Here is a 57,318-nt window from a genome sequence, read left to right on the forward strand (position 1 = left end):
GGGGCGACGGTGGCGGCCAGGTTGCACGCGGGGAATAACGAGACGTGTCAGCTACCGAAATCGACTATTACGAACTGCTCGAGTGCGAGCGCACCGCCGACGACAAGGTGCTGAAGTCGGCCTATCGCCGCCTTGCCATGCGTTATCACCCGGACAAGAACCCCGGCGATAACGAAGCCGAAGCGCGCTTCAAGCAGATCAACGAGGCTTATGACTGCCTCAAGGACCCGCAGAAGCGGGCGGCCTACGATCGCTATGGCCATGCCGCGTTCCAGCAAGGGATGGGCGGTGGCGGCGGCCCCGGCATGGGGGCCGAGTTCGGCGACATCGGCGATATCTTCGAATCCATCTTCGGCAGTGCCTTCGGCGGCGGTGGCGGCGGTCGCCAGCAGGCGCGTCGCGGCGCCGACTTGCGCTACGACATGGAGGTCAGCCTCGACGAGGCGTTCCACGGCAAGTCGACCGAGATCACCATCGAGGTTTCGCAGGGATGCGAGCCCTGCAAGGGCACCGGCGCCGAACCCGGTACCGGCAAGCGCACCTGCAACATGTGCGCGGGCCACGGCAAGGTGCGCGCGCAGCAGGGCTTCTTTGTGGTGGAACGCACCTGCCCGACCTGCCACGGCCGGGGTGAGGTTATCGAGAAGCCGTGCCGCGCCTGCGGCGGCGAGGGCCGGGTGGACCGTCCGCAGACGCTGGAAGTGGAAATCCCGCCGGGCGTGGATTCGGGCACCCGCATCCGCCTTGCCGGCAAGGGCGAGGCTGGGCCGTTCGGCGCGCCTCCGGGCGACCTCTATATCTTCCTCCACGTCAAGCGCCACAAGGTATTCGAACGGGATGGCACTTCGCTGCTGACCCAGGTTCCGATCACCTTCACGACCGCCGCGCTGGGCGGCTCGATCGAAATCCCGGGCATCGATGGCGAGACGATCTCACTGGACATTCCCGCTGGGATCCAGTCGGGCAAGCAGTTGCGCAAGCGCGGTGCGGGCATGCCGGTGCTGCAAGGGCGCGGCCGGGGTGATCTGGTTATCGAGATCACCGTGGAGACGCCGACCAAGCTCTCCGCGCGCCAGAAGGAAATCCTGCGGGAACTCCAGTCGACCGAGACTGGCGAGGAATGCCCCGGCTCCAAGGGTTTCTTCGATCGCATCAAGGAAGCATGGAACGACCTGACCGAGTAATCGGGCCTGGTTTTTCATGCTGGAATCCAGGACACGCCGTCCCCGCGCTAGCGAGGGCGGCGTGTTTGCTTCGAGGGCCTCAAACCAGCTGACACATCAGCAGCTTGGAAAGCTCAGACGCCGCGCGGGCTGAACGAGTCAAGCTCGCCGCAGGTTGATATCAGACCCGGCGCAGCACTTCGGCGCGAAGGTTGCCGACAAGGCCGGGATCGGCGTTGAGCCGCCCCTGCTCCTCATCCAGCACCGCGAGAAATGCCGCCTTGCGAAACTGGTCCAGTTCCCGCTCGTCCAGCGCATGCTCGCCTTCAAGGGCGGAGGCGATCAGTTCGATCATACGCTCGGCCCCGTGGAGGCGGCCCCAGAGATAGTCGTTCTCGCGGTAGGCGCGGCTGAAGAAGGCGCCGAAGTTGTAGAACTCGCTGCCGCGCAGCATCGGTCCCTGCCGGATCGCATGGCAATCCTCGGGCGAGATCCGGTCGACCCGAATGGGGTCGAACTCGTCCAGACCTTCACCGCGGAGCAGGGGAAGCGTCACCGTGTCGTAGAAGGGGTAGCCGAGATAGGCGAGCAGCAGTCGTTTGCGCAGTCCGCTCGGCATCGACGAGAGCATCTCGGCAAGGATCTGGTCGACCTGCGCGTCGATCTGCAGCAGGCCGCGCCGGTCGGCAATGTGATCGAGCAGGGCGCCGGGATCCTCGAAAACGCCTTGCGCCAGTTCGGTGAAGTCCGGTCCGAGGAACGAGACCGCCTCCGCCTCGATGCACAGTGCCAGCGCCCCGTAGATCGCTTCGCGTGCAGCATCGCGCTGGCTTTCGTCGACATCGCCGTCGAGCCGCCACTCCTGCGTCACGCGCCGCGCCAGCAGGCGCAGGCGGCGGATGCGGAAAGTGATGTCATGGAGGCGGAAAAACGCCGCCATTCCCGGCGAGGTTCCGCCGCGCAGGGGCTGCATGCGGTCGATGCCGTGATCGGAAAGGTAGCTGTAGAGGCGCTCCATGATCGGTGCCGCGGAGCTGACGCCGAGGCTCGGCGCGGCTTCGTGAACCAGCCTCGCCAGCATCGTGACAACGCCGGTGAACTTCACCTGCACATAGCCGTGATAGGCAAAGCCGGCCTGTTCGAACGCCGCTTGCTGCGCGCGGGCGCGCCATGCGGCGAGGCGCTTTGGGTTGGGGCGGTCGAGGAAAAGGGTATGGCCGAACAGGCTGCTGACCGCCTCCTCGATCTCCGGGCGCAGGGCCAGCACGATGGCGCGCAAGGTCGCCATCTCGCGCGACTCTTCTTCCAGCGCTTCGAGGTTGTCGCGGATCGGCTGCTCGCGCGGGATCGAGGAGAGCGAGCCGAAGATCGTCGTGAAGAAGCCCGGAGGGCGCTTGTCGCGCCTGAGATCGGCGCCGACGCGATCGGGAGCCGGATCGATATAGACAAAACGCCGGTCGATCTCCCGCGTCGCCGGACGACTGCGAAGCACCCGCATGGCATCGGCAAACGGGGCGTTCACGAGCACCGAGCCATCGATCAGCGAGACCGAATCGAGATCGCCGCGGGCCACGTGCTCGGGCATGATCCGCTTCAGGAAGGCTTCGCGCCCCGGCCATTCGATGGCGTTTTCCGAAACGAGGCGGTCTATCTCCTCGAGTTGGAGCGGCGGGAATGCGCCGGGAAAGCTGGCGGTGGATCGCGCCGCCATGACGAGTTCGGGAAGCGCGGCCAGTTCGGCTGCTCCGCTGCGGGCACGGAACCCGAAGGTTAGCCGGTGCTCGCTTTCGAGGACCAGTTCGGGTGAATGGAGGCGCAGGGTTTCCAGGTGTCCCTTGAAGTCGGTCGCGGTCACGAAAAGATCGATGGGGTGGCGCTGCGGCAGCAGGCCGGGGCCGCTCGTTTCCGCCATCGATGACAGCGCGCGGTACAACAACCGGGAGAAGCCGATACCGCTGAAGGGCGGCTCGAACCAGCGCGAGCGGATCAGGCGTGACAGCTTCTCGCGTACTTCCTGGCGTGTTTCCGGGGCCACGCTGGCGCTGACGGCATTGCCTGGGCGCGTGAGCAGGTAGGACACCAGCGGCTGCGCCCAGAACTTGGTGCGTGCAGACCAGGGCCGGGCCTCGGGATCGAGCAGTTCGTCGACGTCGGCCACCTCCAGCCAAAGCTGGGTCAGCGACTCCAGCGACTGGCCGGAATGGATCGCCTGTGCCAGGAAGATCGAATTGATTCCGCCGGCGCTGGCTCCGGCGACAATGTCGCACAGTACCCGCAGGCGCAGGTTCCCGGCCTGCTCCAGGCGGCGCAGCAGCTTGAGGTAGACCGCCGTGGTGCCCCCGGGCTCGCTGTCGCCAGCCCAGAACGCACGGCTGGCCTGAAGCGTCTTCCACAGTTCCTTGGTGACGCCGTGCATGTAGACGGCAAGGCTGACACCGCCGTAGCAGACGAGCGCAATCCGCAGTTCCTTCTGGTGCATGGGCTTAGCTTGGTACGAGACGCGGCGAAAGGCAATTGCGTTCTCATTCCGTTCCAGATAATCGATGGGCCATGGCAAAGCCCAAACGTCGATATGTCTGTTCGTCCTGCGGCGGTGTTACCACCCGCTGGCAGGGTCAGTGCGCTGATTGCGGGGAGTGGAACACGCTGAGCGAGGAAGCACCCCAGACGGTGTTTTCGACCAAGCACGATCTGTCCTCCGGCGGCCGTCCGATCCGCTTCACGCCGCTCGATGCGCCGGGCGAGATTCCCAAGCGACGCGCCAGCGGCCTGGCCGAGTTCGACCGGGCCTTGGGCGGCGGTCTCGTCCCGGGCTCGGCGATCCTGTTGGGCGGCGATCCCGGCATCGGCAAGTCGACGCTGCTGCTGCAGGCTGCCGCCCATATCGCCAATTCGGGCAGCTCTGCCGTCTATGTCAGCGGCGAGGAAGCGGCAGGGCAGGTGCGCCTGCGGGCCGAGCGCCTCGGCCTGTCGAAAGCGCCGATCCAGCTCGCCTCGGCAACCTCGGTCCGCGATATCCTGACGACGCTCGGCATGATGGATGCACCGACGCTGCTGGTGATCGATTCGATCCAGACCATGCATTCGGACACCATCGAAGGCGCACCGGGCACGGTCAGCCAGGTGCGCGGCTGTGCCTTCGAACTGATCCGATATGCCAAGGAAAACGACGTCACCCTGATCCTCGTCGGCCACGTCACCAAGGACGGCAATATCGCGGGGCCCCGTGTGCTCGAACACATGGTCGACGTGGTAATGAGCTTCGAGGGCGAGCGTAGCCACCAGTACCGTATTCTGCGCAGCCTCAAGAACCGTTTCGGCCCGGTCGACGAGATCGGCGTCTTTGCGATGGAGGGGGCGGGCCTTGCTGAAGTCGGCAATCCCTCGATGCTGTTCCTGTCGGGGCGCGAGGAGGCGATGGCGGGCAGCGCAGTCTTTGCGGCGATGGAAGGCACCCGCCCGGTGCTGATCGAGATCCAGGCGCTGATCGTGCGGTTGCAGAGCGGCGCAACCCCCCGCCGCGCGGTCGTCGGTTGGGATTCGGGCCGCATGGCCATGTTGCTGGCCGTGCTGGAAGCGCGCTGCGGGCTCAATTTCTCCAGCGCGGAAGTCTATCTGAACGTGGCGGGCGGCTATCGCCTCGCCGACCCGGCCGCCGATCTTGCGGTCGCGGCGGCGCTGGTGTCGGCATTGGGGGATCGTCCCTTGCCCAAGAACACCGTCTGGTTCGGCGAAGTCTCGCTCGCCGGCGAGATTCGTCCCGTCGCCCATTCTTCGATCCGGCAGCGCGAATCGGCGAAACTGGGCTTCGGCCGCGCTTATGGCCCCGTTGCGACAACCAAGCCCGAGAAGGGGCTGGAGTTCACCGGAATGTCGATGTTGCCCAACCTCGTTGACCGTATTCTGGGAGATGCCTAGAGCCTGCCGCATGACCGGTTTCGATATTGCAGTTCTCGTCATCGTCGGCCTTGGTGCGGCCATGGGGTTCATGCGCGGTTTTGTGCAGGAAATCCTGGCGCTCGGTGCCTGGGTCTTTGCGGTTATCGCCATCCGTACGATGCACACGCCGCTGGCGCACTGGCTGGAGCCGCATACCGGCACCGGTTCGGCAACGCCCGTGCTGGCCTTTGCTATCCTGCTGATCGTGCCCTTCGCGGCCGTGAAGCTGGTGGCCGGCTGGGCCGGGCGGGCCAGTCGCGCTTCGCTGCTTGGGCCGATCGACCGGGTGCTGGGTTTCGGCTTCGGCGCGGTAAAGGGCGTACTGATCGCGGTGCTGGGTTTCTCGGTGCTTGTGCTCGGCTACGACACGATCTGGGGCGCGGAAGGCCGGCCCGACTGGATCCGGCAGGCGCGGACGTATTCGTTCATCAATGCCAGCAGCGAAGCGCTGGTGAAGATGCTGGGCGAACGCCGCCGGGAGGCGCGTGCGGCTGAAACCCGCGAAGACGCCGACGGCCAGTCCTGAGCAGCGGGGCGGCATAGTCCGGTGTCTGCAACCGTTCTCTACACCCCCGAAGTGCTGGGGCTGGCCGTCAGGCTCGCTGAACATGGCTGGGATGATAGCCTGCCCTTCCAGGCCGAGGCGCGCTCGCCAAGCTGCGGCAGCACCATCGCGCTCGGCCTTGCCCTTGATGCATGCGGGCAGGTGGAGCGTATCGGTATTCGCAGCCATGCCTGCGCCATCGGGCAGGCCGCAGCCGCTATCTTTGCCGATGCCGTGCAAGGCCGCAGCCGGGCCGACATTGCCGAGGCGAACGAAGCGATCGCAAGCTGGCTCGGCGGGCAGGCCTCGCTCCCGGATTGGCCGGGACTTTCGCAGATCGCCGCCGCGCGCGACTATCCGGCCCGTCATGGGGCGGTGACGTTGCCATGGAAGGCTGCGCTCGCAGCGCTTCCAGAGCCAGCCCGGAACGGCTAATATGACCAGCGATCGGGCCGGTGGGGGCCAGGTCGCAGAGGGGGGTGAATGGCCGAAACGCCGCGCAATTCGCATGGGACCGAGCCCAGCGCGTCCGACATGAGGCTGGTGATCGCGGCCTCATCGATGGGGACCGTGTTCGAATGGTACGACTTCTTCATCTACGGCACCTTGGCGGCCGTGATCGGCAATACCTTTTTCCCCTCGGGCAACGAGACGCTTGAAACCCTGCTGGTCTGGGCTGGCTTTGCGGTTGGCTTCTGCTTCCGGCCGCTGGGCGCGATCCTTTTCGGCTTTCTGGGGGACCGACTGGGGCGCAAGTACACGTTCCTGGTCACCGTCACGCTCATGGGCGTTGCAACGGCCGGGGTAGGCTTCACGCCCTCATCCGCGAGCATCGGCCTCGCCGCGCCCGTCATCGTGCTGCTGCTGCGGGTGGTGCAGGGGCTGGCGCTCGGCGGTGAATACGGCGGTGCGGCGATCTATGTTTCCGAACACTCGCCGAGGCACCGGCGAGGATTTCACACCGGGTTTATCCAGGCCAGCGTGGTCGGGGGCTTTGTACTCAGCCTGATCGTCGTCCTTTCCTGCAAGGCGATGATGAGCCCGGCAACATGGGAAGCCTGGGGCTGGCGCCTGCCGTTTGTCCTGTCGCTCGTGCTGCTGGCGCTGTCACTCTACATGCGCCTCAAGCTTTCGGAGAGCCCGGTGTTCCGCGCGATGCGCGAGGAGGGCAAGCTTTCCGGCAATCCGTTCAAGGAAAGCTTCACGTATCCCGGCAATCGCCGTCGTATCTTCATCGCCCTGTTCGGCATTTCCGCTGGCCTGACGGTGATCTGGTACACCGCGATGTTCTCGGCGCTGAGCTTCCTCAAAGGCGCCATGCGCATGGCCGATACCAGTGCGGAAATCATCGTCGGCGTGTCTGCTGCGGTGGGGATGGCCTTTTTTGTGATCTTTGGCAGCCTGTCCGACAAGGTCGGGCGCCGACAACCGATCATCCTCGGCTACATGCTGACACTGCTGCTGCTGTTTCCGGCTTTCTGGCTGATCGGCAACAATGCCAATCCGGCTCTTTCCCGCGCGGCCGAGCAGGCGCCGGTGCTGGTGGCAGGGCCCGACTGCAAGTTCAATCCGTTCCGCAACGAACAGGACACCGACTGCGGAAAGCTCCTGGGCGACCTTACCGGGGCGGGCATTGCCTACCGCGTTGTCGACGCCAAACACCTCTTGCTGAAAGTCGGCAGCAGGCCGCTGCCGATGGCGGAGTACCCCTGGGCCGACAAGGCTGCCCGCGGGCAGATGCTGCAAGGCTGGCTGGCGCAGGCGGGCTACAACTTCACCAAGGACCGGCCGACCTTGAGCGGGGCGATCACCATCGTCGGGGTGCTGGTTGCGCTCATGGCGCTGGCCGGGGCGACGTACGGGCCGGCGGCAGCCTTGCTGTCCGAGATGTTTCCGCCGCGAATCCGCTACAGTTCGATGTCGATCCCCTATCATCTCGGCACCGGCTACTTTGGCGGTTTCCTTCCTTTGATTTCCAGCTACATGGTCGCCAGCAGCGGCAATCCGTACCAGGGGCTCTGGTACACCTGGATCGTTGTTGCCATCGCGCTTGCCGTCTCGCTGTGGGGACTGCGAGGTGGCCCCCCGCGTGAATATGGTGATCCTTCTGTCTGATCGATCCGGGCTTTCCGAAGTCCCCGTTTCTGCCCTGCGTCTCGATGTCGATGGTGATGCACTGGCCTCCAACTGGCGCGCGCTCGACACGCTTTCCGGAACGGCGCGGGCAGGGGCGGCGGTAAAGGCCAACGCTTATGGCCTTGGCGCAAGGCGCGTCGTACCTTTGCTGCACGAGGCGGGGTGCCGGGACTTCTTTGTCGCCCATTGGCGCGAGGCGGCAGAATTGCTCGACCTTGTCGATCCGCGCGGCGTGGCCGTCCTGCATGGCCCGATGAACGATGCAGAAGCTGCTTTCGCGCAGGCCAGCGGCGTGGTGCCCGTCATCAACTCTGTGGAGCAGGCACGGCGCTGGGTCGCGGCGGGAGGCGGGGCTTGCCACCTGATGGTGGATACCGGGATGAACCGCCTTGGCGTTGCGCTGGCGGAACTGGGCGATGATGCCGTGCAGGCGCTCGAGATCGACGCCCTGCTTTCGCATCTTGTCGCTGCCGAAGAGGACAGCCCGCTCAACGAATTGCAACGCGAGCGCTGGACGGCGGCGCGCGGCCTCGTGCACCACGCGCGCGGCAGCCTTTCCAACAGCGGCGGCATAGCTCTGGGTGCGGAATACCACGGTGATCTGACCCGTCCCGGAATCGCGCTTTATGGCGGGATCCCGCGCGCCGAAATGGGGCCCTTGCTGCGCCAGGTTGCGCGCCCGCAGGCGGCTGTGCTGCAGGTGCGCGAAATCGCTGCCGGAGACAGTCTCGGCTACAACGCGACCTTTGTCGCGCCGCGCGCCATGCGGGTGGGAACGGTCGCAATGGGTTACGCCGATGGCTACTTGCGCTGCTGGTCGGGCAAGGGGGCTTTCCGTCCGGCCGGCGGTGATGCCGGCGTACGGCTCCCGGTTGTCGGCCGGGTAAGCATGGATCTGACCATTCTCGATCTTTCCGCTTTGCCAACGCTGGGTGAAGGGGACTGGGTGACGGCCGATTACGATCTGCCGGAGGCTGCTGCCGTTTCCGGTCTGTCGCAGTATGAATTGCTGACGTTGCTCGGTCGGCGCTTCACGCGCTGACAGGCGGGACGGTGTGTTTTGCTGCGCAGCAAATTGTGTTGCGTTGCACCAAGCGCAAGTGGTATCGTTGTCCCCTAAACCATGGGGGTGGACCTCTAGCTAGGGGATAGGCAATGCCAGAAACGGGATCGCACGACGACGACACCGTCATAATCAAAAAATACGCGAACCGGCGTCTCTACAATACCCGCTCATCGAGCTACATCACGCTCGAACATCTTGCGCAGATGACCCGCGAGGGCGTGAACTACAAGGTTCTCGATGCCAAGACCGGGACCGACATCACGCACACGATTCTCACCCAGATCATCATGGAGGAGGAGTCGAACGGCGAGCAGATGCTGCCGGTCAATTTCCTGCGGGAACTGATCAGCATGTACGGCAACTCGATGCAGTCGCTGGTTCCGCACTACCTCGAGGCGTCGATGGACAATTTCCGCGCCAACCAGACCAAACTGCACAAGGCGTTCGAGGACAGCCTTGGCAACAATCCGCTGGCGCGTCTGGCCGAACAGAACATGGCGATGTTCAAGGCAGCCGCCTCCGCCTTCATGCCCGGTGCCGAGAAGCCGGAGCCCAAGGCGCCGCCGGCCGAGGACGCTGGCGACCTCTCCGCGCTGCGCGAGCAGATGGCCGAAATCCAGAAGAGGCTTGACGCGCTGGGCAAATAAGGGTCTGCGCAAGGGCCCCTCGCAACGGACACGTTCCGGATCGAAGGGCCCGAATGCGGCGGATGGTCCGCCCGCATCGATGCAAGCAGGAAGAAGCCCCAGTGTCCGCCATTCGCCACGCCCTCTCCGTCAAGCGCGAGGACGATTTCGCCCAGTGGTACCAGGAAGTGATCTCCGAGGCCGAAATGGCCGAGGAATCCGGTGTTCGCGGGTGCATGGTCATCAAGCCGTGGGGCTATGGCATCTGGGAGCGCATCCAGCGCCTGATGGACGACCGCATCAAGGCTGCGGGCGTCACCAACTGCTACTTCCCGCTGTTCATTCCGCTTTCGTACTTCTCCAAGGAAGCCGAGCACGTTGAAGGCTTCGCCAAGGAAATGGCGGTGGTCACCCATCACCGCCTGATCGGCGACGGCAAGGGCGGGCTGGTACCCGATCCCGAGGCCAAGCTGGAAGAGCCGCTGATCGTGCGCCCGACGTCGGAAACGGTGATCGGCGCGGCCATGGCGCGCTGGGTCCAGTCGTGGCGCGACCTGCCGCTCATGGTCAACCAGTGGGCCAACGTGGTGCGCTGGGAAATGCGCACCCGCATGTTCCTGCGCACCAGCGAGTTCCTCTGGCAGGAAGGCCACACCGCGCACGCCAACCGCGACGACGCGATGGAAGAGACGCTGCGCGCGCTCGAAATGTATCGCGATTTTGCCGAGAACGAGCTGGCCATGCCGGTGATCGCCGGTGAGAAGCCGGAGAACGAACGCTTCCCTGGCGCGGTCGGCACTTACTCGATCGAGGCGATGATGCAGGACGGCAAGGCGCTGCAGGCCGGCACCTCGCACTACCTCGGCACCGGCTTCGCCAAGGCTTCCGGCATCCAGTACCAGGACAAGGAAGGCACGCAGCAATACGCCCACACCACCAGTTGGGGCGTCTCGACGCGCCTGGTCGGCGGCATGATCATGGTCCACGGCGACGATGACGGGTTGCGCGTGCCGCCGATGGTGGCGCCGCATCAGATCGTGATCCTGCCGATGCTGCGGGACAACGACGAGGACGAGGCGCTGCTGGCCTACTGCGAGGAGCTGCGCAAGGCGCTGGTCAAGCAGACCGCGCTCGGCGAGACCGTTCGTGTCCTGCTCGACAAGCGTCCGGGCAAGGCCACGCAGAAGCGCTGGGCCTGGGTCAAGAAGGGCGTGCCGCTGATCCTCGAAATCGGCGGCCGCGACGCGGCAGGCGGGCAAGTATCGATGCTGCGCCGTGACAAGCTGTGGACCGAGGCGGGCAAGGCCAATTTCGTCGGCATGGCCAAGGAGGACTTCGTCGCCCGCGCTTCTGCCGAGATCGAGGATTTCCAGGCCTCGCTCCATGCCGAGGCCCTGGCTCGCCGTGATTCCAACATCACGCGGCTTTCCAGCTTCGACGAGCTTTCCGCCTTCTTCTCGGACGACAAGCGTTATCCGGGCTGGGTCGAGGTCGAATGGTCGCGCCCGACCGGGGCTGAACTCGAAGCCGTCGTGCAGAAGCTGAAGGCGCTGAAGCTGACCATGCGCAACACGCCGATGGATGCGCCGGCCGCTACCGGCACTTGCGTCTTCACCGGCAAGCCGGCAGCCGAACGCATCTACGTGGCGCGTTCGTACTGATGAACTGAAAGGAAGAGGGCGTGCTGGGATCGATCAGGTATAACCTTGCGAACCTGCTGAACTTCAAAGGGCGCGATGCGCGGCAGACCTTCTGGTTCTACGTCCTCTTCCTTGTCATCCTCCAATATGCCGCCGGCATGCTCATTTCGCTGCCGATGATGGGCGGAATGATGAAAGGCGCGTTCAGTGCCGCTCAGCAGGGAGCCAGCGAAGCCGAGTTGCAGGCACGCATGATGGCTCAGATGGCCGGCTACATGCGCACTTCGATGACATTGACGGCTGTCGTGTCGGTGATCGCGGCAATGTTCCTGTTGGCCGCCTTCGTGCGCCGCCTGCACGACTCCGGCAAGCCGGGGTGGATCGCCTTTGCGGTCCTTGCGCTGTCGCTTGTGGCCCGCGTCATGATCTGGTCGAAGATGAACGAGGTCATTGCCGCCATGACCAGCGCACCGGCGGAGGACATGGCATCCGCCCTGGCGATCCAGTCCAAGGTAATCGGTGCCTCGGCAATGAGCTGGGCAGCCATTCTGATCGTGATCATCTGCGGCGTCCTGCCTTCGACCAATGGCCCCAATCGCTACGGTGACGCGCCCGTCCGGTTCTGATCCTGCCGCCCTCTTGCAATCTCGGGAGCCAGGCCCGACAAGCGCGGTCATGCAATACAAGATCCTGGTCGCCGCCACGCTTTCCTCCAGTGTCCTGAGCCCGGTCGCCGCCAGCGCCGCCGAGGCGCCGGCCGCCGACGTTTCGGAAGCGCGCATGCGTGCGGATGTCGAGAAGCTGGTCTCCTTCGGCACCCGGCATACGCTGTCTTCGGATTCCGATCCCCGGCGCGGCATCGGTGCCGCGCGGCGCTGGGCGGCCGATGAATTTCGCAAGACCTCGAAGGCCTGCGGTGGCTGTCTTGAAGTCGTGATGCCGGAAAGCATGGTGAGTGGGACCCGCATCCCGGTGCCCGTGAAGATGGTCGATGTTGTCGCCATCCAGCGCGGCACCGAACGCCCCGATGAAGTCGTCATCGTTGAAGCGCATATCGACAGCCGCGTGACCGACGTGATGGACGTCAGGAGCGATGCGCCGGGAGCCAACGACGACGGCTCGGGCACCGCGCTCGTTCTGGAGGCTGCGCGTGTACTGTCCAAGCGCAAGTTCCCCACCACCATCGTCTATGCTGCGCTCTCGGGCGAGGAGCAGGGGCTTTATGGCGGCAAGCTGCTGGCGGATTACGCAAAGAAGCAGGGCTGGACAGTCAAGGCCGTACTCAACAACGACATCGTCGGCGGAACCCACGGCTCCGACGGGCTGGTCGACGACACCCATGTCCGCCTGTTTTCAGAAGGTCCGCGTGCGGACGCGACCGACAAGACCCGCGCCGACGCACGCCGGTTCGGCGGCGAGAACGACAGCCCTTCGCGCAACATCTCACGCTTCATCGCGGCGCTTTCGGGCGGTGTGCAGGACAAGCTGGAAGTCCGGCAGGTCTGGCGCGCCGACCGCATGGGCCGCGGCGGCGACCAGTTGCCGTTCCTTGAGCAAGGCAATCCGGCGGTACGCTTCTCGGTTGCCATCGAGGACTACGAGCACCAGCATCAGGACCTGCGCACCGAGAACGGCGTCAAGTTCGGCGACACGATCGACGAGATGGACTTTCCCTATCTCGCCCGCGTCACCCGCCTGAACATTGCCGCGCTCGCCGCGTTGGCCAAGGCGCCGATGCCGCCGGTTCCCACCGCCGATGCTGCAGTGAAGACCTGGACCGACGTGACGTGGAAACCGGTCAACGGTGCGGTCGCCTATTCGCTGTGGCGCCGCCGTACCGACCAGGGTGAGTGGGAGGCGCAGCCGATGATTGCGAATACCACGCAGACCCGCGTGAAACTCGACGGCTTCCGCGGTGATGACTGGATCCTCGGTGTCAGTTCGATCGCTGCCGACGGCAGCCAGAGCCCGGTCGCGGCTGCGGTTCCGGGTGGCGGCTTCCTGCCGCTCGGCACGCCGTGACAGGCATCGAATGATCCGACAGGGGTGCTTGCCAAGCGCCGCGGTATGACTAGAGAGGCAACGCAACAGGGATCTGCGCGGGAAGCGGGGCCGGTCACGGCTCACGAACACTCCCGTGCCTGCCGTCCGATGCCGCAAGGATCGGACTCCCGGCACGCGTTGTGGAGAGTGAATTCGCTATGACCCATGCCTTCGACACGATGCACGCGGTTGCCGGCCTGATGGTCGGCATACTCGTGGGCCTCACCGGTGTCGGCGGCGGCTCGTTGATGACGCCGCTGCTGGTACTGATGTTCGGGGTCAATCCGCAGACCGCGGTCGGCACCGACCTGCTGTTTGCCGCGCTGACCAAGATTGGCGGCTCGGTTGTCCACGGCAAGCGCGAGACGGTCGACTGGACCATCGTGCGCCGCCTGGCCTCCGGCAGCGTGCCGGCGGCTCTCGTAACGCTGGGAACGCTTGCCTATATTGGCAAGATCGGCAAATCGACCGAGAACATGATCCTGTTTTCCCTCGCGATCCTGCTGTTCCTGACGGCGATCGCGGTGGCATCGCGCAAGTGGCTGACCCGCTTCGCGCACGACCATGAAGCCGTTGCGCCTCCGGCGCGGGTTGCCGGACTTACCGTCCTGCTCGGCGCGGTCATCGGTCTTGCCGTATCGATCTCGTCGGTCGGCGCGGGAGCGATCGGCGTCACGGTATTGCTGGTGCTCTACCCCCGGCTGCAGGTCTCGCGCCTGGTGGGTTCGGATATTGCCCACGCCGTGCCACTGGCGCTGATTGCCGGAACCGGCCACTGGATCATCGGCGACGTCAACTTCACGCTGCTCGGAAACCTGCTGATCGGCTCCATTCCAGGCGTGGTGATCGGAAGCTATCTGTCATCCCACGCGCCGGACAGGGTCTTGCAGCCGCTGCTTGCCTGCGTGCTGTTGGTGTCTTCGTGGCAGCTCATGGTCAAGTCGCGCATGCCGGACAAGGCGATGAAGCCTGTCCACGCGGTGGTACAGGAAACGGCCTCCTCGCATTGATCGCATGCCCCGGATGACAAGCGGCGGATTGTAATTCCCGCCGTTTACCGGCAAGTGCGATGCCATGCCTCGCTCAAAGAACAGCACGCCCAGGTCCTCCCTCAAGTCCTCCAGGCCCCGGCACGAGCCCGGGCTTCCCACGCGCCAGCAGGTGTTGGACTTCATTCAGAATGCTACCGAGCCCGCGGGCAAGCGCGAGATCGCGCGGGCGTTCGGCCTGAAGGGGCAGGAGAAGATCCAGCTCAAGGCGCTGCTCAAGGACATGGCCGAAGAGGGCCTGATCGACGGCAAGCGCACCGCGTTCCACCGCATGGGCGGGCTGCCCAAGGTCACCGTCCTGCGCATCGTCGACGTGGATGAGGGCGAGCCCATCGCCATCCCCGATACCTGGACGCCCGACGATGCCACCCCGCCGCCGCGCATTCGCCTGATCGAGAAGGGGCGCTCGGCGCTCAAGAAGGGTGACCGCGTGTTGTCGCGCACGGAAGAGACGCCCACCGGATGGCGCGCCTATCCGATGAAGAAGCTGATGTTGCGTTCCGAGCAGATGCTTGGTGTTGTCGAGATCGATGGTGCGGGCAAGCCCTGGCTGGCCCCGGTAGACAAGCGCATCCGCAATTCCTCGCCGATTTCCGATCTTGGCGGCGCCGAGAAGGGCGAACTGGTGCTGGCCGAGCCGATCGGACGCTCCGCGCGCCCCTCGGTCAAGGTCACCGAAGTGCTGGGTGAACCGCTTGCGCCCAAGGCCTTCAGCCTGATCGCGATCCACAAGCACGGCATCCCCAACCACTTCGACGGCGACACCATCGCCGAAGCAGAGCGCTCCGCCAGGATGCCGCTCAGCCGCGAGCAGCGCGAGGACCTGCGACACCTGCCGATCGTCGCCATCGATCCCTCCGATGCGCGCGACCACGATGACGCGATCTGGGCCGCACCGAACGAGGAGGGTGGTTTCGACGCGCTGGTCGCGATTGCCGACGTCTCGTTCTATGTCCGCCCCGGCGGTCACATCGACCGCGAGGCTCGGCGCCGCGGCAACTCGGTCTATTTCCCGGACCGGGTCGTGCCGATGCTCCCCGAGGTGCTGAGCGCCGACGTCTGCTCGCTGCGTTCGGGCGAAGACCGCGCGGCGATGGCCTGTCACATGAAGATCGACGGGCAGGGCAAGGTCACCGAATGGCGCTTTACCCGTGCCATTGTCCGTATCGACGAAGTCATCGCTTACGAAGAGGCGCAGGCCCGCATCGACGAGGATCGCGCCCCGGAGCATCTGAAGAACCTCTGGGCTTGCTGGAAACTGCTGGCGAAGGCCCGAGAGGCCCGCGATCCGCTTGAACTGGAATTGCCAGAACGCCGCGTAAAGCTCGACGATCAGGGGCGCATTGCCGAAATCGCCATTCGTGAACGGCTCGACGCGCACCGCGTGGTCGAGGACTTCATGATCGCCGCCAACGTCGCGGCGGCCAAGGCACTGGAGGCCAAGGTCGCGCCGGTGGTTTACCGCATCCACGAGACGCCGAGCCGGGAGAAACTGACCGCGCTCAAGGACTATCTGGCGACGTTCGGCCGCAAGCTGGCCATGGGGCAGGTCATCACGCCGGGCCTGTTCAACCGCATGCTCAAGGACATTGCGGACGAAAGCGAGAAGGCGCTGATCATGGAGGCCGTCCTGCGCAGCCAGACCCAGGCCTATTACGGCCCGCGCAACGAGGGGCACTTCGGTCTCGCGCTCGGTTCCTACGCGCACTTCACTTCGCCGATTCGCCGCTATGCCGACCTTCTGGTCCACCGTGCGCTAGTCGATGCCTATGGGCTGGAGCAGCCCAAGCCCGAGGGCGACATTCCTGCACTGTCGGGGCTTTCCGAGCGTGATCGCAGCGATCTCGGCCGCGTCAGCGAGGCAATCAGCACGGCCGAACGCCGCGCGATGGAGGCCGAGCGCGAAACCATCGACCGTTATGTCGCCGCGTGGCTTTCGGGCCGCGTCGGGCAGGTTTTCGACACGCGCATCACCGGGGTTCAGAAGTTCGGGTTCTTCGCAACGATCCTCAGTCTGGGCGGTGATGGTCTGGTGCCGGTCTCGACGCTGGGTGACGAGCGTTTTGCCTATGACGAGAAGGCCCAGGTGCTCGAAGGCGAAAGCACTGGCACCAGCTATGCCGTGGGGCAGATCCTGCGCCTGCGTCTGGCCGAAGCGAATCCGCTGACCGGCGCGCTCAAGTTCGAACTGGAGGAGGGCGGCGGCCGCATCGAGCAGCGCGGCAAGCCGCAGCCGCTCAAGAAAAAGGGCAAGCACTTCGTCGGCCAGCGTGGCCGGCCGAACAACATCCGCCATCAGGGGCGCAAGAAGAAGTGAGGCAGTCGGCTCCGGGCAGGAGCCGACAACGCCCCCGGTTCAGCTCAGGCGCTCGATCGCATCGGCATCGAGCGTCCCGGGGATCACGAAAACCGGGCACGGCATGTGGCCAAGACCCGCCCCGGTGAAGTGTGCCACCAGCGGACCGGGGCCGCCCTCCTTGGCCGCGCCCAGAACCAGCGCGGAAACTTCCGGGTGTTCCTTCAGGTACTGGCGCACGATCTTGATGTCCTCGCCCATACGCACCGCGATGACCGGCATCTTCGCGCCTTGCGACAAGAGGTTGCCGGCCGCTGCCGTCACCAGTGTTTCGGCGCGGGCGCGGGCTTCTTCCTCGATCGTGGCCTGAACACCGCCGAAGGCGTTGAAAGGCTGGGGCGGAACGAGCGCCAGCAGGTGCAGTGCACCGTCGGTCTTTGCCGCGCGGCGAGCCGCGAATTGCAGGGCGACCAGCGCCTCTTCGGTTTCGTCTATGATAACCAGATAGACGCGCATGATTTTTAGCCTTGATCCCCTTGGACAGCGCTTATCGGGCCATTCAGGTCGCTGTGCAAGAGATCACGAATGGCAAAAGGATTGCGAAGGCGCTTGTATGCTGCGCGCAACTTGTCCAAGGAAAGGCCAACCCCGCACACCTCCCCAGGATAACAAGGGACACACAAGCTTCCATGCCCATCGAGATCAAGATGCCCGCCCTGTCCCCCACGATGGAAGAGGGGAAACTGGCGAAATGGCTGGTTAAGGAAGGCGACACCGTCAATTCCGGCGACATCATGGCCGAAATCGAAACCGACAAGGCCACCATGGAATTCGAAGCCGTGGACGAAGGCGTCGTCGGCAAGATTCTGGTGCCCGAAGGCACCGAAGGCGTGAAGGTCGGCACCGTGATCGCCGTGATCGCCGGTGAAGGCGAAGACGTCAGCGCCGTTGCCGCCGCCCCCAAGGCCGCTGCCGCTCCGGCTGCTGCGCCTGCCGCCGCCCCCGCTACTGCCCCGGCGCCCGTCACTTCGGCACCGGTTGCTGCTGTCGCCGGCAAGGATGGCCGCGTGGTCGCCTCGCCGCTCGCCAAGCGCGTGGCCGCCGCCAAGGGCGTTGACCTTGCCGCCGTCACCGGCACCGGCCCCAAGGGCCGTATCGTCAAGGCCGACGTCGAAGCCGCCCAGCCCGGTACTGCCGCGCCGAAGGCCGCCGCTCCGGCTGCTGCACCCGTTGCGGCTCCTGCTGGCGAAGCCAAGCCCGCTTCGGTCGAAATGGCTGCCGAAACCCGCGCTCTGCTTGACGACCGCATCCCGCACACCGTCGAAAAGCTCTCGGGCATGCGCAAGACCATCGCGCGCCGCCTGACCCAGTCGATGCAGGAAGCGCCGCACATCTACCTCACCGTGGACGTGCGCCTCGACAAGCTGATGGCCCTGCGTGCCGAGATCAACTCCATGCTCGAAAAGCAGGGCGTGAAGGTTTCGGTCAACGACATGCTGATCAAGGCCCTTGGCCGCGCGCTGATCGATGTGCCGGAGTGCAACGTGACCTTCGCCGGTAACGAGCTGATCAAGTATGCGCGTGCCGACGTTTCGGTTGCCGTCTCGATCCCGAACGGCCTGATCACCCCGATCGTCCAGAACGCCAACGGCAAGTCGTTCTCCGAAATCGCCAAGGCGACCAAGGATCTCGGCAAGCGTGCCAAGGAAGGCAAGCTGCAGCCGCTCGAATATCAGGGCGGCACCGCCTCGATCTCGAACATGGGCATGATGGGCATCAAGCAGTTCACCGCCGTGATCAACCCGCCGCAGGCGACGATCATCGCGGTCGGCGCGGGCGACAAGCGCCCGTGGGTGATGCCCGACGATTCGCTGGGCGTCGCCACCGTCATGAGCGCGACCGGCAGCTTCGACCACCGCGCGGTGGACGGTGCCGACGGCGCCCGCCTCATGGCCGCCTTCCGCGAATATATCGAAACGCCGCTGGGCATGGTCGCCTGAGATGATCGACGAGACCAAGGGCTGCCCTCGTGACCCGGTGATCCGGGTCACGGCGATGCCCGCCGATGCCAACGCCTACGGCGACATCTTCGGCGGCTGGCTGATGAGCCAGATGGACATGGGCGCCGGTTTGATCGCCGCCCGCCGTTCGCGCGGCCGCGCAGTCACTGTCGCCATGGACGGCACCCAGTTCCACCTGCCCGTAAAGGTGGGTGACGAGGTCTCCGTCTATGGCGAGATCAAGCGGGTCGGCCGCACCTCGATGACGATCGCCATCGAGGCGTGGCGCCGCCATCGGCATGAAGAAGAAGAAGTGAAGGTGACGCAGGCCGTGTTCACCTTCGTCGCGGTGAACGAATTCGGCAAACCGCGCGTCATCGATCAGGAGAAGTAAGACAGTGGCTGATACCTATGACGTCATCGTCCTCGGCTCGGGCCCGGGCGGCTATGTCGCGGCGATCCGTTCCGCGCAGCTGGGCCTGAAGACCGCCATCGTCGAGCGTGAACTGCTCGGCGGCATCTGCCTCAACTGGGGCTGCATCCCGACCAAGGCGCTGCTGCGCTCGGCCGAGGTGTTCCACCAGATGAAGCACGCCAAGAACTACGGCCTCGCCGCCGAGAACATCACGGCGGACCTGAACGCGGTTGTCCAGCGTTCGCGCGGCGTTGCCAAGCAGCTCAATCAGGGCGTCACGCACCTGATGAAGAAGAACAAGATCGCCGTGCACATGGGCACCGGCAAGCTTGTTGCGAGCAACGGCACTGGGGGCAAGCTGGAAGTGACCGGCGAGAAGGGCACCGAGACCCTCACCGCCAAGCACATCATCATCGCCACCGGCGCCCGCGCCCGCGATCTGCCGAACGCCAAGGCCGACGGTGAGCGCGTGTGGACCTATCGCCATGCGATGACGCCCAAGGAAATGCCCAGCAAGCTGCTGGTCATCGGTTCGGGCGCGATCGGTATCGAATTCGCCAGCTTCTACAACGACATGGGCGTTGACGTCACGGTCGTCGAGATGATGGACCGGATCGTGCCGGTGGAAGATGCCGACGTGTCGTCCTTCCTCGAGAAGGCGCTGACCAAGCAGGGCATGAAGATCATGACCGGCGCCAAGACCAGCGATCTGGCCGTTGGCAAGGACAGCGTGAAGGTGACCATCACCGACAAGACCGGCAAGGCCGCCACGCATGAATTCAGCCACATGATCGTTGCCATCGGCATCGTGCCGAACGTCGAGAACATCGGTCTGGAAGACCTCGGCATCGAACCGGACAAGCGCTTCCACATCAAGACGGACGACTACGGCCGGACCAACGTCAAGGGCATCTGGGCCATTGGCGACTGCGTGGACGGCCCCTGGCTGGCGCACAAGGCGAGCCATGAAGGCGTTACCGCTGCCGAATCGATCGCCAAGGAACTGGGCAACAAGGACGTGCATCCGCACGCTCTCGACCGCCGCAACATTCCGGGCTGCACCTACTGCCACCCGCAGATCGCCTCGGTCGGCATGACCGAAGCGAAGGCGAAGGAAGCGGGCTACGAGGTGAAGGCCGGCACCTTCCCGTTCATCGGCAACGGCAAGGCCATCGCGCTGGGCGAACCGGAAGGTTTCGTGAAGACGGTGTTCGATGCGAAGACCGGCGAGCTGCTGGGTGCCCACATGATCGGCGCGGAAGTGACCGAGATGATCCAGGGCTACGTCGTCGGCAAGACGCTGGAGACCACCGAGGCCGAACTGATGCAGACCGTGTTCCCGCATCCGACGATCTCGGAAGCGATGCACGAATCGGTGCTGGCTGCTTACGGGCGCGCGCTGCACATCTGATCGGACATTCAGGTTTCGAAATGCGAAAGGCGGGCCTGCGAAGGCCCGCCTTTTTCATTTGCGTGTCAGACAGAGGATCCGTTGCCGGTCGTGCGGGCGATGTGCTCGAAAACAGCCGGGTGGAGCGGTTCGGCAAATTCGCAGCCTACCATGTTGTCACGGCTCCAGCAGACCCGCGCAGTGAGCAAGTGCAGGCCGGGAATGCGGATGCGCAGCGGCAGATCGTCCCGCACCTCGGGAAGCCACGCGATTCGGAACCCGCCGGGGGCAAGATCGTCGAGGCGCGCGGCTTTCCAGGGGCGGGATCCCTGGCGCACTTCGCACAGCAGAGTGACGCTTACCCGTTCGGCCCGCTCGGACTGGTCCTGGGTGGGTGGGCCGGTAACGAGGCGCGGATAAAACGACAAGGCGGGTCTCCATCGATGGAAACCCGCCTTGGACCCGACGATTTTACCGGCAGCTTACTGCGGCGCGGCAAAAGGATCCGGATTGGAGAATTTTAACGGAAGGCTTTCGACAGCACGACCAGCGTCGGGTCTCCGTCGAACGGCTCGGGGGTAAAGCCCTTGTCACGCTCGACTTCGATCGCAGCACTGTTTTCCCGGCTTTCGATCGACATCACGCGGCGGCAGCCCTGCGCCTCGGCCTGCTTGCCGAGGAAGTCGAGCATGGCCCAGCCGATACCCTTGCCCTTGTAGGCACCTGCCACCGAAATGGCGACTTCGGCGGTGTCGCGGTCAGCATCGCTGGCAAGCACGCCCGAGGAGACGATCTCTCCGCTGGCCTTGTCGAAACCGATCCACGATTCGGTACGGAACTGGTCGGCATGGACCAGCGGGGCGATCTGCTGGGCACTGACCTTGTCCGCCGCGGCGAAGAAGCGGAAGCGGCGATCCTCGTCCTCGACGCGTTCGAAAAAGGCGGTCAGCGCGGCCTCGTCGTCTTCCCGTGCGGGACGCACTTCGAGTTCGATGCCGGAACGGGTGGGGAGGGTGATGACGTCATTCAGAGACATGGACGAGACTCCACTCGAGAAGTGTGGGTTCCTTAGACCGCCGCAAGGGCCCGCACCTTGATCGAGATCAGGATACGGGCCTTTTGACGGCGGATCAGGCGTCTATGTTCCGCCGGAAGGTTTCCGGAAGGAACAGCAGGCCGATCACCACCGTGGCCGCGGCGATGACGACCGGATACCACAGGCCGTAGTAGATGTCGCCGGTGGCGGCGACCATGGCAAAGGCGGTGGTGGGCAGAAAACCGCCGAACCAGCCATTTCCGAGGTGATAGGGCAGGGACATCGATGTGTAGCGGATCCGGCTCGGGAACAGTTCCACCAGCATCGCCGCGATCGGACCGTAGACCATGGTCACCAGCACCACGAGGTAGAACAGCACGGCGACGACCGTGATCTTGTCCATCGCGTTCGGATCGGCCTTGGCCGGATAGCCCGCCTCGGCAAGGGCAGCCTTCACGTCGTCCTGGTAGGCCGTGATGGCGGCGGCACGATCCTTTTCCGACACCAGCGCAGGGTTGGGGGCCGCCAGCGTCCTGCCGCCGACCGAGACCGAGGCGATCGTGCCTGCCGGCACTTCGACATTGCTGTAGTTGATGCCGCTCTTGGCGAGGAAGGCCTTGGCGATGTCACAGCTCGACGCGTCGAACTTGTTCTTGCCCACGGGGTCGAACTGGAACGAGCATTCGCCGGGATTGGCGTGGACGATGACCGAGGCGGTTGCGGTAGCCCGGGCAAGTGCGGGGTTGGCGGCGTCCGAAAGCGCGTGGAAGGCGGGGAAATAGGTCACTGCCGCCAGCGCGCAGCCGCCGAGGATGATGTACTTGCGGCCGATGCGGTCGGACAGCCAGCCGAAGAACACGAAGAACGGCGTGCCCAGCGCCAAGGCAATGGCGATCAGCGTGTTGGTCGTGGCGCCGTCCACCTTGAGGATCTTCTCGAGATAGAACATCGCGTAGAACTGGCCCGCGTACCAGACCACCGCCTGCCCCGCGACAGCGCCGAACAGGGCGATCAGCACGAACTTGAGATTGCTCCACTGGCCAAAGGCTTCGGTCAGCGGGGCCTTCGAGGTCGTGCCTTCGTCCTTCATCTTCTGGTAGACGGGGCTCTCGTTGAGCTGGAGGCGGATCCACATCGAGACGCCCAGCAGGATCGACGAGACGAGGAACGGCAGGCGCCAGCCCCAGCCGGAGAAGGTGTCCTCACCCATTGCCGTGCGGAAGCCGAGTACGACCAGCAGCGCGGCGAAGAGCCCGAAAGTCGCGGTGATCTGGATAAAGCTGGTGTATAGCCCGCGCTTGTTGTTGGGTGCATGTTCGGCAACGTAAGTCGCCGCACCGCCATATTCACCGCCGAGGGCAAGTCCCTGGACGATGCGCAGGCCCACCAGGATGATGGGCGAGGCGACGCCGATCGTCTCGTAGCCCGGCAGCAGGCCGACCGCGAAAGTGGAAGCGCCCATCAGGCCCATGGTGACAAGAAAGGTGTTCTTGCGCCCGACCAGGTCGCCGATGCGTCCGAACACCAGTGCGCCGAACGGCCGCACCGCGAAGCCCGCGGCAAAGGCGCCGAGCGCGAGGATGAAGCCGGTCGTCTCGTTCACGCCCGCAAAGAAGACCTTCGAAATGAACGTCGCCAGCAGGCCGTAAAGGTAGAAATCGTACCACTCGAAAACGGTGCCGAGCGATGAGGCGGTGATGACGAGCTTTTCGCTCTGCGTCGCCTGATGATGCTTCGGCAAGGCGTCATATGTCGATGCCATTGCACTCTCCCTTATTGTGCCCCCAGAGTGTTGTACTTCCGCGGGATTTTTCTTCAGAAACTATACTTAGCGGCAAATTCGAGACGGTCGAGATTGCCATTGTCGCCGTCGACCAGATCGCGCTCGCCGTGACGGTACTCGATGCCGAGATCGATGTTGCGGTAGGGCGAGTAGAACAGGTTGGCCGCCCCGCTCCATGCCTGGCGATTGAAGGTGGCGATATCGGCGAAGGCAAGGTCGCGGGAGTAGTAGACCCGCTGCCAGCTGCCCATCACGTTGGCGCGCCAGTTGGTGCCAAGCGCGATATGCAGCGCGGCGAAGGCGGCCATGGCATCCACGCTTTCAAGCGAGTTGGTCGCGGGCGAATAGACCGCGTCCGGCGCGAAGTTGAGGCCGAGGTAACGGCTGATGTTGTGCCCGTATGTGACCATGGCGCGAAGGTCGCTGGTCTTGCTGCCGTTGAGCCAGAGCTTGCCGGCCGCACTGACGCCAAGTCCGGTGGTGCTGGCGTCCTTTCCGCCGTTCTGCACGCGAACCTGCCGGGCGAGGCCCGCCAGCGAAAGCTCGCCGATCCCGCCCTTCCAGGCTAGACGGGCGACAAAGTCGGGAATGCGCTCATCACCGTTCTCGATGATCGTTGGCGAGCCGGTGTCCACCGTGCCCGTTTCCGGTTGCTCCATCGCCAGGTGCAGCGTGGCCTGCTTGCCGATCGGCAGGCTGTAGCGGATCAGCGGCTGGCGCGCGAAGACGGTGCCTTCGGTGACGCCCACGAAGTCGGTCGATTCGGGCAGGGCCGGCACGTACTGGAAGGTTGTCCACTCCTGTCCGATCAGCCAGCGATCGAACTGCATGTAGGCGCGGCGCAGGGTGAAGTTATAGCCGTTGGTCGTGCGCTTGGAGGCCTGGATGCCGGGCGAGGTCTGGAAGTCCGCCTCCACATAGGCCTTGAGCGCGTGGTCGCCCAGCCGGGTGTTGACGTCGACCCAGAGGCGCGACTGCTTGGCGTTGAAGTCGGTCGCGTCGGTGCTCTGGCCGCTGCCGGTCGGGATCGCCTGGGGCAGGTAGAAGTCGCGCCCGAAGGTGTTGGTGGCGACCTTGCCGTCGCTGAAGTGGCTCGAAGTGGCGACCAGTTTGATGTAGCCGCCGATGTTGATCGCGGAATTGCCCGAGCGGAAGCCGTCGGCGGGTGGCGCGGCCGGAGCGGTCGCTGCTGCCGTTGCCGGGCCGGACGCCTTAGCCTCGACTGCCGCGATCCGGGTGGCGGCAGCTTCGCTGCGCGCATTGGCGGCGGCGATCGCGCCTTGCGCGGCAGAAGCATCGCGGACCTGCTGCTGGCGGGCCTGGGCGAGGTCTGAACGAAGCTGTGCCATTTCCGTCTCCAGCTTTTCCAGGCGCGCCTCGAGTTGCTCCTCGCGCGCCGTGGCTGCGTGGGCCGCCTGCGGTGCGATCAGGCAGCTTGCCGCCATCAGCGCACGCGCCAGCGATCGGGTTCGCTCGTGCATCGTTGTCCCTCTCCATTCCGGACCGGCGGCGCCTCGCATGGGATCCGTCTCGGTACCGGGACACCATCCGCCAGCAGGCATACACGGGCCATCCAGACCAAGGTGGAAGAGCTTCGACCATTGTCTAATGTCGATGCGGACAGGCCCACGTGCTAAGGGCTGGTGCAAAGCCGGGATTGCCGGATACAGTCCCGTGGAGAGGAGAAGGAATCATGGCCGAGGCCATCTATCCCGTGCCTGCAGAATGGGCCCAGAACGCCCTGATCGATGAGGCCCGGTACCAGCAGATGTACGAGCGCTCGATCGCCGATCCCGATGGGTTCTGGCGTGAGGAAGGCCAGCGGATCGACTGGATCAAGCCGTTCAGCGTGGTCAAGCAGACCAGCTTCCACGAGGCGGATTTCGGCATCTCGTGGTTCACCGACGGCACACTGAATCTCTCCGCCAATTGCCTCGATCGCCATCTGGCCGAGCGCGGCGATGCCATCGCCATCCTGTGGGAACCGGACGATCCGAAGAACCCGGAACGCCGGATTACCTACCGCGAGCTGCACGAGGCGGTCTGCCGCTTTGCCAATCTTCTGAAGGCCCGCGGCGTCAAGCGGGGCGAGCGTGTCACCATCTATCTGCCGATGGTACCCGAAGCCGCGGTCGCCATGCTGGCCTGCGCGCGCATCGGTGCGATCCACTCGATCGTCTTTGCCGGCTTCTCGCCCGATGCCCTGGCCGGCCGCATCCAGGACTGCGACAGCCGGATTGTCCTCACCAGCGACGAAGGTCTGCGCGGCGGCAAGAAGGTGCCGCTCAAGGCCAATGTCGACGAGGCGCTCAAGGCTTGCCCGGGTGTCGACAGCGTGATCGTGCTCAGCCACACCGGTGCCGACGTGCCGATGGTGGACGGCCGCGACATCGACTGGGCTTCCGCGGTCGCCGCCCAGCCTGCGGATTGCCTGCCCGAGGAAATGAGCGCGGAAGATCCGCTGTTCATCCTTTACACTTCAGGCTCCACCGGCAAGCCCAAGGGCGTGCTCCATACCACCGGTGGCTATGCGGTCTGGGCCTCGATGACGCACGAATACGTCTTCGATTATCGCCCTGGCCAGATCTACTGGTGCGCCGCCGACATCGGCTGGGTGACCGGACATTCCTACGTTGTCTACGGCCCGCTGATGAACGGGGCGACCACGGTGATGTTCGAGGGGGTGCCCAACTTCCCCGACGCCAGCCGCTTCTGGCAGGTGGTCGACAAGTTCCAGGTCGAAATCTTCTACGGCGCGCCCACGGCCCTGCGCGCGCTGATGCGCGAAGGCGACGATTTCGTGAAGAAGACCAGCCGCAAGAGCCTGCGCCTCCTGGGGTCGGTCGGTGAGCCGATCAATCCCGAAGCCTGGTCCTGGTATCACGAGGTCGTCGGTGAAGGGCGCTGCCCGATCGTCGACACCTGGTGGCAGACCGAGACCGGCGGCGCCATGATCACCCCGCTGCCCGGTGCCACCGCGCTCAAGCCCGGTTCGGCCAGCAAGCCGATGTTTGGCGTGAAGCCGATGCTGCTCGATAACGAGGGCGGCGTGCTTGAAGGGGCAACCGACGGCTGCCTGGTGATAGCGGACAGCTGGCCGGGACAGATGCGGACCGTCTGGGGCGATCACGAACGCTTCTTCCAGACCTATTTCTCGACGTTCGCGGGTTACTACTTCACTGGCGACGGCTGCCGCCGCGACGAGGACGGGTACTACTGGATCACCGGCCGTATCGACGACGTCATCAACGTCTCGGGGCACCGCATGGGTACGGCCGAGATCGAATCGGCGCTGGTCGCGCATCATGCCGTGGCCGAGGCAGCCGTCGTCGGCATGCCGCACGAGATCAAGGGGCAGGGCATCTACGCCTTTGTCACCTGCAACGCCGAAATCGAACCGGATGAGGCGCTGCGCAAGGAACTGGTCCAATGGGTCCGCCACGAGATCGGCCCGATCGCGACGCCCGACGTCATCCAGTTCGCGCCGGGCCTGCCCAAGACCCGTTCGGGCAAGATCATGCGGCGTATCCTGCGCAAGATCGGCGAGAACGACTTCTCCAACCTTGGCGATACGTCGACCCTGGCCGATCCTTCGGTGGTCGACAACCTGATCGCCAATCGTCCCCAGCCTGCAACGGCGTGAGCCGTGCGGGCTGGCGCCCTTCGAAAGCCGTGATATTGCGGTGACATGACCCGCACCGTACTCATCGCCGATGATCATCCGCTCTATCGCCAGGCCCTTGCCCTGGCGGTGGGGCAGGTGGCGCCCGATGCCATGGTGGTGGAGGCCGGGACCCTTGCCGAAGCGGCCCGCCTGGCGTCGGAGCGAGAGGGGCTGGCGCTGGTGTTGCTCGATCTCAAGATGCCGGGGGCCGTGGGCTTTTCCGGCATTGCCCTTATCCATGCAGAGCGTCCCGAAGTGCCGATCCTGGTCGTGTCCAGCGCCGAGGGGGCGTCCGCCGCCGATGAGGCACGGGCGTTCGGTGCCATCGGTTTCCTGCGCAAGGACAACGATCTTTCGACCATCGAAGCCGCCGTCGCCACGGCGTTGGGCGGACGAACGCCCGCTGCTGTCACGACCACCGATGCCGAACTCGATCCGATCCGACGCGAGGTGGCCAATCTTACGCCGATGCAACTCAAGGTCCTGCTGGCCGTGCTCGACGGCCAGCTCAACAAGCAGATCGCCTATACCCTCGGCATCAGCGAGGCGACCGTGAAGGCACACATGACGGCGGTGATGAAAAAGCTGGATGTGCGAAATCGCACTCAGGCGGCGCTTGTTGCCCGCTCACTGGGCCTTCATCTCCAGCACTGAACCTGGGGTAATGCCCGCCAGGAAGGCTTCGATTCGCGCCGGGTCGACGGGCTTGGCATAGACCGGCACGCCCAGTGCATCGGCCTTGATCCGCAGTTCCGGGAATGTCTCCGCCGTCAGGATGGCCGCTGGGAGGTCCGGCCGATGGCTGCGCAGACGGACGATCAGCGTGAGGCCGTCTTCCCCGCGATCGAGCCGATAGTCTGCCAGCACGACATCGATCCGCTCCGCCATGGCTTGTGCGTCGGCGATGTTCGATGCGCCGAAAGCCGCGTGCCCAAGATGCGCTACCAGTGCCGAGGTCGCCTCGACGATCAGTGGTTCGTTGTCGACGATGAGCACCGAAAGCCGATGTGCGGGAATGATACTCGCGGCATGTTGCACGTCGAATGTGGGGTTTGGCGCCGGCGCGCTGGCCATGGCAGGCAGAAGAAGGCTGAAGCGGCTGCCACGCCCTTCATGAGAAGCGACCTCGATCTGTCCTCCCAGCAGGCGCACGATCCTGTCCACCAGAGCAAGCCCGAGCCCGTGCCCTTCAGTATCCACCGTGCCCAGGCGGGTGAATTCGCTGAACACGGCATCGCGCTGGGCCTCGGGTATGCCCACGCCGGTGTCGATCACGTCGATACGCAGCCGGTCCCCCCGTCGCCGCACACCGATCAGGACGCCGCCATGCCGGGTGTAGCGAAGCGCGTTGGAAAGGAAGTTTTGCATAACCGAGCGCAGCAGCCCGGGGTCGGTCTCGACATGGCCGGTCAGCGGGCCGATCTTCAGATTCAGCCCCTTGGCGTCCGCCATTGGACGAAAACTTTCGGCCATGTCGGCAAGAAATGCGCTCAGGTCGACCGGTTCGGGGCTAGGCGTGACACCGCCTGCATCGAGGCGGGAGATGTCCAGTAGTGCACGCAGCAGTTCCTCCGCGGCGATGATGGCATTGTCCACCCGCATCACCAGAGGCTTCTCTCCCTCCTGCGCCGAGCGGCCGAGCGCAGCGGTGAACAGCCGGGCGGCGTGGAGGGGCTGCAGAAGGTCGTGGCTGGCGGCGGCAAGAAATCGCGTCTTGTCCTGCGTCGCGCGGGCGAGCAGGCGGTTGGCCTCGGTCAGTTCGCGGGTGCGATCCTCGACCCGATGTTCCAGTTCCTCCAGCGTGCGTTCGAGTTCGTCTCGCACCCGCGCTTCCTCGGTCATGTCGGTGAACGACATGACATAGCCGCCGCCCGGCATCGGCCCGCCCACGGTCTTGATGACGCGGCCGTCGTTGCGGCGGCGTTCGAAGCTGTGGATGCTGCCCGCGCGCAGGTGATCCAGACGGCGCGCGATCTTCATCTCGATATCCTCGGTGCCGAAATCACCGCGCTGGGCATTGTGGCGGATCAAGGCCTCGATCGGGGCGCCGACGCGCAGCAGGTCGGCGGGATAATCGAAGAATTCCTCGTAGCGGGCGTTCCAGGCGATCAGGTTGAGTTCGGCATCGACGACGCTGATCCCTGCGTCGATGTTCTCGAAAGTCGATGCCAGGAGCTGGCGGGAAAACCGCAGAGATCGGCCGCCCTGATCGAGCAAGCGGGTAACATCGTCGAGCGCCATATGCCCGCTCGCCAGGGCCGACGCCATGAGCGCGCGGGCGGACGAGGCCCCGACAACCCCGGCAATCAGGTCCTGGGCTTGCCGCGCAGCATTCTGGGTCACCGGCGCTGCGTGCAGTGTCTGCGGGAACTCCCTCAGCGCGCGATCCTCGCCCACGAATCCGGCGACCAGCTGGCTGAGTTCGCCAAGGTTGGAAACACGGCGCTGCACGGCAAAGAGGCGTGGCAGCGCCGGCCCCGGCATCTTGCGGGCGGCAACGGCTGCGTGAACCAGCAAATTGGCGCCAAGGCTCCATGTCACGCCGTGGACCAATGGGCTGGCCTGCCCGAGCCCAAACAGGCGCATGGGGTCAAGCACGGTCCCTTGCAGCATTGCCAGCCACTCTGGTGGGAGGATGGGGGGAAGGGCGAGGGTGTAGCACCAGAACGTCAGGCCGGTGACAAGACTGGCGCGGGCGGCCAGCGGGTCGCGGCCCCGTCCGGTCGTGGCCAGCAGCAAATGCGGAGTGAACTGGGCCATGGCGGCAAAGGCGACGAGCCCCATCGACGCCAGCGACTGCTCTCGGCCGATCAGCAGGGCAAAGGCGAGCGCAAGCAGCATGATCCCGGCGATCGAGAGGCGGCGCAGCACCAGCATGCGCTCACCAATCGCGCCCGCGGCTGCCGAAGGATGGCGCAGCACGGCTCCAGCGAACAGGTCGTTGGAGACCATTGTTGCCAGTGCCGTGCTGTCGACTACCGCCATCGATGCCGCGGCGCCGATGCCGCCGAGCAGGGCGGCTGCGAGCACCAGCTGCGAACCGGCCACGGCAGGCAGTTGCAGCACGAACAGGTCCGGTCGCGTCGCTGGCGGCAGGAGCGAAAGGCCTGCCAGCGCTATGGGCAAGGCCATTAGTGCCATGACCAGGATATAGGCGGCCAGTCCGAACCTGGCGCGCACGAGATCGTCGGATTTTTGCGCTTCGACCAGCCCCATGTAGAACTGGCGCGGGAGCGCGACGACGGCAAAGATCGAGATAAGCAGAATGACCGCGAATTCGAGATCGATCCCGCGCGGCGAGAATGCTGCGCCAAACCGCGCGAGGCCCCGCGTCATCCATTCCGACGGCGCTGAAAAGACCAACCATGCCGCCATTCCCGCGACAAGCAGGAGGGCGCCTAGCTTGATCACGGAATCGACGCCGATCGCGTAGAGCAGCCCCTCGCTTCGTCCCGCAAGTTCGAAGCGCCTTGCCCCGAACAAGACGGCAAAAAGCACAAGAAGCGCCGCACCTGCCACCATGGCCGGCGTCATGACGTCATGACCGGAAACGATCGAAAGGGCGCTGCCGATGGAGCGAAGTTGCAAGGCTAGGTAGGGAATCGACCCGAGCAAAGCGATCAACGTGACCAGTCGCGCCACCGTGCTGTCGTGACCGAAGCGCGCCGCTATGAAGTCGGATACCGTGGTTGCGCGCTCCTCGGCTACCGCTTCGGCAAGACGTTTGAGGAACCGAGGCGCAAAAAGCAGCAGGAGCAAGGGACCGAGATAGATGGGCAAATAGCCCCATCCGCCCCGCACCGCGCTACCGACGGCGCCATAGAACGTCCAACTGGTGCAATAGACACCTAGTGCCAGCGTATAGGCACCGTGGCGCAAAGCGGGCCATCGCCGGAGGGCATGGCCGCGCCGTTCGACAAAGGCGGCAACCGTAAAGAGCAGCACGATCAGTGCCAGGGCAATCGATATGCACGCAATGAGGCTCATGACAGGAAGGCCCGCAAGTTCACGCCGCATACGCCTTCCGGCAACTGCCAGAGGTTCCCAGTCACTCGGGCAGCCTCCCCGTCACGTATCCCAAACTGGACGGTAGCAACCTTGGTGGCGGAGCGGTACCTGTATCGTCAGGAATTCAAGCTGGAACAGGCTATGGCGGAGAGGTGGGATTCGAAAGACCCCGATTTCCTTCGGAATTCCGCCATTTCCGCCTTTTGTAGGACAAGCCGATACCCCGACTTGTACCCTACTTTTCGAAACGCTGGAAAGTGGAAATCGAACCCACAGAAAAACGGCTTTGCGATGACGCTCTGGCGAAAGAGCGGCTCCGGCGGTTCAATTCTCTGATTCGCTGACGCCTTTGTTACCGGTTACCTGACATACAGCCGGCATCGGTTTCTCTCCTCCGGCACCGTTTCGAACGATGAGGGCGGGCGTCCTTGCTCTCAGCTGACTTATCAGAGGGAAGCAGCGCGAGCTAGCGCATTTCCTCATGCTCGCTAAAGCGTCATACCTCTTCATTAATTGGTCGAGAACACGCCGGAATTCGCGCTGTTGGTTGTTGGCCACCTTTTGGGAAGTGCTATCGCGATAGTCGGTAGCGCTCGACGTGTGCCGCGGGCGAGAAGACGAAGCGGCGGGGATGCGCCCGTCTGAACGACGCGAGTTGGGACATCGCGACAGTCGGCTTACCGGCGGCGACCCGAGGAAAGCCGACCTTCGCTCGGCGGCTGCACAACGCCAGCTAAACGGCTCGCCTTGGGACCTAGCCGACAGTCGCCTTCGGGGCGACCGCCCTAGATAAGCCGACGTTCACTCAGCAGCTGCGCTACGTCGGCCCAATGGCTCGCCCTGGGACTTTGCCGCCGTTCGCACCCGACATGCCGAACGGCTCTCGTCAAAAGCCGACTTTCAGCGGTCGCCCGGCTGCCATCTTGGAACAACTGAAACTGGGCCGTCAGCAGTCAGCTCGCTTACAGCTTCGAATATGGCCACAGAGGACATACAACGACCGACCCATTTCAGTGCAAGGCAAGGCAAGTCTCCCAAATAATTAGCAGACGCGGAAAGCATTCGCGTCTACGCTGTGTGATGAGGAACTATTCAAACCTAGGCCGGGGCGTGACGGATAAGCCGGGCCGGGTTCAGAGGAGGTGGCTTGTGGCGATTGATATCGCAGACCTGACCTTGGACGAAGTCGTTGGGCATCTGATTGTCGGTGATGTCTTGCACGTCTCTGGCGGTGTCGAGTTCTCACTGCCACTGCCGGACAGCCGAACTGTACTCGCCTTCTATGATCAAAATCGCCAAGCCTATTGGAACCCGGAGAAAGACACAAACATCCTGGACGGGGAGATTGATCGGCTTCTCGATTCGCTCGACAAACCGGTCCCAGCAACCTCGCCGTCAGTGCGGCCGTCCGCTTCGCACAAACGCTGGCAATTGGTCGGTGTCACCGCCCATCGATTTCGCGGACTTCATCGCCATTGCGACGAAGCCGGCGGCGATCCGGTCGCCTTCACACTGGATTTTTCGTGCGACGCGACACTGTTTCGGGGTTTCAATGGCGCAGGGAAAACATCGCTAATCAGCGCGATCTGCTGGTGCCTAACCGGATATGGACATCGATCCCAAGGGCTTCCCTCTCCCTTGCATATTCCGATCAATATTCAAGTCGCTGGCGACGACGATACCGGCACCAATGCCGGTTTTGAATTGCCGCCTATAGTGCCGATCCCGACCGAAACGGAACTAGTCGCGGTCGATGGGCAACCGAAGGTCGACACATGGGTTCGCCTCAAGTTTCGATCGCTTGTTGATGGCAGCGAGGTAGACGTCGAACGTCGTCTCGAACGGGACGGCAAGAAGAGCTACAAGACAAGCGCTAGCGGCTTGGACAGGCTTGGCCTATCGGACCTTGCGCTGCAGGTCGGCACATTGATGCCTGGGATCGCAGCGGCGACCCGCTTTGATGACAAAACAACGCTCTCCCAGGCGGTCTCGACACTGACAGGTTTACGCCCACTCGCTCATTTTGGCGCGCGAAGCGCGCGTCTGCACGAGCGTTTGACGAAAAAATATCCAAAGCTCGCCAGCGAAGAAAAAGAGGCCAGCGAAACCAGCGCATTCCGACAGCTGCAGACGCTCCAGGATCTTTTGAAGGATGGTGAGGGTCTTCCGGATCTTGGTTGCGTGGTGTTGCCGAAGGAAACGACGCCGGACGCGTGGAGGGACGGTCTGACCAACGCAGAGACACTTCTCAAAGCGGCCGAGGAGCAAGCCGCGGCCGATGCGCGGTCGATCTTGGGAACGCTCCCGCCGCTGACCAGCGAATCCGACATCAAGCGTTTTGAAGAAGCGATCAAAGCCGCCGAAAATTGCTTCAGCTTCGCGGCGCTCAAGGGCCTGCCGTCGATGCAGCTCGCTCAAACGCTCGGAGAGCTGGGCGAGGCGGACCTGACCGATGCGGAAGCGATATTGGATGATATTGAACGTGAGGCATCCACGTTGGTTACGCAATTGGCAAATGCCGGCCGCGCCGGCCGCCTGCGCCTCTACGGCTTGGTAGCGCAATGGCACGAAGCATCGCGCCCCGGTCACGCCTTCACGGCCTGCCCCGTTTGCGAACGCGATCTAACCCAGCCCGGCGCAGTCCCTACGGACGCCTTGTTGGACAAATCGGTGGCACAAGCCCTGGAGGATGCGCGCCACTCGGATAAGGCCATGCTGAAGACTGCGGCAGAATGGGAGCGAGACACCAAGCATAGCTTGCGCGACCGAATTCCGGAGAAGCTGCGCAGGTTCATAGACAAAGCCGTGCCCGACGATCTCGCGTCGATCTATGAATCGGCGCTGGCTCGCGAAGTGTTCCAATTGCCCGATTTTCCACGTTTGCTGAAACCGATGGCGACTGCCGTCGATGGGCTCTGCAAGGCAGCCTGGAGCAAGGCCCCCATCCGCGAGCCGCTGCCGGGCGTGACGCTGCCGGTAGAGATTCCCGACAACGAAGGCCTCCGTGCCGCCATCCGCGGGGTGCGAAGGGCGATAGCGCTGTCCCGTTATCGTGCCGCGCATGCTGAATTTGCACGTTCCGCGATCCTCACGGTGATTCGTACCGATGACGATGAGGCAGCGATCGTCGCAAATGAGCGTACCATCCAAGGCCAGCTAGTGGTGTTGCGAAGCCACCTGGAGGTCGCGACCATGTTCGCCGGCATCCGGCGACAGCTGGCGCAAATCAAGGATAGCTGCGAACGTTGGGCCAAGGCCCGTACAAGGATTGAGAAACTCACTCGCGCGGCGAAAGCCGTCGAGCCGTTCAAAGAATTTCCCGACCTCGTCCACAATCAGGTCGCTGGCTTGATCACGGATTTGCAGGAAAAAGCAACCACATGGTCGCGGCGCATGTATCGGGCTCACTTCCTGCAAGCGCCGGAATATGCAGGTCTCGATTCCGCCCAAAGCGACGGATTCACGTTCCTAGCGGCGCAGGGAAAACATCTGGTCGAAGCGCATCATGTAATGAATGCGTCAGCACTGCGTGCCTTCCTGTCGGCGTTTGTGCTGGCCCTTTGGCAACAGGTATGGGCGCGTTCGGGCGGCATTTCCGCCTTTCTCATGGATGACCCCCAGGATCTGCTCGATCCGGGAAATGTCGCGAACCTCGCGGCGACCGTGCCGCTGTTGATTGCCGAAGGCTTGAATCCGATCATCGTCAGCAACGATTTCGGCTTTATCCCAACTATCGAGTCATTCGTCGCTGCCAAGTCGCCATCAAGTGCCGCGCGGACCGAAACCTGGGAATTCTCTGCTGTCTCGACTTCGAAATGCACCGTGAGCCTCGCGCCGGTGGCGGATGAGGTCCGCGTACGGTGCGAACACTGGCAAAAGACCGATCCCAACGACACGAATCTCGCGCGTGCATTCGTGCATCCCGTTCGCGTTCGAATCGAGATCAAGCTGTGGGATCTCCTCGCCTCCGATCCGGCAGTCCTCCATGATCCAACGATGGGCGACCTGCTTGGCAAGATAGCCAATGCCCGAAACCGCGGTGAGCGTCCTTTCAACGAAGAACCGTTCCGGCGCCTGCTCGACCTGCCGGCACTGAAGGCAGGAGCAGCGTTTCGCGACGTCATCAACAAGGCGCATCACGGACGCGCCGATCAAATCACCCCAATCGAGGCCGAGGCCGTTCGGCAGGGCTATGAGGAGGTATTCTCTGCTATCGATGCCTGCTGGCTCGCATACGCGCGGTTCATCGGGCGCCTCCCGCCCGAGCTGGCGGTGGCGGAGGCGCAAAGGGCGGTCCCAAGCCTCAAACTGGTGGCGCTTCCGAGTACGCCAATCTGTGTCGTAGGTCGATTGGCCGCCCGCGCGTCCGGGGCTCCGTTGACAACGATCGAAGAGGCGACCGGTCGCCTGGACCTTGCCTCGCTGGGTGATGTGTCGCTCTTCACTTTGCGCGCGCCAACAATGGGATTGGTCGCCTTTCCAGGGCAGACTCTCATCGTGTCCGCGACCGCTGAGGTACGCAATGGCGACCTCGCAATCGTGCGCACTCCAGGAAGGACCTACGCACGTCGTATCGGCATTGATAGAGCGGACCTATCGCGGATTTCGCTTGAAACCATGCCGTCGACCAATCCTCGAGTGCCGCAGTCGCATTTTGTACAGCGTAGCAGCGCGCATCTGAGCAAGGTAATCGGAGTCCTGTTCGACGAAACCGCCGTGCCGAAATCACAAGATGAAGCGGTCGAGACAGACCACTCGTCGGACTTGGGACAGGTTGTTGCGGCGGCTGAGGTCGTTGGCGACAGCGCTTTTCCCGTCGCGCTCGACCGCGGCCATGTGCTGTTGGGCGCCGCTTCTGACTTAGCCCTCCTCGATGGACGCATTCTCGCAGTCGTGGCGCGTGCCGACGAGTTTTCGAGCGAGCACTTCGCCTATCTAAAGCGGCTTGGTAAGCCGATGCCCGGATCGCAAAGCGTCTATTATCTCGAAAATGTCGGTCAGACAGGTGAAGGTGAGTTCGTTCAATTCCCCGTCAAGGGTGTCGCGCCGGCCGCTGGGGTTCCGATCGTCGATCAAACGTGGAAGGTCTTAGGGACGCTTTTCTAGCGTATCGACGATCACGCGAGGCGTCCAGCGCCCACGTTTAGAACGGTGCTGCTGGGAAGCGGATTCCTAGCTCAGCCACAACGAACGGCCGCTTTTGGCACAACTGGCCGATAACCGGCGTGTCGCGCAACACGGTGCGCAAGGCGATCCGGGCGCCGAACGCGGATGCCAGTTACGAGCGCAAGGAACAGCATCGGCCGCAGACCGGCCCTTTCAGCACTCGCCTGGAAGAACTGCTTGAAGAGAACGAAGGGCTGCCCCGGCGTGACCGGCTTCGCATGACGCGGATCCATGATCTGCTTCAGCGCGAAGGGTTTGGCGGCTCTTATGACGCTGTGCGGCGCTATGCTGCACGCTGGAAGCGTGAGCGTCGCGTTGACGCCGGCGATATGACCAAGGCGTTCATCCCGTTGATGTACCGGCCCGGCGAGGCTTACCAGTTCGACTGGAGCCATGAGGACGTCGAGATCGCCGGCAAGCCAATGCGCGTGAAGGTCGCGCATATGCGGTTTTGCTGGTCACGGGCACCATTTGTCCGTGCCTATCCTCGCGAGACGCAAGAGATGGTGTTCGACGCACATGCCCGCGCCTTTGCCTTCTTCGGTGGGATTCCGACGCGCGGCATCTACGACAATATGAAGACGGCGGTGACGACGGTGTTCACCGGCAAGGAACGCCTGTTCAACCGGCGGTTTCTGATCATGACGGACCACTATCGCGTTGAGCCGGTGGCCTGTAGTCCTGCCGCAGGGTGGGAGAAGGGTCAGGTCGAGAACCAGGTTCAGACCAGTAGGGAGCGCCTGTTCAAGCCGCGCCTGCGCTTTGCCAGCCTCGAGGAACTGAACATCTGGCTGGAAGCCGAGTGCCGGCGCTGGGCGGAACGCAACCAGCATCCTGACCAGGAAGGCATGACGATCGCGCAGGCGCTGGAGGTGGAGCGGCCGATGCTGCAACCGCTACCGGTTCCCTTCGACGGGTTCTTCGAGAGCGAACACGTAGCCAGTTCGACGTGCCTCGTGAGCTTCGATCGCAATCGGTACTCGGTGATGGCAAAGGCGGCCCATCAGGCTGTGCAGGTGCGGGCCTATGCAACGCGCATCGTGATCCGCTGCGACGGCGCTGTCGTGGCCGAACACGAACGGGTCTTCGGCCGGAACCAGACAATCTTCGATCCATGGCACTACCTGCCCATCCTCGCCCGCAAGCCCGGTGCGTTGCGCAATGGTGCTCCCTTCCAGGACTGGGCTCTCCCACCTGCACTGGCCCAATTGCGGCGTAAGTTGGGCAAGGGCGACGATGCCGACCGGCGCTTTGTACGCGTCCTCGCCGCTGTCCCCGAAGATGGCCTGGAGGCTGTCGAGGCCGCAGTGCGCGAGGCACTCAGCGCCGGTACTATCAGCGACGAGATCATCCTCAACATCCTGTCCCGTCGCCGCGAGCCTCATGATGCCCAGGCTATGGACGTCGTCGTCAACCTGAAGCTCAAGCATCCGCCAGAGGCGAACTGCGGCCGCTACGATACCGTGCGAGACCTCGATGCAGCGGCATGAGATCATGGCCGCCCTCAAGGGGCTGGGGCTCAAGGGCATGGTGGCGGCCTTCGATGATGCCGTCACCAACGGCATCCGCCGAGACAGAACGGTCATGGAGATGTTGGGCGACCTGTTGCGTGCGGAGACGGCGCACCGGGATGCGGCATCGATCCGTTATCGCATGACCGCAGCCAAGCTTCCGGCGATCAAGGACCTGGATGGGTTCATGTTCGATGGCACGCCGATCAACGAAGGACTGATCCGCTCGCTTCATACGGGCTCGTTCCTGCCGGAACGGCGCAATATCGTGCTGATCGGCGGAACAGGCACGGGCAAGACTCATCTGGCTCTCGCCATCACCGCCGCAGTGGTGCGCGCCGGTGCCAGAGGCCGATACTTCAATACGGTCGATCTGGTGAACCGGCTTGAGGAAGAGGCTCGCCTGGGCAAGGCCGGCAGCCTTGCCACCCAACTCTCGCGGCTTGATCTCGTGGTGCTTGACGAGCTCGGCTACCTGCCGTTCGCCCGGTCCGGTGGCCAGATGCTCTTCCACCTGATCAGCAAGCTCTACGAAAAGACCTCGGTCATTATCACGACCAATCTCGCCTTCGGCGAATGGCCGAGCGTCTTCCACGACCCCAAGATGACCACCGCTCTTCTCGATCGCATCACGCACCACTGCGACATCATCGAGACGGGCAATGACAGCTGGCGGTTCAAAAACCGGAACTGAGCCGAAAACCCCTTCCCCCGGACCCCCATCCCCGGCGGTTAACCCGGTGGGTCAACAGGGACCTCCCACGGACGCCGCCGCCAGCACACCTGACGGTGCGCGTCGTCGTCCGTGGGCCCCTCCTATCGACTACCGGGATAACCGCCAGACTACCGAAAGGTGGGGTCAATATTGGGCGCCGATAGGGGGTCAGTTTTGCGCGCCGGTTGACACCGAGATCCTCCACGACACGTACCGCCTTCAACACGGCGGGCGCGTCGATGGCCACGACAGGCCTTGCCCCCAGTAAGGGGAACACATCCCGCTCAAGGCTTGAGATCACGTCGCCGGCATGGACTGGCGACCAACGAGGGGCGTGCATTCCAAACCAAGTTCGAGCGGCTGATTCGAAGGTAACCAGTTTCGCCAGTTCCGCAGCTTCCGCCGCCTTGGCTTCGAGGGCACGCTTGCGAACACCAGAGGGGTCGACATTGTCCTGGATCTGTCTGCGAGCAGCGTCTCGCTTGTCCCGGGCCTGGCTGAGCTTGACGTCCGGGTAAGATCCAAAGGTCAGGAGCTTCTCCTTGCCCTAGAACCTGAACTTGATGCGCCAGGATTTGAGTCCGGCTTTCGTCACATAAAGGAACAGTCCGCCCGAATCCGAAAGCTTGTAAGGCTTCTCCCGCGGCTTGGCATTCAGCACCTGTTTATCCGTAAGCACGATACCCCACATTCCCGATTCCGATACCCCACTTTGTACCCCACTCTGCAATGGGCTAGAGTGGAACAAAGCAGGTCTAAGCGGGAACGATGATAGCAGAAAAAACGGCAAAAATCAGCCGTTTTTGGGACTTTTCGGGATGTTCTAGGAAGGCCGCCTGGCGGAAGAGGTGGAATTCGGACTGCATTGATTTTGACCCGACATAATCGTGATTTTTAAGGGGGCGTTTTCAGGAAATGCCCCCTTCGATGCCCCCACAATCGGGGCATCAGGCGAACGGTTGTTCGGCCTTCCATGCTTCGATTTCCGTTGCTGGCCATGCAACAGCGCGCCGGCCGATGCGGCGAGGGCGGGGGAAGGTGCCTGCATCCATGCGTTCGTAGATCGTCGAGCGGCTCAGGCCCGTCTCGCGTTCAACTTCGGGGCGGCGGAGCAGGGGGCCGAGAGGGCGGGCTTCGGTCATGACTGTCTTCTTTCCAATGGGCACGAAGTGAGAGGGGAATTGCGGGAAAGGGGCTGGATGGTCACGCCCGCGCTTTCGGATGGGCGACTGACCAAATGTAGGCCCCTCTCAATGATCGCCTTTGCTGCCCGAAAGGGCGCTGGCGACGATGAAGGGGATGGTCAGCACGACCGCGACGATGACCAGCACGCGCGTGGCCGTGCGGGCGAGATCGACGCGGCGGCGAGGTGCTGCGGTCGGCTGGCAGGCCTTGCAGGCGCAGCCGATGGGGTGAAGGGCGGAAGCCGGGCGGCGGGCCATCAGTCGATCCCCAGCGCGGTTTTGTAGGTATCCAGCAGCATGTCCATTTCGCGGCAATCATCCGGCTTCATTTTCCGGATGCGCACGATCTGGCGCATTATCTTCACATCGTACCCGACGGCCTTCGCCTCGTTGTAGATGTCCCGGATATCGTCACCGATGCCCTTCTTTTCTTCTTCCAGGCGCTCGATGCGCTCGATCAGGAGGCGCAGGCGGTCGTCAGTGGTTTCGGCCATTTTCAGTCCCTTCACAGCATGAGGAGTTGCGGATCGGGGCTGGCCGCGATCCAATTGGCGCGGGCGGCGACGGCCCGTTCATAGGCGGCTTGCGCGGCTGCGGTTTCCGCTTCGGCGGCGGTGAGCTTCTCAGTCGCGCGGGTCTTGCGGCGCTCGCAGCAGCGCACCAGTTCCTCGATCTTGCGAAGATCCGGCGGGCCGGCGAACAGGTCGTTGAAGCGAAATTCCGCCATGACCGTCAGCCTGCAGTGCCGAGGCGAATGGCGATCTGCGCGACGATGCAGGTAGAGCCAAGGACGGCGATCGCGGTGAGCAGGCAGCGCATCGCAACTTTCTCTACCCGCTGGGCGAAGGCCGTGAGGCGCTGCGTTTCTGTGCAGACCGGGCTGAGTTCCACGACGATGGCGCGGATTTCGCGGTGATCGATGGGCGCGCTCACTGGCGGCGGGCCTTCGGCAGATCGATGGCGCAATCGGGGCAATAGGCCGATGTTGTGCCGTTGACCGTTTCGGTGGCCCAGCCTGCGGGCAGGTGAGGCATGAGAGTGTTCCCGGTTGCTTCGCAGCAGCTGCAGATGGCGGAGAAGGCCCGCAGCAGCGGAAGCGATGGCGCGGCCTTGTGAGTGGATGGCATGGGGCAGGCTCCGAATTTGGGCAAAACAGGGGCGTTCCCGGAAGCGAGCCGGGCAGGGGAGTGCGCTAGGGGTAAGTCAGGCCGGGGTGGCCCTCAGGTCAGTCGCCGGGGGAGCTGGTCCCCGGTTCGGGCGGCAGGCTGTTGTCGTTGTCTGCCCGGTCATTGGCGGCATCGCGCCACTGGCTGAGGGGCAGTTCATGCAGCGGCTTGGGGTAGCGGCTGGGCTTGATCGTGCGGATTGGTTCGAGCGCGACCACGAAGGTGTGCCCGCACGCATCCGGGTTGCGGCAGTGGTAATAGACCTCGCGATAGAGCGCGCTGGTCTTGCCGGAAGTCCGCGCAAAGGCGCGGCCTCCGCAGGCCGGGCAGGTGACGTGCGGCAGTTGGGCAGGACGACCCGACATCAGTGATTTACCCCCGTGGCTTCGCGGCCGGCGCCATTGCCGGGCAGAAGGGCTTTCAAGCGACCGATCAGGCGCGGGAAAATCGCGTCGGCTTCCTCGGTTTCGGCAATGGCGCGGTAGATCTGCGCAGGCGTAGCGCCCGGCTGGAGCGCCTGAATGCAATGGCTGATGGCATCGCCGGTTTCGCGCGAGATCAGCGCGACATCATCGGCCAGAGCTTCACGGCACCCGGAGGCATCGACCATGGCAACGTCCAACTGGCGGGCGTAGCTTTCAAGGATCGGGGCATAGCCGCCACCGGCGAGGATAAACGCGCGATCGAGCGCGATGGCCTGATCGAGCGTGGGGGAGCCGTGCTTGTCGCTTTCGCTCCAGTGCCGGACAGTGCGGACCGCACGGCGGGTGATCGAACCCGCGGCTTTCCAGCCAATGCGGCCGACGACCGTGGTGACAGCGAGGGAGAAAGTGAGGGGCGCGCGAACCTTAGTCACTGCGAGGGGCCCTTTCGTTGCGCTTTCGAAATTTTATCGCAAACGACCGCGTTTGCAGAGGCTGCTACATCAGTTGCATGGCGACCGAGTGGAAAGACTACATGCTCAGCGGTAATCGGGAGGCCGAGCCGGGCTGCAACTACGAGAATATGTGGTTGCTCTTCCGAGGGAACGCGGCCTTTCTTCTTCCATCCATGGACGGTGCCGACAGGTCGTTCGAGGTCGCGGGCCATCGGGCGAATACCACCGAATAAGTCGAACAGTGTGTCACTCGATTTCATGTCGACCGTGTTCCACATTTGCGAACGTGGGTCAATCCGATAATAGGGTGAGACAGTGTTCGGAAATGTCGGACATTGCGCCGATGGAACGTGCACCCACGAAATTGAGAGAATTGCGCAAGTCGGCAACGTCCAGGATCACCGTCCGTCGGATGGCTGAACTGCTTGGCCTTCCACTAGGAACCTATGCGCGTTATGAGAGCGAGGCTGGCTATAAGAAGCCATTCTTGCCATTGGATTTTACCCGAAAAGTTGCCTCTGTATTGGCCGACCATGGCGTCGATCCAGCCGATGTCATGACTCTTGCGGGATTGAATGAAAATGAGGCGGAGCCCGAAGCGCGGGCGGTAGAAGCTGCAAGGCCTCAGGTTCAATATGTCCCCCTCCAGTTGGCGCTGCCTAATGAAGCTGCGCTGCGCGATATGTTCCGCAGCCTGCTTGTTCTGATTCCTGAGGGGGCGACTTTGGACGAAGCCGCTGAAATTCTTGCTCGGCGGCTTCCAACTGGGCTCTCAGCGATCGGACCAGTTTTGCTTGATGCAATGTCGGCCGCGCTGCCTGCAGCCGGTACAGTTCCTCCAGATCCCGCCACAAATCGTCACGCATCCAAACCATCGTCGCGCACCTGACGGAACAATACAGACAACCAAGCTCGCAAGCTGGGGTCACCCGGAAGACGCGCGCACTCAACCTAACGCTCCTTTGTTTCTGATTTGTTCTAACTGAGCGTTCGCAGGTTTGTAGGAAAGTGACAATCGCTGCGGGAAAAAAGTTTCGTGTGGACAGTGGGATAGCTACCGGGTCGTCCCATCTCCGAGGTGAAGCCTGCCAGCTCGAACAGTAAACCAGCGTGGTGGACCATCGCGATGGTCCACTAGATGCCACTGCGGCTGCCCATCTGTCGTGGAAAACGAGAGAAAGCGCACACCTGTCTCGGTTGTAATTGCGACCTCGGGTAAAGCACCGAATAGCTCGCATCGAGCGATCCGTGCCTCTCGTAGCAGCGAGAGAGCAGGTTCCCAGAGATCTTCTGCACTCCAGCTTCCGCAAAGGATTGCGGTCGCATCTTCTACGCGCCAACTCCACTCAACGCCGAGGGAAACTTCGCCTTCTGGATTGCCTATCGAGCCATCTCGTCTAGCTCGCGGAGACAACTCGCCGATCTCGATGAAAAGGGCAGAACCATAGCCACGCCAAACATGGCTGATTGTCTGCCCTGTTAATGTGGCAGCGAAGGAGGCGAATGCTTCAGTTGGAGTCATAGCCACGTCATAGGGGCAATCGGAAACGGCGGCTATGGGACGTGCGTAGCTAGCCCGCATTGCGCCCCTTTCCGACGTTCGATTGCAATTTTCTTTCGCCCGAAAGCCGACACTCAAATTATGGTCGGCTCTGGGACATGCGGCATTTGGCGTCTATGAGTTCGCGACAACGTCAACTACCTGAGCCCGACACCCATGGCTGATCTGACCTACTTCATGCTGAACTTCGCTCTTGAGCCGATATGGGGGGCTTACAAGGCTGGGAAAGAAGCCCTCACCGCACAGTATGTGGTCGCCGTAAAAAAGTATGACGAATTTCTCGCAGAGGTCAAAGCCGGAGAGGTGGACGCCGTTTGGGAAGATGAAGAGACAGGCCAGGTCTTCGATCATGGCGAGTATGTCCTTGCCGACCAGCTTATCGCAGAAAGCGCGCTCCAATCGCATCGGCAAGCCTTCGCGATCATGATCCATCATGTTTGGGAGAAACATGTCTGCTATGCGCTGAAGGCCCCGGAATACCAATGTAACAAGGCATATGGCGAACTTACGAAGAAAGGTTGGCCTATCGACAAGCCGAGGCTGGAGCGGTTGCGGATGACGGCCAATGTCATAAAGCATGAGAGCGCAGAGCTTTATGACCATCATCGAGAAATGCTCGATGCGAACGAGCTTCATGTCTTCGAGAGCGGCCTGCCGCTAAAAAAGCGAAAGACCATCAAGACCATCTCGAAGGAGGGGCTTCGAGGTAACTGGCTCGAAGCATTGAATCTGACCGACGACGACATCGCCGACTTTATCGACACGGTGCGGAAGTCGGCCCTGCCGCCGAAAGGGCTGATCCAACGGTGGCGTCAACAGGCTGAGGATGAAGCCACGCCTCAGAAGTAATCGTCGTTGTCCGCTTCGCATGTTACCCACTCCAAACCGGCCAGTCCGCTAACGGCCCGAAGCGGGCCTTTCGGGGCCGGAGCGGGAATGGCGACAAAGTCCCAAGCCCAGCCGATTCGGGTGGAGCGGGCGGCGATGGCTGATCGGTATGTTTTGAGGCTTCGGCGCCTTACGGCGCCGTCTCCATTCTTAAATCCGTGGTGAAGCCGCCCGAGGTATCCACCCTGTGCGTCACCTCTGAAATCAGCCATGTCGTCCCGTCGATCTCCCGCTTGTAGCCGGTGACGGCGACGCGGGCTTCGGGGAAGGCATCGGGACGGCCGAGCGCCAGGCGTATATCAAAGGTGGCCGGCGCGCGTTTCAGGCGGGCGTTCTCGGCTGTTGCTGCCCGGCGGGCCGAGGCTTCGTCCGGGTAGACCTTGCGCAGCTTCTTCGCGCCGTCTGCCGTGCCGGCGGTGACCGTCTTGCGCTTTGCGCCCTTGCGATCGTGCCACTGCGCGGTGACGCCTTGCTGGCCGTCTCGCTTCTGGCGCTGCCAGCGGTGGCCGTCTCCGCTGCGGCGGGTGATGGTGAGCGTGGGCAGGGCCTGTCCACCGCTGGTCTGGCCGGCGCCCTTCGGGGCGAAGATCAGATGCTTGTCCTTGATCGTGGCCACCGCATCATTCTCGCGGCCGAGGCGGCGCAGGAAGGCGACGTCGCTTTCCCGGCTCTGGCTGATCGAGGGCAGCGCGATCGCGGCGAGTGCCGGCGAGATCCGCGCGGTGAGGCCATTGCGCCCGGCAACATCGCGCAGCACGGCGCCCAGTGTGGTATCCTTCCAGCTATGCGCGCGGCGGTTGCGGATCTCGCTGGTGAAGTCGGCCGCGCGGGCCTTGATCGTGATCTGGTCCGGCGGGCCGCTGTGGCCAACGTCATCCACCTTGAAACTGCCCTTGTCGATCAGGCCCACGGTGACGTCCTTGCCCTGTTTCCAGCCCAGCTGGAGTTTCAGCACGGCGCCCTCGGGCGGGATGGCCAGCAGGCCGTCCGTGTCGGTCAGCACGATGTCCAGTTGGTCGGCCTCGTCCCCCCGCTTTTCGGAGAGGGAGAGCGAGACAAGGCGCGGGCGCATCCGGTCGGACAGGTCCACGCCATCAAGCGTCACGCGCCAGTCTGCGATGTTGTTGGCCGCCGCACTCATGCCGAGGCATCCGTGTCCTTGGCATCGGCCGGATCGTCCACGCGCAGGAGGTCGATCGCGAAGTCGATGCGCAGCGGCGTGCCATCGGGCAGGAAGGCCGCGTGGCGCTCGTCCAGCGCGGTGATGACGTAGTTGCCAAAGACGGTGCCGTTGCCGCTGACCAGTGGAAGCGCGTCGCCGGCGTTGCCCATGGTGCGCAGATCGTCCAGCGAGACGCGGCCATCCGCGATCTCGGCATAGACCGATCCGGACATGCTTACGGTTTCGTCTCCGGGGCCGATGAACTGCGTGGCGTCGCGCGCGCCGATGCGGCCGGCGCGGGCATGGCGCCAGTCCGTTTTGCGCTGGAGTTCGTCGTGGGCGAGCGTGCCGATCTCGAACAGGAACATGCCGAGGGCGATCAGGTGCATGATGGCGATCCTTATTCGTCGTCGCCGAAGCCGCGCCCGCGCTTCTCGCGCTCGATATCCTCGATCGCCTTGCGGACCTGATCGGCAATATCCTGCGCCTGCGCGCCGCCGGTGACGTCAATCTTGATGGTGTAGTGGTTGACCTGCACGGGCGCGGCAGCACCGGCGCTGGCGCCTTGGGCAGCAGCGGGGCTGGCCGCCGCAAGGGCAACGCCGCCGGCGCCGACGGCAAGCGCCTGCGTCATCTGGCCCGACAGGTCTGTGATGCGCCGCAGCGGTCCGCCGGTGTTGTTCGCGAGGCCCTGATCGAGCCCAGCCATGACGAAGCCGCCTAGATCCGCGAACACGCGCGAGGGCGAGTGAATGCCCAGCTTCGCCTTGAACCAGTCCGAAACCGCGCTTGCCGTGCTGACGATCGTGTTCTTGAGCGCGCCCAGCATGCCGGTGACGCCATTGATCAGGCCTTGGATCAGGTTCCGGCCGATCTCGGTGAAGTTGAGCGAGCGCAGGTAGCCGAGGGCCGGGGCAAAGGCCTGCATCAACAGGCCGAGGGGCGTGAAGTTCAGGAAGGCCTCGACCAAGAAGGAAAAGGCGCTGCTGACGGCGTTCTTGATGCCTTCCCACAGACTGCCGAACCATGCGGCGATGGCGTCCCAGTTCGAATAGATCAGATACGCAGCTGCCGCGACGGCGGCGATGGCGGCCACGATCGCGACGACCCACCCCAGCAGAACGCCCACCGTAATGCCCATCAATGTGGCCAGCGGCGCGGCGGCGGCGGTGACCGCTGCAAATGCCAGGGCAAGGCCGCCCAGCACAATGAGCAAGCCCGAGCCCACGCCGAGAAACAGCATGATGCCCTTGGCAACCGTGGGATACTGCTGTGCCCAGCCACGCACGGCGCCGGCGGCGGCGGACACCTTCCGGGAGATAGCCACGACAGTGGGCAGGAGAGCCTGCCCCAACTTGATGTTCAGCCCATTGACGGCGTTGGCCGCCAGTCCGGTCGCGCCCTCGGTGGTGGCGATACGGTTGAGGAACTCGCCGTGCATGGACCCGGCGGTCTTGCCCGCATCGCCGACCAGCGCGAGGCGTTGGCGCAGGCCATCAAGGTTGGTGAGCATCGGGGCGATGGCCGCGACGCTTTCCGAGCCGAACAGCTGGGTGAGGATCCCGGACTGCTGATCGGGGCTCAGCTTGCCGATCCGCTCCATCACATCGACGATCGCGCCGGCCGCATCCTTCTGCATGCGCTTGCCGACGTCGGTCGCCTGAAGCCCCAGTGCTTCGAAGGCCTTCTGCTGGCTCTTGGTCGCCGCTTCGCCCTTGGTCAGCGCCAGCATCGTGTTCTTGATGCCGGTGGCGGCAACCTCGCTGGGCACGCCAATGGAATCGAGCGTCGAGCCCAGCGCGGCGATCTGCGGCGCGGCAAGGCCGGCCACTTTGCCAAGAGGGCCGATGCGGGTGATGATGTCGGTGACGTTGGCCGCCTTGCCGCCAAAGGTATTGGTGAGCGCGTTGACCTTGTCACCCAGCGAGCGGACGCCTTCCTGCGGTAGTTCGAACGCGGTGCGCCACTTCGCCATCGTCTCGCCGGCGACGTCTGCCGTCATGTCGAAGGCCACGCCCATTTCGGCCGCGTCGTTGGTGAACTCTTCCAGCTGCTTGCGCTGGTCCGGCAGGGCATTGCCGAACTTGTCCATGCCGACACCGGCGGCGCCGGCGGCAGCGGCAATGGTGGCCAGTTCGCTGGCCGCCATCGGGATCTTCTCGCTCATGTCGAGGAAGTCGTCAGACATCTGGGCAATCTGCGGCCCGGTCATGTTGGTGACCTTGGAGACGTCCGCCATGGCGCTTTCGAGGCTCATGGCTTGCTTGGTGGCGTTGACCACGGGCGCGCCCATCGCGGCGCCGCCGGCGATCATGCCGAGGCCCATGCCCGAAGCCTTCGCGCTCACTTCGTTCAGCTTGTCCGAATTGCGCTTGGCCTGATTGACCTTGTCCAGCTGGGCGGTCTGCTGGCGCAGGGCGCGGTTCGCCTCGGCCGTCTTGTCGGCAAGCCGGTTCTCATGGCTGGCCAGCTGGGCAACGTCGATGCCGGCGGCCGAGAGTTTCGAGGCCAGCTGCTGCAGTTCGGCGCCGCCGGCATCCAGCTTGGTGGCCAGCGCTGCGGCCTGCCGTTCGGCCTGCGCAAATTCCTTGCTCAGCTTCTTCGTGGGGTTTTCGGTAGCCTGCAGCTGGGTGCGCAGTTCTGCCATGCGCTGGGTTGCCTGCTGATAGGCGCGGGTATCGTCGCCGAAGCGCGATTCCTTGGCCTTGTAGCTGCCGACCTGCTTTTGCAGGGCATCGAGCCGCTTCAGTTCCTCGCCCGTCTTGGCAAGATCCCGGCGCGCGGCGGACGACGCGCCGGTGATGGACTTGAGGGGCGTGGTGATACGGTCCAGCCCCTCAAGAATGACCTGTAGCCGAAGGTTCTTGTCCGCCATTATCGCTTTCCGGGTTTCTCAGCAGGTTGGGATCGGCGGGCGGCCTTGGCGCGCCAGCCCATGAGTTCGGACAGGTCCATTTCGTCCATGGAGGCGGGCGGCCAGTGGAAGATGACCGCTATGTCCGCCATCGCGTCGTCTACCGATCGAGGGCATCCGTGCGCTGCGACTTCTGCAGCAAAAAACCGCCGATCTCCGCGCCGCAGGCGAGCAGGTCTGCCGTTTCCATGTTTGCCACTTCGGGCTCGGAAAGGGTGGGCGCGGAAATACGCGGGATCAGCTTGATCAGGGCGTCCACCTTCAGCTGCCCCAGATCGACCAGCGAGAGGCTGCGCAGTTCGCCCGAGCGGGGTTTGCGCAGCTGGATGGTGGCAACGTCGCCGGTGGGGCGCACGATTGGCGTATCGAGGTTGACGGTGCGGAACTCGGGCACGGCAGGTGCAGGAGCGGGAACGAAGTTGTGCTTGGTCATTGGAATCTCCGGTGGTCAGGGGAAAGGAAAGGGTGGCCCGGCGCGCTGCCGGGCCTGAGGGATCAGAACAGGCCGAGGGCGGCGCGGCGCGCGGCCATGAGGTCCACGCCATCGACGACGAAGATCATATTGAGCGGGTCGATTTCGAGTTCGGTTCGCCCGTTCCAGACCAGCTTGTAGTAAGCGACCTCGGTCACGACTTTGAATTCACCCGCTTCGCCATCCTCGGCATCGCCCATGTCGATTTCCGAATGGCGGCCGCGCACGATCACCTCGATCGTGTCGATGCTGGCGGTGTCTTCCTGCTGGTAGTTGCCGGCGAAACGCAGATAGGTGCCGTCCACCGTGGTGACGCCGTACTGGCGCAGGATATCGCGCATCGGGCCGCCATAGGTGTGCGTCATCGACATGGCTTCCTGCCCCATGTCCATCTTCAGCACACCGCCGCCGACCTTCCAGTCCTCCATCTTGCGGGTGAGAACGGGCAGGGTGATCGACTTGCACTCGCCAAGGTAGGCGAGACCTTCGTTAAACAGCATCTTGTCCTTGAGGACGCGGGGCATACCCATGGCGGGCTCCTATGATCGAGAGGCAGGGGAGGGAGGTTGCGGCCGGGATCAGGCCGTTTCGGCCAGCTGGGCCGAGAAATCGGCGAAGTAGCTGTCCGTGATGCGCTGGTTGAAGCCGAGGTCTTCGAGCGGCGGCGGCACGGTGTAATCGTAGTCGATCCGCAGCTTGCCGGCCTTGAGGCTCTCGGTGCTGTTGTTCGCCTCGTCGTACCAGGCGTTGAAGCCCAGCAGGATGCCCTGCGTTTTCAGCTGGCGGCCGAAGCCGTTCACCGTCTCGATAATGTCCTTGGCCAGCGCGGGCGTCAGCGGCTTGTCGATGGCCCAGAGCATGCCCGCCACAATCGTTTCGGCGATCAGCTGCGCCACGCGCGTGGTGCTTTCGAAAACGAACTGGCTTTCCGCCTCGGCCGTGGTGCGGTTGCCCCAGAAGCGATAGCCGCTGTCGGTGCGGATCAGGGCGGTGACTTCCGAGGCGTTCAGCACGCCTGCCTCGCTCGACTGGTCTTCGATATCCCAGTGAATGTCCTTGGTGAGCCCGACCACGCCTTCGACGGCGACGTTCGACAGCGTCTTGTGCGGGCCGGTCTGGGTGTCGATCAGCGCGCGCAGGCCCATGGCGCGGGCGGCAGCATAGCTGGTGACGTTGGCGCTGGTGTCCGTGTCCCACGCGAGGAAGTCCGGCATCAGCAGCATGAGTTCGCGGGCGCTGAAGTTCGCGCGGTAGGCGGTCGCTTCCACCACGGTTTCGCCCAGCGCGCGGGCATAGGCGAAGCCGCGCAGCTTCTTCGCAACGACGGCAAGCGCGGTGGTCACGGCCTGCGTTTCAAGGCCGGGGGTGCCGAGGATCTTCGGCTTGACCCCCAAATGCGCCTGCGCGGTCAGCAGGGCCTGCATGCCGGTCTTCTGGCCATCGGCGGTGGTGGTGCCGATCACGTTGCTGGCGGTCTCGGCCGCGTCGTCCCCTTCGGCCACGCGGACAACGACCAGCACCGGCCGGGTTTGGTCGGCAATGGCGCGCAGGGCCTTGGCCAGCGTGCCGTCCGTGCCGGCCTTGCCGATCGCGGTTTCGATATCGGTGATCAGCGCCGGGCGATCGAGGGGGAAGGTGGCCGCGTCCGCATCCTCTGCGGTGGCGACAAGGCCGATGATGGAGGTGGAAACGGCGGTCAGCGTGCGGGCGCCGTCGCTGATCTCGGTAATGGTGATGCCGTGTTTGAAGGCCATTGCAGGCTCCTGAGAGGTTGAGGCTAGAGGGGCAGGACGAGGCGGGTGCGGGAGTTGGCGGCGCCGGTGTCGGTGCGCACGCCGTCGAGCGTCAGGGTGGCCGAACCGGCCTCGGCGCCGGCGGCAAGGCTGACCTTCTGCAGCTGCAGGCGATCTTCCCAGCGGGACAGGGCAACGGCCGAGGCCGCGTAGATCCGCAGGATGTTGGACCGCGTCATGGGCAGGTCGATGAGATCGGGGAGCAGCGAGCCATAGTCGCGCAGACCCACGCGGGAGCCGATCGGCGTTCCGAGTATGTCGCCAACCGACTGCGTCAGGTCATCGTCCAGCGCTTCGCCACTGGTGCGGGACATGCCGGTCATGGCACGGGCGCTCCGCTCTGCGCGGTGCCGGCGGCTACGGCGGAATGCTTGTGGCTCTTCAGGCTGATCCCGCCGCCCACCACGTCCTCAGACGCTTCGGCCTTGCCCGCGATCGAGACGTTGCCGTTGATCGTGACATCGGCGTTGATGGTGAGCCCGGCGGGCGCGTCCACGGTGGCCGAGCCGCCGGCGGGCAGGCTGGCGGCAAGCGCATGGGCGCCGTGGTGGTAGCCCACGCTCGCGCCATCGGGGAATGCGATCAGGACAAGATCAGGATCGGAGGAGGGCGGCGGGTTCGCATCGGACCACAGGCCAAGCAGTACGCGGCCATTGTCGATATCGCCTTCGGGGCACAGGACCGTGCATTGCTCGCCGGGGACAGGCGGCGACCAGACGGTGACGCCGCCGGCGCGCGGGGCGAACCACGGCAGGTCGCCGGTGACAAGGTCGCCCAGTTCCACGGTGCAGGTCGCGGCCTCGTAATCCACGGAGGCCACGACACCGTCCTGAAGGAGTTCGCCCGATCGGCGTTCAAGGTCTGCGGAATTCGCCATGGTGCGACCATGGCAAGAGGTTCAGCGGGTTTCGCGGGGCTGCATTTGGTGGGGGCGCTGTCCAAATGCGGGACGCCCCGTGACTATCGGAAGTGCGGGGTGATGGCAGCTTTCAACGATTTCCCGATAATTCTGGCCGTTCCGGACACGCCGACATCGCAGACATTGAGTCAGGCATCGTTGGCCTGTAAATCATCAACACGATGAAAATTCTAATCGATGTACTCGCAGTTGTCCTATTCGCGGTTATCGCCGTTGTTGGTGCTCATTGGCCTGTGTCGACTGACCAACAATCCAACATCATAATCGTCGCAACGGCGGGCGGGGCGATTTGCGGTGGCATACGATATCTGCTCCGTGAGCGTTTCTCAGACGTTTGAGCAACGTCCGCTTCCCCCGACTTTTCGGACATTTGTGGCATCTAAGCCGAGGACCGAAAGCTGCCTTAGGTTCAGACAGCGGATGGCACAACGAACGTCCGCTTCGCGGCGGCCGTCGATGACGACTGAATGGCAGAAAAGTCGGGGAGAGCGGACATTGTAGATGGATTTGTACGCATCGCTGTCTTAGCCAGTTCGCATGTCCAGCCTTGAACAAGCAATCGAAGACGTCACCGCGGCGATAAATGCTCACGCGGAAGGGCGAGAGGCACCATTTTCATTAGCCTTCCTTTCTAGCGTGCTGGTCGAATTGAAGAAGATGAAAGCATCTTCCGAATACGTCCCTTCATATCCGCGCTTTCTTCTTGACTGGGAGGCCTCGGCGCAGCCCCTTGGCAAGGGCTTGCTAGCGGTCGCATACCAACGTGATAAATTGGTCAAGAGGTCACGCTGAACGGCCATAAAGTTGGCGTGTTCGGAACGGCAGGTATCAGATTAAAACTCTAAAAATCCGCCATTCCGCCTCCGAGGCAGCGATTGCTATCGCTGACGTTTCGCCGTCTGAACCGCTATCATCATCAGATCTGCGGCAATCTCTTTGCCGAAGGTATTGACTGTGATCGGCCCGGTGTTCGGAACGCTTACATCAAAGAGGATTTCTCCTTCGTCTGATAGGACCTCTAGGCGAATGCCATCGAAGGCAACGTCCGATGCCCACTGATACCCAACGGTGCGATGTTCGTGCGTCAGCGTTCCCATCCCGAACGTTTATCTCGCTAAAGCCACGACCGCTATGTCGGCGTGTCCGGAATGACAGCATATCGCGAAAAAATCGTGATAGCTGCCACTCCGAGCGCGGGATCGGCGGCTTATCCGTCGTTCGCCGCCAGCGGGAAGTTGCTGATCAGCACCTCCCGCGCCGGCCGGGACTTTGCCCCGATCTGGTAGGTCGTATCGATCGGCATGATCATGAACCGGCCGAACGTCTCGCGCACGCCCTCGTTGTCGTTGAGGGACATGAGGAACTTGCCCTTTATGCTGGCCAGCTGGTCGGCAAGCGCGGCGAAGTCGGCGCGGGTGAAGACGTCGGGGCCGTAGTCCTTCTCGCAGGCCCAATAGGGCGGATCGAGGTAGAACAGGGCGCCGTCCCGGTCATACCGGCGGATGAAATCCGCATAGGGCAGGCGCTCGATCGTAACCGACTGCAGGCGGTCATGGATATCGGCCAGCATCGGTTCGATCTTGCCGACGTCGAAGCGCGAAGGGGCGTCAGCGCGCACGCCGAAGTTGCGGCCGGAAACCTTGCCGCCGAATGCCTGGCGCTGGATGTAGAGGAAACGCACGGCGCGTTGCAGGTCGGTCAGGCGATCGGGATCCTGCCCCAGCAACCGCTCGAACTCGGCGCGGCTTGAGACGCGGAAGCGCAGCATATCGACAAGGTAAGGGTAGTGTTCGGCAAGGCAGCGGAACAGGCCCACCACATCGCCCGAGATATCGTTGATCGCCTCTGCCTTCGGCCGCCGCGTGCGGCGCAGGAAGATGCCGCCCATGCCCACGAAAGGTTCCGCATAGCTGCTGTGCGGGGTGCGATCAATGATGGCGCAGATGCGCTTGGAAAGGTTGCGTTTTCCGCCGATGTATCCGGCCGGGGGAGAAACGGGGCGAGTGAGAACAAAAGGGGTAGACATGATAGTTTTCCTGCACGATGTCCCTTCCGCGCCTGAGACGCGGAAGGGTATTCGAAGGGACAGGCGTGCTGCCCTGAGAGTGCGAGTGCAGGCTCGCTGGTTTCGAGATGCGGGAACATCCGAAGCCCCCTTCCGTAGAGGGCAATGGCGGCGCCGGGAAGGTGCCGCCGCATTTCATCATCAATCAGGCGTAGCGGCCGACATTGTCGGCATAGAAGCGCGAGACAAACTCGGCTTCGGACAGGTGCCCGGCGCTGAGGTCTTCGAAGGTGAACATGCCGACCTCGGCATTGCACGACTGGTTGTAGCCGTTGACGTGACCGACGCGGGGCGTTGCGACCGGCACCGGCAGAACGCCATCGGTCAGCGCCGCTGTCTGGGTGCCGATCAGCACGCCGTTCTTGTAGCCACGCACAGTCAGCTTTCCGGCCGAGACGGACCCGACCCACAGGATGCAGGCGACTTCATCGTTGGCGACGGTGACGGTGACCGAGGAAACGGAGCACTGGCCGGTGTAGCTGGTGCCGCCGTTTGCCTGCGCGCGCTGGATGACCCACTGGCAGTTCGCGACTTGCGTGTTGGTGAGGAAGCCCGCGATAGGCGAATAGAGGTTGGCGTCGCCCGAGTTGTCGCGGCTCTTGATCCATGCGCCGAAGGCAAACAGCGTTGCGCCGGCGGCCAGCTTGGCAGCGTCAGGCAGCGCGACATACTGGCCGGTGGCGGCGGTGAACTTCAGGCCTGCGCCGTTGACCAGCACAGCGGCCGGCGTCGTCATCGGGCAGTTCGCGGCGGCATCCGTCAGGTCTTTGAAGCTGGACCCAACGGCCATCTGCGAGGGCACGGCGCCCGTTTCCGCGAGGCCGTAAGTCTGGGGATCGAGGAAGTCGAGACAGACCCTGCTGCCTGCCGAAAGGTGGCTCTTCCTGTAGATCTTGGGCACCGACGTGTCGGCGTGGGTATAGTCGGTGGTCTGCACCTGGAACACGGGGCGTCTCCTTAAACGATGGTGGCTTGGCGGAATTCGAGGCCGATCTGCGCCCACACGCCGTATCCGGCGGTGTTGAGGTGGACCTTGTCGTCCGTGGCGATGGCATCGCCGGCGACATGCGCTGCGGGCGTGGTGCCGGCGTATCCGCGCGTGACGGTCAGCTGGTTGCCGGAGCGACCGACCAGCGCCATCTTTTCGGTGCCGATGATCAGCAGCGCATTGTCGTGGATTCTGGCGCCGTCCGTCACCGTCAGCACGGTGGCGCTGTCGTTCACGTCTGCCGACAGGGTGGTGACGTTGGCCGAGGTCGAACGCAGCGAGTGCGGCGGATAGTCGTTCTCATGCGCGTGGACATCGAGCGACAGGGTGGGATCGTAGCTGGCCACCAGACGCTCGCGCAGGTCGCGGCCCTGACTGTCCACGACGAAGTGGTTCGGGTACTTCTGGCGCCGGTCGTAGTTGAGATCGCGCACGATCTCCCAGTTCGCACCGCCCGCGTATTCGCCGCTGTAATTCCCATTGATGACCGCGAAGAGCATGATGCGCTTCACCATCGGGCGGTAGAAGGCGATCATGTCATCCTGATTGGCCTTCACCGTGGCCGGATCATCGTAGTTGTTGCGGCCGGGGGCGCACCACAATTCGTTGCCGGTGATGGCCGCGCGGTTGTCCGGAATGAACAGGGTTTCCGGGCCGCACTTGATGGCGGTGGTCCCGGCGTCCGAGGTGAAGGTGTAGGCGGTAACGCCGCTGGTCGTCGTTCCCGTCAGCGTGCCGTGGATGCTGGCGCCGAAGCCGACGATCACGCCCTTTTCGGTCTGCACGCCGTTGGAGGGATACCAGAGCAGATCGTTGGACACCGCCGTGATGGTGGTGACGCCGCCGTTGCCGGTGATCGCGCCGCCGCTGGCCGTCACGAAAGTGAGCGTCGTGCCCACCCGGCCGCCGATGTGATGCGACTTACGCCCGCCATAGCCGTAGATAGAGGCCGAGAAGCCGCCGCCGATCAGCGCGGCAAGCTGGGTGGCCCAAGCCGTGCCGCCGGTGCCGGCCGTGAGACTGTCGCCCAGCGCGCAGGCGGTCAGCGAGACGGGGGCGAGTAGCGGCGGAATGTAGGTTGCAGGCGGCGTGGTCGCGCCGCTGCCGATCTCGTCCACGAAGGCGAGGCGCTTCTTGCCTGCCCAGACCGTACCGTCCCGGCGCACGCCCAGCAGCAGACGACGGGCGCTATCGGTCAGCGCCACCGGCCAGCCCGAGCGGGCATAGCCGGTCAGGTTGGTGACGTTGGCGGGCAGTTCCTCGGCACGTGCCAGGCGCTTGCCCCCGGCATAGGCCTGACCATCCCGGCGCACGCCGAACAACAGGCGGCGCGCGCTGTCGGTGATAGCCACGGGCCAGCCTGCGCGGCTGTACGTGGCAAGCGGGCTGGTTGCGGTGGGCAGGTCGCTTTTCGTCGCGATCTGCTTGCCCGCAAGGTAGCCGGTGCCATCGCGGCGAATGCCGAACAGCAGGCGCCGGGCGCTATCGACGAACGAAACGGGCCATCCGGCGCGCTGGTAGCCGGTGGGCTGGAACTGCGGATAGAGGTTCCAGCGGGCCCACGTGCCGTTCGCCGCGTCGGCCAGCTGGTAGACGGTGCCGGTGTCGCGTTCGTTCACCAGCATGCCGGCGGCGCGGAACTGCGCGCCAAGGGCGGTACGGGCAGCAGCGTTCGCCACGGACTGATAGCCCCCGGCCAGCATGTCCGAGACTTTGCGGGTGCCGTCGAAGTCGAGATAGACCGAGACATTCGGGATTTGGCTGAGTTTAGGCACGGATCAAAATCCCACGGCGATGTAACAGGTGAGGTCGGCCTCATCGTCGGCGTTGAAGACCGAGAAGCCTTCCGCAGTGATCGATGAGCCGATGACGGCAGGGGTGTTGTCCTGCGATCCGGTGCCGAGGTTCGTCACACCGCTGACCACAGCCGAAAAGCAGGCGTTGGGGAATTTCTCGGCGAACAGCACGGGCGTGGTGGCATTCGCAGCCGCGCTGAAACGGCCCCATGCCATCTGGAACCCAAAGAAGCGGATGAAGCCGTTCTGCTGCAGCAGCATCGTGATCGGGCCGAGGCGGCGCGGCGTGACCACTTTGTCAGTCGCGGTGCCGGCGGTGATTTCTGCCGCAGTCGCCTCGGTGACGGTGATGGTGCGATCTGCCGACAGGTCGCCGCCGCCGCTGGCCAGTCCGCCGCCGACGATCTTGCGGCCGGTGAGCGTCGCAATCGCATCCGTCATCGACGTGACGGCGGCGCCGATCGTGGTGTTAATGGTGCCGGCAAGCGCGGCGAGGCGGGTTTTCAGCTTGAGCGGGGAGACGATGCGGGTGTCGTCGGCCCCGGTGTCCACCTCGTCCTGCGTGGCGATCTCGGCAACGCCTTTCACCGTCTCGCTGGCGGGCGGCATCAGGAAGCTGGTGTCGCCGAACTCGATGCTTCCCGCCACGCTGCCGACAAAGGCGATGTCGAGCGCCATGACGAAGAACGACATGGTCAGCTTCTGAAAGATCGCGGTGTCCTGCCCGTAAGCGGCGAACAGGGTGCCGTCTTCCAGATAGAGGCCAACGCCGCGGACTTCGTAAGTGTCCTCGCTACTGTCCTGCGCGGTCATGTGGATGACGTTGGCGCTGACAGATTCGCCCGAGACCGCGTCGATGCGCTTGAACTCGCCGGGCAGGGCGGTGAGCGTGGGGGCCATGACGAACGGGGATGCGGTGATACCCACTGACGTGACCTTGATCGCGTCGGTGCTGCCGCTCTGGGCGTTGACCAGAACGTCGAGCCCGGCGTTGGTCACCATGATCTGAATGGGGTCCATAGAATTCAAAGCTCCAGAAGCTGGCCATCGTCGAACTGGATCGGCTCGCCATCTTCGGTCTGGATGAAGAGCGCCCAGCTGGGATCGAGCGCGGAAGCGGTGTCGGCCGTGCTATCGAGGCGGATCACGCCGCCCATCTGGGTGCCGGACACCAGCCATGCGTTGGCTTCGGCAAAGAGGCGGAACACCAGTTGCATGTGCGCGCGGACGGGTTTGACCGTGGTAATGTCGCGCACCAGCTGGGCGATCAGCGCTTCGTCATAGGCAATGCTGGTGTCAGCGATCAGGGGCAGGTCGAGCCGGAAGGTAAAGGGCTCCATGGT

General features: G+C 63.8%; 53 protein-coding genes and 2 pseudogenes (1 of these 55 cut by a window edge). 23 read left to right on the forward strand and 32 right to left on the reverse strand.

Annotated elements, in window-relative coordinates:
* The first annotated feature begins 44 nt into the window (after positions 1-44).
* Positions 45-1,184, forward strand: coding sequence for a molecular chaperone DnaJ (gene dnaJ / locus DM450_RS06905; RefSeq protein ID WP_142633602.1), 1,140 nt, complete (start codon positions 45-47; stop codon positions 1,182-1,184).
* A gap of 160 nt (positions 1,185-1,344) precedes the next feature.
* Here the strand turns inward: dnaJ and DM450_RS06910 are convergent, their stop codons facing one another.
* Positions 1,345-3,642, reverse strand: coding sequence for a patatin-like protein (locus DM450_RS06910; protein ID WP_142633604.1), 2,298 nt, complete (start codon positions 3,640-3,642; stop codon positions 1,345-1,347).
* A 71-nt stretch (positions 3,643-3,713) separates the two neighbouring features.
* On the opposite strand from DM450_RS06910, the gene radA reads away from it, so the two are divergent.
* From radA to rnr, 11 genes are all read left to right on the forward strand, one after another.
* Positions 3,714-5,081 (forward strand): DNA repair protein RadA, encoded by a 1,368-nt coding sequence (gene radA, locus DM450_RS06915; protein ID WP_142633606.1) that lies wholly within the window; start codon positions 3,714-3,716, stop codon positions 5,079-5,081.
* Between the two features lie 10 nt (positions 5,082-5,091).
* Positions 5,092-5,628, forward strand: coding sequence for a CvpA family protein (locus tag DM450_RS06920; protein ID WP_142633608.1), 537 nt, complete (start codon positions 5,092-5,094; stop codon positions 5,626-5,628).
* A gap of 21 nt (positions 5,629-5,649) precedes the next feature.
* The gene (locus DM450_RS06925) at positions 5,650-6,081 is read left to right on the forward strand and encodes an iron-sulfur cluster assembly scaffold protein (protein ID WP_142633611.1); all 432 of its coding nucleotides are present in this window, start codon (positions 5,650-5,652) and stop codon (positions 6,079-6,081) included.
* Between the two features lie 48 nt (positions 6,082-6,129).
* Entirely contained in the window at positions 6,130-7,761 is a 1,632-nt protein-coding gene (locus DM450_RS06930; protein ID WP_142633612.1) for an MFS transporter, read from the forward strand.
* The gene (locus DM450_RS06935) at positions 7,742-8,824 is read left to right on the forward strand and encodes an alanine racemase (RefSeq protein WP_142637606.1); all 1,083 of its coding nucleotides are present in this window, start codon (positions 7,742-7,744) and stop codon (positions 8,822-8,824) included. The genes DM450_RS06930 and DM450_RS06935 overlap by 20 nt, the downstream gene beginning before the upstream one ends.
* Before the next feature lie 113 nt (positions 8,825-8,937).
* Complete coding sequence (gene phaR, locus DM450_RS06940; protein WP_142633614.1) at positions 8,938-9,495, forward strand: polyhydroxyalkanoate synthesis repressor PhaR; 558 nt, start codon at positions 8,938-8,940, stop codon at positions 9,493-9,495.
* 62 nt (positions 9,496-9,557) lie between these two features.
* Positions 9,558-11,135, forward strand: coding sequence for a proline--tRNA ligase (proS, locus tag DM450_RS06945; protein ID WP_142633616.1), 1,578 nt, complete (start codon positions 9,558-9,560; stop codon positions 11,133-11,135).
* Between the two features lie 20 nt (positions 11,136-11,155).
* On the forward strand, positions 11,156-11,740 hold the full coding sequence (locus DM450_RS06950; RefSeq protein WP_142633619.1) for a DUF805 domain-containing protein: 585 nt from the start codon (positions 11,156-11,158) through the stop codon (positions 11,738-11,740).
* A 49-nt stretch (positions 11,741-11,789) separates the two neighbouring features.
* Entirely contained in the window at positions 11,790-13,136 is a 1,347-nt protein-coding gene (locus DM450_RS06955) for a M20/M25/M40 family metallo-hydrolase (RefSeq protein ID WP_142633621.1), read from the forward strand.
* A 179-nt stretch (positions 13,137-13,315) separates the two neighbouring features.
* Positions 13,316-14,167 (forward strand): sulfite exporter TauE/SafE family protein, encoded by an 852-nt coding sequence (locus DM450_RS06960; RefSeq protein ID WP_142633623.1) that lies wholly within the window; start codon positions 13,316-13,318, stop codon positions 14,165-14,167.
* A 64-nt stretch (positions 14,168-14,231) separates the two neighbouring features.
* On the forward strand, positions 14,232-16,523 hold the full coding sequence (gene rnr / locus DM450_RS06965) for a ribonuclease R (RefSeq protein ID WP_142633625.1): 2,292 nt from the start codon (positions 14,232-14,234) through the stop codon (positions 16,521-16,523).
* A gap of 39 nt (positions 16,524-16,562) precedes the next feature.
* Here the strand turns inward: rnr and DM450_RS06970 are convergent, their stop codons facing one another.
* Complete coding sequence (locus DM450_RS06970) at positions 16,563-17,018, reverse strand: universal stress protein (RefSeq protein ID WP_142633626.1); 456 nt, start codon at positions 17,016-17,018, stop codon at positions 16,563-16,565.
* Positions 17,019-17,191: 173 nt separating this feature from the next.
* Between DM450_RS06970 and DM450_RS06975 the strand changes: the two genes are divergently transcribed.
* Genes DM450_RS06975 through lpdA form a run of 3 tightly spaced genes read left to right on the forward strand, consistent with a single transcriptional unit; the run spans position 17,192 to position 20,328 of the window.
* Positions 17,192-18,502 carry a pyruvate dehydrogenase complex dihydrolipoamide acetyltransferase gene (locus DM450_RS06975; protein WP_142633628.1) on the forward strand — a complete coding sequence of 437 codons (1,311 nt, stop codon included), beginning with the start codon at positions 17,192-17,194 and terminating at the stop codon, positions 18,500-18,502.
* A gap of 1 nt (position 18,503) precedes the next feature.
* A complete protein-coding gene (locus DM450_RS06980) occupies positions 18,504-18,896 on the forward strand; it encodes an acyl-CoA thioesterase (RefSeq protein ID WP_142633629.1) in 393 nt (130 codons plus the stop codon).
* Positions 18,897-18,900: 4 nt separating this feature from the next.
* A complete protein-coding gene (lpdA, locus tag DM450_RS06985) occupies positions 18,901-20,328 on the forward strand; it encodes a dihydrolipoyl dehydrogenase (RefSeq protein ID WP_142633631.1) in 1,428 nt (475 codons plus the stop codon).
* A 65-nt stretch (positions 20,329-20,393) separates the two neighbouring features.
* Here the strand turns inward: lpdA and DM450_RS06990 are convergent, their stop codons facing one another.
* From DM450_RS06990 to DM450_RS07005, 4 genes are all read right to left on the reverse strand, one after another.
* A complete protein-coding gene (locus tag DM450_RS06990; protein ID WP_142633633.1) occupies positions 20,394-20,735 on the reverse strand; it encodes a PilZ domain-containing protein in 342 nt (113 codons plus the stop codon).
* Positions 20,736-20,827: 92 nt separating this feature from the next.
* Entirely contained in the window at positions 20,828-21,343 is a 516-nt protein-coding gene (locus DM450_RS06995) for a GNAT family N-acetyltransferase (RefSeq protein ID WP_142633635.1), read from the reverse strand.
* A 94-nt stretch (positions 21,344-21,437) separates the two neighbouring features.
* Positions 21,438-23,105 (reverse strand): MFS transporter, encoded by a 1,668-nt coding sequence (locus DM450_RS07000; protein ID WP_142633636.1) that lies wholly within the window; start codon positions 23,103-23,105, stop codon positions 21,438-21,440.
* Between the two features lie 53 nt (positions 23,106-23,158).
* Positions 23,159-24,607 carry a DcaP family trimeric outer membrane transporter gene (locus tag DM450_RS07005; RefSeq protein WP_221889456.1) on the reverse strand — a complete coding sequence of 483 codons (1,449 nt, stop codon included), beginning with the start codon at positions 24,605-24,607 and terminating at the stop codon, positions 23,159-23,161.
* Positions 24,608-24,819: 212 nt separating this feature from the next.
* Between DM450_RS07005 and acs the strand changes: the two genes are divergently transcribed.
* Together acs and DM450_RS07015 are read left to right on the forward strand one after the other, a co-directional pair.
* Complete coding sequence (gene acs, locus DM450_RS07010) at positions 24,820-26,769, forward strand: acetate--CoA ligase (RefSeq protein WP_142633638.1); 1,950 nt, start codon at positions 24,820-24,822, stop codon at positions 26,767-26,769.
* Positions 26,770-26,814: 45 nt separating this feature from the next.
* Entirely contained in the window at positions 26,815-27,444 is a 630-nt protein-coding gene (locus DM450_RS07015; RefSeq protein ID WP_142633640.1) for a LuxR C-terminal-related transcriptional regulator, read from the forward strand.
* On the opposite strand, the gene DM450_RS07020 is transcribed toward DM450_RS07015, so the two are convergent.
* Positions 27,418-30,777 carry a PAS domain-containing hybrid sensor histidine kinase/response regulator gene (locus tag DM450_RS07020; RefSeq protein WP_142633642.1) on the reverse strand — a complete coding sequence of 1,120 codons (3,360 nt, stop codon included), beginning with the start codon at positions 30,775-30,777 and terminating at the stop codon, positions 27,418-27,420. The two genes, DM450_RS07015 and DM450_RS07020, sit on opposite strands and share 27 nt — an antisense overlap.
* A 1,170-nt stretch (positions 30,778-31,947) precedes the next feature.
* Between DM450_RS07020 and DM450_RS07025 the strand changes: the two genes are divergently transcribed.
* The 3 genes and pseudogenes from DM450_RS07025 to istB all read left to right on the forward strand — a co-directional run bounded on the left by DM450_RS07025 (position 31,948) and on the right by istB (position 38,169).
* Complete coding sequence (locus tag DM450_RS07025) at positions 31,948-35,904, forward strand: AAA family ATPase (RefSeq protein ID WP_142633644.1); 3,957 nt, start codon at positions 31,948-31,950, stop codon at positions 35,902-35,904.
* Between the two features lie 119 nt (positions 35,905-36,023).
* Positions 36,024-37,454 (forward strand): annotated as a pseudogene (gene istA / locus DM450_RS07030) (IS21 family transposase); the annotation flags it as partial.
* Positions 37,441-38,169, forward strand: a complete 729-nt coding sequence (istB, locus tag DM450_RS07035) for an IS21-like element ISSsp4 family helper ATPase IstB (RefSeq protein WP_013831348.1) — start codon at positions 37,441-37,443, stop codon at positions 38,167-38,169. The pseudogene istA and the gene istB, both read left to right, overlap by 14 nt.
* Here istB and DM450_RS07040 read toward each other — a convergent pair.
* The 10 genes and pseudogenes from DM450_RS07040 to DM450_RS26530 form a co-directional block, all read right to left on the reverse strand.
* Positions 38,153-38,650: a phage integrase central domain-containing protein gene (locus DM450_RS07040; protein ID WP_409529362.1), complete on the reverse strand. Its 498-nt coding sequence runs from the start codon at positions 38,648-38,650 to the stop codon at positions 38,153-38,155. The two genes, istB and DM450_RS07040, sit on opposite strands and share 17 nt — an antisense overlap.
* Positions 38,624-38,881 (reverse strand): annotated as a pseudogene (locus DM450_RS26525) (Arm DNA-binding domain-containing protein); the annotation flags it as partial. The gene DM450_RS07040 and the pseudogene DM450_RS26525, both read right to left, overlap by 27 nt.
* Positions 38,882-39,137: 256 nt before the next feature.
* Positions 39,138-39,332 (reverse strand): helix-turn-helix transcriptional regulator, encoded by a 195-nt coding sequence (locus DM450_RS07045; protein WP_142633646.1) that lies wholly within the window; start codon positions 39,330-39,332, stop codon positions 39,138-39,140.
* Between the two features lie 108 nt (positions 39,333-39,440).
* Entirely contained in the window at positions 39,441-39,632 is a 192-nt protein-coding gene (locus DM450_RS07050; protein ID WP_142633648.1) for a hypothetical protein, read from the reverse strand.
* Positions 39,632-39,868: a DUF2312 domain-containing protein gene (locus DM450_RS07055; protein WP_142633650.1), complete on the reverse strand. Its 237-nt coding sequence runs from the start codon at positions 39,866-39,868 to the stop codon at positions 39,632-39,634. Before DM450_RS07055 ends, DM450_RS07050 begins: the two co-directional genes overlap by 1 nt.
* 11 nt (positions 39,869-39,879) lie before the next feature.
* Complete coding sequence (locus tag DM450_RS07060; protein ID WP_142633652.1) at positions 39,880-40,101, reverse strand: hypothetical protein; 222 nt, start codon at positions 40,099-40,101, stop codon at positions 39,880-39,882.
* Between the two features lie 5 nt (positions 40,102-40,106).
* Positions 40,107-40,307 (reverse strand): hypothetical protein, encoded by a 201-nt coding sequence (locus DM450_RS07065; protein WP_142633654.1) that lies wholly within the window; start codon positions 40,305-40,307, stop codon positions 40,107-40,109.
* Between the two features lie 292 nt (positions 40,308-40,599).
* Positions 40,600-40,905, reverse strand: coding sequence for an ogr/Delta-like zinc finger family protein (locus DM450_RS07070; RefSeq protein WP_142633656.1), 306 nt, complete (start codon positions 40,903-40,905; stop codon positions 40,600-40,602).
* A complete protein-coding gene (locus DM450_RS07075; protein WP_142633658.1) occupies positions 40,905-41,396 on the reverse strand; it encodes a hypothetical protein in 492 nt (163 codons plus the stop codon). The genes DM450_RS07070 and DM450_RS07075 overlap by 1 nt, the downstream gene beginning before the upstream one ends.
* Positions 41,393-41,695 carry a carph-isopro domain-containing protein gene (locus DM450_RS26530; RefSeq protein ID WP_409529353.1) on the reverse strand — a complete coding sequence of 101 codons (303 nt, stop codon included), beginning with the start codon at positions 41,693-41,695 and terminating at the stop codon, positions 41,393-41,395. The genes DM450_RS07075 and DM450_RS26530 overlap by 4 nt, the downstream gene beginning before the upstream one ends.
* 134 nt (positions 41,696-41,829) lie before the next feature.
* Here DM450_RS26530 and DM450_RS07080 point away from each other — a divergent pair, with 134 nt between their 5' ends.
* Both DM450_RS07080 and DM450_RS07085 read left to right on the forward strand, forming a co-directional pair.
* Entirely contained in the window at positions 41,830-42,306 is a 477-nt protein-coding gene (locus tag DM450_RS07080; RefSeq protein ID WP_142633660.1) for an XRE family transcriptional regulator, read from the forward strand.
* Between the two features lie 828 nt (positions 42,307-43,134).
* Positions 43,135-43,827, forward strand: coding sequence for a hypothetical protein (locus DM450_RS07085; RefSeq protein WP_142633662.1), 693 nt, complete (start codon positions 43,135-43,137; stop codon positions 43,825-43,827).
* A 169-nt stretch (positions 43,828-43,996) separates the two neighbouring features.
* Here DM450_RS07085 and DM450_RS07090 read toward each other — a convergent pair whose 3' ends face one another.
* The 9 genes from DM450_RS07090 to DM450_RS07130 form a co-directional block, all read right to left on the reverse strand.
* Complete coding sequence (locus DM450_RS07090; RefSeq protein WP_142633664.1) at positions 43,997-45,007, reverse strand: contractile injection system protein, VgrG/Pvc8 family; 1,011 nt, start codon at positions 45,005-45,007, stop codon at positions 43,997-43,999.
* The gene (locus DM450_RS07095) at positions 45,004-45,417 is read right to left on the reverse strand and encodes a phage tail protein (protein WP_142633666.1); all 414 of its coding nucleotides are present in this window, start codon (positions 45,415-45,417) and stop codon (positions 45,004-45,006) included. Before DM450_RS07095 ends, DM450_RS07090 begins: the two co-directional genes overlap by 4 nt.
* Before the next feature lie 11 nt (positions 45,418-45,428).
* Entirely contained in the window at positions 45,429-47,903 is a 2,475-nt protein-coding gene (locus tag DM450_RS07100; protein WP_142633668.1) for a phage tail tape measure protein, read from the reverse strand.
* Complete coding sequence (locus tag DM450_RS07105) at positions 47,903-48,034, reverse strand: GpE family phage tail protein (protein WP_142633670.1); 132 nt, start codon at positions 48,032-48,034, stop codon at positions 47,903-47,905. Before DM450_RS07105 ends, DM450_RS07100 begins: the two co-directional genes overlap by 1 nt.
* Positions 48,035-48,042: 8 nt before the next feature.
* Entirely contained in the window at positions 48,043-48,375 is a 333-nt protein-coding gene (locus DM450_RS07110) for a phage tail assembly protein (protein WP_142633671.1), read from the reverse strand.
* Positions 48,376-48,437: 62 nt separating this feature from the next.
* Entirely contained in the window at positions 48,438-48,944 is a 507-nt protein-coding gene (locus DM450_RS07115) for a phage major tail tube protein (RefSeq protein WP_142633673.1), read from the reverse strand.
* 48 nt (positions 48,945-48,992) lie between these two features.
* Positions 48,993-50,168 carry a phage tail sheath subtilisin-like domain-containing protein gene (locus tag DM450_RS07120; RefSeq protein ID WP_142633675.1) on the reverse strand — a complete coding sequence of 392 codons (1,176 nt, stop codon included), beginning with the start codon at positions 50,166-50,168 and terminating at the stop codon, positions 48,993-48,995.
* A 23-nt stretch (positions 50,169-50,191) separates the two neighbouring features.
* On the reverse strand, positions 50,192-50,530 hold the full coding sequence (locus DM450_RS07125; RefSeq protein WP_142633677.1) for a GPW/gp25 family protein: 339 nt from the start codon (positions 50,528-50,530) through the stop codon (positions 50,192-50,194).
* Positions 50,527-51,084: a phage baseplate assembly protein V gene (locus DM450_RS07130; protein WP_142633679.1), complete on the reverse strand. Its 558-nt coding sequence runs from the start codon at positions 51,082-51,084 to the stop codon at positions 50,527-50,529. The genes DM450_RS07125 and DM450_RS07130 overlap by 4 nt, the downstream gene beginning before the upstream one ends.
* A gap of 579 nt (positions 51,085-51,663) precedes the next feature.
* Here DM450_RS07130 and DM450_RS07135 point away from each other — a divergent pair.
* Positions 51,664-51,918 (forward strand): hypothetical protein, encoded by a 255-nt coding sequence (locus tag DM450_RS07135; protein ID WP_142633681.1) that lies wholly within the window; start codon positions 51,664-51,666, stop codon positions 51,916-51,918.
* A gap of 86 nt (positions 51,919-52,004) precedes the next feature.
* Here the strand turns inward: DM450_RS07135 and DM450_RS07140 are convergent, their stop codons facing one another.
* The 6 genes from DM450_RS07140 to DM450_RS07165 form a co-directional block, all read right to left on the reverse strand.
* Complete coding sequence (locus DM450_RS07140; RefSeq protein ID WP_142633683.1) at positions 52,005-52,223, reverse strand: hypothetical protein; 219 nt, start codon at positions 52,221-52,223, stop codon at positions 52,005-52,007.
* 110 nt (positions 52,224-52,333) lie between these two features.
* A complete protein-coding gene (locus tag DM450_RS07145) occupies positions 52,334-53,152 on the reverse strand; it encodes a DNA adenine methylase (protein WP_142633685.1) in 819 nt (272 codons plus the stop codon).
* A gap of 184 nt (positions 53,153-53,336) precedes the next feature.
* Positions 53,337-54,137: a hypothetical protein gene (locus tag DM450_RS07150; RefSeq protein WP_142633687.1), complete on the reverse strand. Its 801-nt coding sequence runs from the start codon at positions 54,135-54,137 to the stop codon at positions 53,337-53,339.
* Positions 54,138-54,148: 11 nt separating this feature from the next.
* Positions 54,149-55,954 carry a hypothetical protein gene (locus DM450_RS07155; RefSeq protein ID WP_142633689.1) on the reverse strand — a complete coding sequence of 602 codons (1,806 nt, stop codon included), beginning with the start codon at positions 55,952-55,954 and terminating at the stop codon, positions 54,149-54,151.
* 3 nt (positions 55,955-55,957) lie between these two features.
* Entirely contained in the window at positions 55,958-56,995 is a 1,038-nt protein-coding gene (locus tag DM450_RS07160) for a hypothetical protein (RefSeq protein WP_142633691.1), read from the reverse strand.
* A gap of 5 nt (positions 56,996-57,000) precedes the next feature.
* Positions 57,001-57,318: the end of a phage tail protein I gene (locus DM450_RS07165; protein ID WP_142633693.1), read on the reverse strand. The gene runs 324 nt beyond the window's last position; only the last 318 of its 642 coding nucleotides appear in the window; the start codon falls outside the window, past its right edge; it ends in the stop codon at positions 57,001-57,003.

Origin of the sequence: Sphingomonas sp. IC081, assembly GCF_006874585.1 — a bacterium.
GTDB lineage: Bacteria > Pseudomonadota > Alphaproteobacteria > Sphingomonadales > Sphingomonadaceae > Novosphingobium.

Bases quoted from the DNA above. Each gene is read 5' to 3' on its own strand.
- DM450_RS06910 (WP_142633604.1), bottom strand. From the start codon at position 3,642: ATGCACCAGAAGGAACTGCGGATTGCGCTCGTCTGCTACGGCGGTGTC.
- radA (WP_142633606.1), top strand. From the start codon at position 3,714: ATGGCAAAGCCCAAACGTCGATATGTCTGTTCGTCCTGCGGCGGTGTT.
- DM450_RS06920 (WP_142633608.1), top strand. From the start codon at position 5,092: ATGACCGGTTTCGATATTGCAGTTCTCGTCATCGTCGGCCTTGGTGCG.
- DM450_RS06930 (WP_142633612.1), top strand. From the start codon at position 6,130: ATGGCCGAAACGCCGCGCAATTCGCATGGGACCGAGCCCAGCGCGTCC.
- DM450_RS06935 (WP_142637606.1), top strand. From the start codon at position 7,742: ATGGTGATCCTTCTGTCTGATCGATCCGGGCTTTCCGAAGTCCCCGTT.
- phaR (WP_142633614.1), top strand. From the start codon at position 8,938: ATGCCAGAAACGGGATCGCACGACGACGACACCGTCATAATCAAAAAA.
- proS (WP_142633616.1), top strand. From the start codon at position 9,558: ATGGTCCGCCCGCATCGATGCAAGCAGGAAGAAGCCCCAGTGTCCGCC.
- DM450_RS06955 (WP_142633621.1), top strand. From the start codon at position 11,790: ATGCAATACAAGATCCTGGTCGCCGCCACGCTTTCCTCCAGTGTCCTG.
- DM450_RS06960 (WP_142633623.1), top strand. From the start codon at position 13,316: ATGACCCATGCCTTCGACACGATGCACGCGGTTGCCGGCCTGATGGTC.
- rnr (WP_142633625.1), top strand. From the start codon at position 14,232: ATGCCTCGCTCAAAGAACAGCACGCCCAGGTCCTCCCTCAAGTCCTCC.
- DM450_RS06970 (WP_142633626.1), bottom strand. From the start codon at position 17,018: ATGCGCGTCTATCTGGTTATCATAGACGAAACCGAAGAGGCGCTGGTC.
- DM450_RS06975 (WP_142633628.1), top strand. From the start codon at position 17,192: ATGCCCATCGAGATCAAGATGCCCGCCCTGTCCCCCACGATGGAAGAG.
- DM450_RS06980 (WP_142633629.1), top strand. From the start codon at position 18,504: ATGATCGACGAGACCAAGGGCTGCCCTCGTGACCCGGTGATCCGGGTC.
- DM450_RS06995 (WP_142633635.1), bottom strand. From the start codon at position 21,343: ATGTCTCTGAATGACGTCATCACCCTCCCCACCCGTTCCGGCATCGAA.
- DM450_RS07000 (WP_142633636.1), bottom strand. From the start codon at position 23,105: ATGGCATCGACATATGACGCCTTGCCGAAGCATCATCAGGCGACGCAG.
- DM450_RS07005 (WP_221889456.1), bottom strand. From the start codon at position 24,607: ATGCACGAGCGAACCCGATCGCTGGCGCGTGCGCTGATGGCGGCAAGC.
- acs (WP_142633638.1), top strand. From the start codon at position 24,820: ATGGCCGAGGCCATCTATCCCGTGCCTGCAGAATGGGCCCAGAACGCC.
- DM450_RS07015 (WP_142633640.1), top strand. From the start codon at position 26,815: ATGACCCGCACCGTACTCATCGCCGATGATCATCCGCTCTATCGCCAG.
- DM450_RS07020 (WP_142633642.1), bottom strand. From the start codon at position 30,777: ATGAGCCTCATTGCGTGCATATCGATTGCCCTGGCACTGATCGTGCTG.
- istB (WP_013831348.1), top strand. From the start codon at position 37,441: ATGCAGCGGCATGAGATCATGGCCGCCCTCAAGGGGCTGGGGCTCAAG.
- DM450_RS07045 (WP_142633646.1), bottom strand. From the start codon at position 39,332: ATGACCGAAGCCCGCCCTCTCGGCCCCCTGCTCCGCCGCCCCGAAGTT.
- DM450_RS07050 (WP_142633648.1), bottom strand. From the start codon at position 39,632: ATGGCCCGCCGCCCGGCTTCCGCCCTTCACCCCATCGGCTGCGCCTGC.
- DM450_RS07055 (WP_142633650.1), bottom strand. From the start codon at position 39,868: ATGGCCGAAACCACTGACGACCGCCTGCGCCTCCTGATCGAGCGCATC.
- DM450_RS07060 (WP_142633652.1), bottom strand. From the start codon at position 40,101: ATGGCGGAATTTCGCTTCAACGACCTGTTCGCCGGCCCGCCGGATCTT.
- DM450_RS07070 (WP_142633656.1), bottom strand. From the start codon at position 40,905: ATGTCGGGTCGTCCTGCCCAACTGCCGCACGTCACCTGCCCGGCCTGC.
- DM450_RS26530 (WP_409529353.1), bottom strand. From the start codon at position 41,695: ATGTGGAACACGGTCGACATGAAATCGAGTGACACACTGTTCGACTTA.
- DM450_RS07080 (WP_142633660.1), top strand. From the start codon at position 41,830: ATGGCTGAACTGCTTGGCCTTCCACTAGGAACCTATGCGCGTTATGAG.
- DM450_RS07085 (WP_142633662.1), top strand. From the start codon at position 43,135: ATGGCTGATCTGACCTACTTCATGCTGAACTTCGCTCTTGAGCCGATA.
- DM450_RS07090 (WP_142633664.1), bottom strand. From the start codon at position 45,007: ATGAGTGCGGCGGCCAACAACATCGCAGACTGGCGCGTGACGCTTGAT.
- DM450_RS07095 (WP_142633666.1), bottom strand. From the start codon at position 45,417: ATGCACCTGATCGCCCTCGGCATGTTCCTGTTCGAGATCGGCACGCTC.
- DM450_RS07100 (WP_142633668.1), bottom strand. From the start codon at position 47,903: ATGGCGGACAAGAACCTTCGGCTACAGGTCATTCTTGAGGGGCTGGAC.
- DM450_RS07105 (WP_142633670.1), bottom strand. From the start codon at position 48,034: ATGGCGGACATAGCGGTCATCTTCCACTGGCCGCCCGCCTCCATGGAC.
- DM450_RS07110 (WP_142633671.1), bottom strand. From the start codon at position 48,375: ATGACCAAGCACAACTTCGTTCCCGCTCCTGCACCTGCCGTGCCCGAG.
- DM450_RS07115 (WP_142633673.1), bottom strand. From the start codon at position 48,944: ATGGGTATGCCCCGCGTCCTCAAGGACAAGATGCTGTTTAACGAAGGT.
- DM450_RS07120 (WP_142633675.1), bottom strand. From the start codon at position 50,168: ATGGCCTTCAAACACGGCATCACCATTACCGAGATCAGCGACGGCGCC.
- DM450_RS07125 (WP_142633677.1), bottom strand. From the start codon at position 50,530: ATGACCGGCATGTCCCGCACCAGTGGCGAAGCGCTGGACGATGACCTG.
- DM450_RS07130 (WP_142633679.1), bottom strand. From the start codon at position 51,084: ATGGCGAATTCCGCAGACCTTGAACGCCGATCGGGCGAACTCCTTCAG.
- DM450_RS07135 (WP_142633681.1), top strand. From the start codon at position 51,664: ATGTCCAGCCTTGAACAAGCAATCGAAGACGTCACCGCGGCGATAAAT.
- DM450_RS07140 (WP_142633683.1), bottom strand. From the start codon at position 52,223: ATGGGAACGCTGACGCACGAACATCGCACCGTTGGGTATCAGTGGGCA.
- DM450_RS07145 (WP_142633685.1), bottom strand. From the start codon at position 53,152: ATGTCTACCCCTTTTGTTCTCACTCGCCCCGTTTCTCCCCCGGCCGGA.
- DM450_RS07160 (WP_142633691.1), bottom strand. From the start codon at position 56,995: ATGGACCCCATTCAGATCATGGTGACCAACGCCGGGCTCGACGTTCTG.